Annotated in this window: 47 protein-coding genes (1 of these 47 running past the window's edge); 25 read left to right on the top strand and 22 right to left on the bottom strand. The window is 46.7% G+C overall.

Annotation, left to right across the window (positions count from 1 at the left end; genetic code table 11):
- Window positions 1-969: 969 nt before the first annotated feature.
- A complete protein-coding gene (locus Q4Q49_RS15905; RefSeq protein WP_311999817.1) occupies window positions 970-2328 on the bottom strand; it encodes a YjiH family protein in 1359 nt (452 codons plus the stop codon).
- Between the two features lie 694 nt (window positions 2329-3022).
- On the opposite strand from Q4Q49_RS15905, the gene Q4Q49_RS15910 reads away from it, so the two are divergent.
- Window positions 3023-3751: a hypothetical protein gene (locus Q4Q49_RS15910; protein ID WP_311999818.1), complete on the top strand. Its 729-nt coding sequence runs from the start codon at window positions 3023-3025 to the stop codon at window positions 3749-3751.
- Between the two features lie 161 nt (window positions 3752-3912).
- Here Q4Q49_RS15910 and Q4Q49_RS15915 read toward each other — a convergent pair whose 3' ends face one another.
- Window positions 3913-4806 (bottom strand): U32 family peptidase, encoded by an 894-nt coding sequence (locus Q4Q49_RS15915; protein WP_311999819.1) that lies wholly within the window; start codon window positions 4804-4806, stop codon window positions 3913-3915.
- Between the two features lie 40 nt (window positions 4807-4846).
- Window positions 4847-5857: a peptidase U32 family protein gene (locus Q4Q49_RS15920; protein WP_259213319.1), complete on the bottom strand. Its 1011-nt coding sequence runs from the start codon at window positions 5855-5857 to the stop codon at window positions 4847-4849.
- Between the two features lie 137 nt (window positions 5858-5994).
- On the opposite strand from Q4Q49_RS15920, the gene Q4Q49_RS15925 reads away from it, so the two are divergent.
- On the top strand, window positions 5995-6528 hold the full coding sequence (locus Q4Q49_RS15925; protein ID WP_311999820.1) for an SCP2 sterol-binding domain-containing protein: 534 nt from the start codon (window positions 5995-5997) through the stop codon (window positions 6526-6528).
- Window positions 6529-6646: 118 nt separating this feature from the next.
- On the opposite strand, the gene Q4Q49_RS15930 is transcribed toward Q4Q49_RS15925, so the two are convergent.
- The 3 genes from Q4Q49_RS15930 to yegQ form a co-directional block, all read right to left on the bottom strand.
- The gene (locus tag Q4Q49_RS15930; protein WP_311999821.1) at window positions 6647-8536 is read right to left on the bottom strand and encodes a S8 family peptidase; all 1890 of its coding nucleotides are present in this window, start codon (window positions 8534-8536) and stop codon (window positions 6647-6649) included.
- 498 nt (window positions 8537-9034) lie between these two features.
- Window positions 9035-9286 (bottom strand): YfhL family 4Fe-4S dicluster ferredoxin, encoded by a 252-nt coding sequence (locus Q4Q49_RS15935; protein ID WP_006082676.1) that lies wholly within the window; start codon window positions 9284-9286, stop codon window positions 9035-9037.
- A gap of 4 nt (window positions 9287-9290) precedes the next feature.
- Window positions 9291-10658 carry a tRNA 5-hydroxyuridine modification protein YegQ gene (gene yegQ / locus Q4Q49_RS15940; RefSeq protein WP_311999822.1) on the bottom strand — a complete coding sequence of 456 codons (1368 nt, stop codon included), beginning with the start codon at window positions 10656-10658 and terminating at the stop codon, window positions 9291-9293.
- Between the two features lie 342 nt (window positions 10659-11000).
- On the opposite strand from yegQ, the gene Q4Q49_RS15945 reads away from it, so the two are divergent.
- Both Q4Q49_RS15945 and Q4Q49_RS15950 read left to right on the top strand, forming a co-directional pair.
- Entirely contained in the window at window positions 11001-11843 is an 843-nt protein-coding gene (locus Q4Q49_RS15945) for an HDOD domain-containing protein (RefSeq protein ID WP_106651274.1), read from the top strand.
- A gap of 93 nt (window positions 11844-11936) precedes the next feature.
- Entirely contained in the window at window positions 11937-13445 is a 1509-nt protein-coding gene (locus Q4Q49_RS15950; protein ID WP_311999823.1) for a bifunctional diguanylate cyclase/phosphodiesterase, read from the top strand.
- A gap of 358 nt (window positions 13446-13803) precedes the next feature.
- On the opposite strand, the gene Q4Q49_RS15955 is transcribed toward Q4Q49_RS15950, so the two are convergent.
- A complete protein-coding gene (locus Q4Q49_RS15955; RefSeq protein WP_259561104.1) occupies window positions 13804-14235 on the bottom strand; it encodes a thioesterase family protein in 432 nt (143 codons plus the stop codon).
- Window positions 14236-14610: 375 nt separating this feature from the next.
- Here Q4Q49_RS15955 and Q4Q49_RS15960 point away from each other — a divergent pair, with 375 nt between their 5' ends.
- Window positions 14611-15591, top strand: coding sequence for a chemotaxis protein (locus Q4Q49_RS15960; protein WP_261272470.1), 981 nt, complete (start codon window positions 14611-14613; stop codon window positions 15589-15591).
- A 156-nt stretch (window positions 15592-15747) separates the two neighbouring features.
- Here Q4Q49_RS15960 and Q4Q49_RS15965 read toward each other — a convergent pair whose 3' ends face one another.
- Window positions 15748-17004 carry an adenylosuccinate synthase gene (locus tag Q4Q49_RS15965; RefSeq protein ID WP_106651270.1) on the bottom strand — a complete coding sequence of 419 codons (1257 nt, stop codon included), beginning with the start codon at window positions 17002-17004 and terminating at the stop codon, window positions 15748-15750.
- Window positions 17005-17144: 140 nt separating this feature from the next.
- Here Q4Q49_RS15965 and Q4Q49_RS15970 point away from each other — a divergent pair, with 140 nt between their 5' ends.
- Entirely contained in the window at window positions 17145-18035 is an 891-nt protein-coding gene (locus tag Q4Q49_RS15970; RefSeq protein ID WP_311999824.1) for a LysR family transcriptional regulator, read from the top strand.
- 28 nt (window positions 18036-18063) lie between these two features.
- Here the strand turns inward: Q4Q49_RS15970 and Q4Q49_RS15975 are convergent, their stop codons facing one another.
- Window positions 18064-18888 (bottom strand): transporter substrate-binding domain-containing protein, encoded by an 825-nt coding sequence (locus Q4Q49_RS15975; protein WP_311999825.1) that lies wholly within the window; start codon window positions 18886-18888, stop codon window positions 18064-18066.
- 331 nt (window positions 18889-19219) lie between these two features.
- Entirely contained in the window at window positions 19220-19654 is a 435-nt protein-coding gene (locus tag Q4Q49_RS15980) for a PACE efflux transporter (protein WP_006086899.1), read from the bottom strand.
- A gap of 90 nt (window positions 19655-19744) precedes the next feature.
- Between Q4Q49_RS15980 and Q4Q49_RS15985 the strand changes: the two genes are divergently transcribed.
- Window positions 19745-20632 carry a LysR family transcriptional regulator gene (locus Q4Q49_RS15985; RefSeq protein ID WP_311999826.1) on the top strand — a complete coding sequence of 296 codons (888 nt, stop codon included), beginning with the start codon at window positions 19745-19747 and terminating at the stop codon, window positions 20630-20632.
- A 108-nt stretch (window positions 20633-20740) separates the two neighbouring features.
- Here Q4Q49_RS15985 and Q4Q49_RS15990 read toward each other — a convergent pair whose 3' ends face one another.
- Window positions 20741-21364 carry a TetR/AcrR family transcriptional regulator gene (locus Q4Q49_RS15990; RefSeq protein ID WP_011847480.1) on the bottom strand — a complete coding sequence of 208 codons (624 nt, stop codon included), beginning with the start codon at window positions 21362-21364 and terminating at the stop codon, window positions 20741-20743.
- Between the two features lie 393 nt (window positions 21365-21757).
- On the opposite strand from Q4Q49_RS15990, the gene Q4Q49_RS15995 reads away from it, so the two are divergent.
- From Q4Q49_RS15995 to Q4Q49_RS16020, 6 genes are all read left to right on the top strand, one after another.
- Window positions 21758-22996: an efflux RND transporter periplasmic adaptor subunit gene (locus Q4Q49_RS15995; RefSeq protein ID WP_011847479.1), complete on the top strand. Its 1239-nt coding sequence runs from the start codon at window positions 21758-21760 to the stop codon at window positions 22994-22996.
- 13 nt (window positions 22997-23009) lie between these two features.
- A complete protein-coding gene (locus Q4Q49_RS16000) occupies window positions 23010-26168 on the top strand; it encodes a multidrug efflux RND transporter permease subunit (protein WP_311999827.1) in 3159 nt (1052 codons plus the stop codon).
- Window positions 26169-26750: 582 nt separating this feature from the next.
- On the top strand, window positions 26751-27428 hold the full coding sequence (locus Q4Q49_RS16005; protein ID WP_126492542.1) for a methylamine utilization protein: 678 nt from the start codon (window positions 26751-26753) through the stop codon (window positions 27426-27428).
- The gene (locus Q4Q49_RS16010; protein ID WP_311999828.1) at window positions 27418-29724 is read left to right on the top strand and encodes an EAL domain-containing protein; all 2307 of its coding nucleotides are present in this window, start codon (window positions 27418-27420) and stop codon (window positions 29722-29724) included. Before Q4Q49_RS16005 ends, Q4Q49_RS16010 begins: the two co-directional genes overlap by 11 nt.
- 85 nt (window positions 29725-29809) lie before the next feature.
- On the top strand, window positions 29810-30679 hold the full coding sequence (locus Q4Q49_RS16015; RefSeq protein WP_311999854.1) for a DUF3034 family protein: 870 nt from the start codon (window positions 29810-29812) through the stop codon (window positions 30677-30679).
- A complete protein-coding gene (locus tag Q4Q49_RS16020; RefSeq protein WP_311999829.1) occupies window positions 30676-31152 on the top strand; it encodes a group 1 truncated hemoglobin in 477 nt (158 codons plus the stop codon). The genes Q4Q49_RS16015 and Q4Q49_RS16020 overlap by 4 nt, the downstream gene beginning before the upstream one ends.
- A 79-nt stretch (window positions 31153-31231) precedes the next feature.
- Here Q4Q49_RS16020 and Q4Q49_RS16025 read toward each other — a convergent pair whose 3' ends face one another.
- Window positions 31232-31705 (bottom strand): NYN domain-containing protein, encoded by a 474-nt coding sequence (locus Q4Q49_RS16025; protein ID WP_311991233.1) that lies wholly within the window; start codon window positions 31703-31705, stop codon window positions 31232-31234.
- Between the two features lie 313 nt (window positions 31706-32018).
- A complete protein-coding gene (locus tag Q4Q49_RS16030; protein ID WP_259540976.1) occupies window positions 32019-32882 on the bottom strand; it encodes a helix-turn-helix transcriptional regulator in 864 nt (287 codons plus the stop codon).
- 194 nt (window positions 32883-33076) lie between these two features.
- Between Q4Q49_RS16030 and Q4Q49_RS16035 the strand changes: the two genes are divergently transcribed.
- Window positions 33077-33988 (top strand): DMT family transporter, encoded by a 912-nt coding sequence (locus tag Q4Q49_RS16035; protein WP_259503717.1) that lies wholly within the window; start codon window positions 33077-33079, stop codon window positions 33986-33988.
- A gap of 72 nt (window positions 33989-34060) precedes the next feature.
- Here Q4Q49_RS16035 and Q4Q49_RS16040 read toward each other — a convergent pair whose 3' ends face one another.
- Window positions 34061-34828, bottom strand: a complete 768-nt coding sequence (locus Q4Q49_RS16040; RefSeq protein ID WP_311999830.1) for a helix-turn-helix transcriptional regulator — start codon at window positions 34826-34828, stop codon at window positions 34061-34063.
- 142 nt (window positions 34829-34970) lie between these two features.
- Between Q4Q49_RS16040 and Q4Q49_RS16045 the strand changes: the two genes are divergently transcribed.
- The 3 genes from Q4Q49_RS16045 to Q4Q49_RS16055 all read left to right on the top strand — a co-directional run bounded on the left by Q4Q49_RS16045 (window position 34971) and on the right by Q4Q49_RS16055 (window position 38636).
- Window positions 34971-36134, top strand: coding sequence for a multidrug effflux MFS transporter (locus Q4Q49_RS16045; RefSeq protein WP_311999831.1), 1164 nt, complete (start codon window positions 34971-34973; stop codon window positions 36132-36134).
- 529 nt (window positions 36135-36663) lie between these two features.
- Window positions 36664-37602, top strand: a complete 939-nt coding sequence (locus tag Q4Q49_RS16050) for a sensor domain-containing diguanylate cyclase (protein ID WP_311999833.1) — start codon at window positions 36664-36666, stop codon at window positions 37600-37602.
- Between the two features lie 110 nt (window positions 37603-37712).
- Window positions 37713-38636: a sensor domain-containing diguanylate cyclase gene (locus Q4Q49_RS16055; RefSeq protein ID WP_311999834.1), complete on the top strand. Its 924-nt coding sequence runs from the start codon at window positions 37713-37715 to the stop codon at window positions 38634-38636.
- A 117-nt stretch (window positions 38637-38753) separates the two neighbouring features.
- Here Q4Q49_RS16055 and Q4Q49_RS16060 read toward each other — a convergent pair whose 3' ends face one another.
- The 7 genes from Q4Q49_RS16060 to Q4Q49_RS16090 form a co-directional block, all read right to left on the bottom strand.
- On the bottom strand, window positions 38754-41897 hold the full coding sequence (locus Q4Q49_RS16060; RefSeq protein ID WP_311999835.1) for a multidrug efflux RND transporter permease subunit: 3144 nt from the start codon (window positions 41895-41897) through the stop codon (window positions 38754-38756).
- Window positions 41897-43006: an efflux RND transporter periplasmic adaptor subunit gene (locus Q4Q49_RS16065; RefSeq protein ID WP_311999836.1), complete on the bottom strand. Its 1110-nt coding sequence runs from the start codon at window positions 43004-43006 to the stop codon at window positions 41897-41899. The genes Q4Q49_RS16060 and Q4Q49_RS16065 overlap by 1 nt, the downstream gene beginning before the upstream one ends.
- Window positions 43007-43216: 210 nt before the next feature.
- Window positions 43217-44011, bottom strand: a complete 795-nt coding sequence (locus Q4Q49_RS16070; protein ID WP_311999837.1) for a transporter substrate-binding domain-containing protein — start codon at window positions 44009-44011, stop codon at window positions 43217-43219.
- A 278-nt stretch (window positions 44012-44289) separates the two neighbouring features.
- Entirely contained in the window at window positions 44290-45492 is a 1203-nt protein-coding gene (locus Q4Q49_RS16075) for a metallophosphoesterase (protein ID WP_311999838.1), read from the bottom strand.
- A gap of 301 nt (window positions 45493-45793) precedes the next feature.
- A complete protein-coding gene (locus tag Q4Q49_RS16080; protein ID WP_311999839.1) occupies window positions 45794-46264 on the bottom strand; it encodes a nuclear transport factor 2 family protein in 471 nt (156 codons plus the stop codon).
- A 2-nt stretch (window positions 46265-46266) separates the two neighbouring features.
- On the bottom strand, window positions 46267-46959 hold the full coding sequence (locus Q4Q49_RS16085; protein WP_311999840.1) for a DsbA family protein: 693 nt from the start codon (window positions 46957-46959) through the stop codon (window positions 46267-46269).
- 252 nt (window positions 46960-47211) lie between these two features.
- Window positions 47212-48135: an MBL fold metallo-hydrolase gene (locus Q4Q49_RS16090; RefSeq protein ID WP_311999841.1), complete on the bottom strand. Its 924-nt coding sequence runs from the start codon at window positions 48133-48135 to the stop codon at window positions 47212-47214.
- Between the two features lie 273 nt (window positions 48136-48408).
- Here Q4Q49_RS16090 and Q4Q49_RS16095 point away from each other — a divergent pair, with 273 nt between their 5' ends.
- Entirely contained in the window at window positions 48409-49353 is a 945-nt protein-coding gene (locus tag Q4Q49_RS16095; RefSeq protein WP_311999842.1) for a LysR family transcriptional regulator, read from the top strand.
- 252 nt (window positions 49354-49605) lie between these two features.
- Here the strand turns inward: Q4Q49_RS16095 and ettA are convergent, their stop codons facing one another.
- Window positions 49606-51273, bottom strand: a complete 1668-nt coding sequence (gene ettA / locus Q4Q49_RS16100; RefSeq protein ID WP_311999843.1) for an energy-dependent translational throttle protein EttA — start codon at window positions 51271-51273, stop codon at window positions 49606-49608.
- Between the two features lie 189 nt (window positions 51274-51462).
- Here ettA and glyA point away from each other — a divergent pair, with 189 nt between their 5' ends.
- The 7 genes from glyA to nusB all read left to right on the top strand — a co-directional run.
- Window positions 51463-52716 (top strand): serine hydroxymethyltransferase, encoded by a 1254-nt coding sequence (gene glyA, locus Q4Q49_RS16105; protein WP_106651245.1) that lies wholly within the window; start codon window positions 51463-51465, stop codon window positions 52714-52716.
- 200 nt (window positions 52717-52916) lie between these two features.
- Window positions 52917-53366, top strand: a complete 450-nt coding sequence (gene nrdR, locus Q4Q49_RS16110; protein WP_006082643.1) for a transcriptional regulator NrdR — start codon at window positions 52917-52919, stop codon at window positions 53364-53366.
- 146 nt (window positions 53367-53512) lie between these two features.
- Window positions 53513-54691, top strand: a complete 1179-nt coding sequence (gene ribD / locus Q4Q49_RS16115; RefSeq protein WP_311999844.1) for a bifunctional diaminohydroxyphosphoribosylaminopyrimidine deaminase/5-amino-6-(5-phosphoribosylamino)uracil reductase RibD — start codon at window positions 53513-53515, stop codon at window positions 54689-54691.
- A 105-nt stretch (window positions 54692-54796) separates the two neighbouring features.
- Window positions 54797-55453, top strand: a complete 657-nt coding sequence (locus Q4Q49_RS16120; protein WP_113939349.1) for a riboflavin synthase — start codon at window positions 54797-54799, stop codon at window positions 55451-55453.
- A gap of 95 nt (window positions 55454-55548) precedes the next feature.
- A complete protein-coding gene (gene ribBA, locus Q4Q49_RS16125; protein ID WP_028761388.1) occupies window positions 55549-56652 on the top strand; it encodes a bifunctional 3,4-dihydroxy-2-butanone-4-phosphate synthase/GTP cyclohydrolase II in 1104 nt (367 codons plus the stop codon).
- 130 nt (window positions 56653-56782) lie between these two features.
- Window positions 56783-57262, top strand: coding sequence for a 6,7-dimethyl-8-ribityllumazine synthase (gene ribE, locus Q4Q49_RS16130; RefSeq protein ID WP_006082639.1), 480 nt, complete (start codon window positions 56783-56785; stop codon window positions 57260-57262).
- Window positions 57263-57273: 11 nt separating this feature from the next.
- Window positions 57274-57671: the 5' portion of a transcription antitermination factor NusB gene (gene nusB / locus Q4Q49_RS16135; protein ID WP_006082638.1), read on the top strand. 7 nt of this gene lie beyond the right edge of the window; the window shows 398 of its 405 coding nt (coding positions 1-398); the start codon lies at window positions 57274-57276; the stop codon falls past the right edge of the window.

Consider the following 57671-nt stretch of genomic DNA (forward strand, 5'->3'; position numbering starts at 1 on the left):
ATAATTCATTTAAGGCTATTGATTTAGGAAAAGGCGTCAATGCTATCGGGGTTTGTGAAAAAGAAAATTGTGTTGTATTGCCAATTGATAATGCAAAAGAAGCCAGTTTTATGACCTTATATGAGCTGCGTGATAAGTATAAAATCACTGAATTTTAAGAACTTTTTATATAGGGGAAAGAGAGCGGGCAGCCATAACACTTTTTACAATTAGCACCATTTTTTGGGGCTTTTTGTTGCCTGAAACTGGGCTATTTGTCCAGCAGCTTGGGTAGTCGTGACCAGTAGAAGAGTTCTGTCTTTAACGGCTGTGTGGGCAATCTGTTGCAGTGCCACCATCTGGCGGCACTGGCGCAATTGAGCATTTCTACTGTTCATGAGTGATCACTTCTACTGTTTTGAGCTGCTCAGTCTGCTGCGAGTTTTGACCAAATGAGTTTTTTGAGATTATTCCGCTTAAGTTCTGCAAAGAAAATGAATGGCTTGTTCATCGGGTTTAATACTAACGTTCAATAATCGCCTTACAAATATTAATCCGAAACCAATGAATTAGAGTAAAAAATCTAGCAAGGTTTTGTCCAAAAACGTGCTGTTTATTTCTTTAAAACTTACTGACTACGCCAATGCTAGAAAGGTGAGCCATGGTGATTAGCGAGACGACCGTCCGCCCCATGGACGGGGCGGTCGAGCATCCAAGGACGGACTTGCTGCGTGTCGGTGAGCGAATGCCATGGCTCATCATAAGCCAGCACTTAAAGAATTAAATGACCAAGTTTGATCCTTCAGCAGTGCTATCCAGAAATTCTTAAAGTACTTCTGTACCAAAGTGAGTTGTGTGGTGTCGAGTGGAGATTGTACGATTAAGTCACGCTATATAATCAAATCAGCCAGTTCGTGTATGAGTTAGTGCTAAAAGGGGAGTCAGTTAACCTGACTCCCCTTTTAGCTGAGCTATTGTTGCCGTTAGCTTTTAGAACAATAAATGCGCTACACCCGCGATAACAGGCAGTGTCACTAAGGTACGTAGAATAAACACCACGAAGAGCTCAACAAAGTTGACGGGGATTTTACTGCCGATAAGCAATGCGCCCACTTCGCTCATGTAGATCAACTGAGTCACAGATAGTGCTGCAATTACAAAGCGAGTCATATCCGATTCAATTGAGCTGGCCAGAATTGACGGAATAAACATGTCCGCAAAACCCACCACAATCGTTTTAGAGGCTTCAGTGGCTTCTGGAATATGCAGCAATTCGAGTAATGGAATAAACGGCATACCCAGATAGTTAAAGATAGGCGTGTGCTCGGCAATAATCAGCGCTAGCGTACCAATTGCCATTACCACAGGGATAATGCCAAACACCATATCGACAACGTTTTTAACGCCTTCATTCAAAACGGCTTTGATGCCACCGGCACTGGCGGCTTTTTCTAAGGCCTTATCAAAACCCCAAGAGAAAGCGTTGTGACCCGCGGGGATCAGCTCATCATCTGGCATGCGTGGGGTATCGTCTATGTAGTTGTCTTTCTTCCACGACAGCGGTGGCAACTTAGGTACAATCACAGCCGCCGCAAAACCGGCGAGACACACAGTCAAATAGAAGGGCACAAACATGTGCTCTAACTTAACTTGCGAGATCACGACTAGGCTGAAGGTAATCGATACTGCCGAGAAGGTTGTGCCGATAACCGCCGCTTCTCTTTGAGTATAAAAACGGGCTTCGTATTGTTTGCTGGTCAGCAAAATTCCCACACTGCCATCACCTAGCCATGAGGCCATACAATCAATTGCGCTGCGACCTGGTAGATTGAACACGGGGCGCATGATTTTGGTTAATAGTGTGCCAAACAGTTCGAGCAGACCGAAGTTCAGTAACAGCGGCAACAACATACCCGCAAAGATAAAAACAGAGAACAATACGGGCAGTAAGTCATTTAAGACTAATGCACCAGTGCTTGTGGAGTTAATAGCCTCTGGGCCTAAGCCTAAATAGGTCAGTACGACAAACACTGCACCTATGATCCGTGTGACCAACCATAATGGACTGACATTCAATAAGGCATTAAGGAAGTGATTCTGGGCCACAAACTTAGGCTTAAATGCTTTTGACAGCGAAGAGGCCAGCGCCGTAACCACGATAATTATGGTTACTATAAGGGTTAACACGCCGCTCAATGCGCCTTGCAGTGCTTTAGAGATAATCGCGATAGGAATAGTGATCGCATCGTTGTAACTGATAGGGGTCATAAATAACAACAGACCGATCAGTGAAGGGACGATAAAGGTGAGTATCGTCTTAATGTTTCGATTTTTATTTTCAGTAGCCAATTTTGTACACCTTAAAGTACGAGTCGTACATGGTAAATTTGAATTAATAGCCGCACGTAACACGCTGTTGACGCCAATTAAGGTGCATTTAAATTCAACTCAAAAACGAGAATGGGGAAGATTACTCGCTTAGCTTGTCTATGTAAAACGATTCGCTAGTTAGTTTGATATAAGCAGCAAAACAGCATAGTTATTTTACTTAAGTTGTCGGTGATATTAGGTCGATGCTTTCGGGTGGGTGTAAGTAAAAACTCATTATAAACATGGCGTTAAGTATTCTTGTTTCTGGTGGGTTAATTCTTTGTGTGGTGTTGTAGTTAAAACGATTGAGATGTTGTTTTTGCACGAAAAAACATCAGCAACTTTAGCCTTACAGCCCTATTGGTTGGTTTTTTGTGCGATTTAAGCGGGCTGTCGTGATAACACTTTCTATACGGCGTGGGTAAGCACTGTTTACGAATGCCACGCTTATGTTCAGTCTATTTCGCTGCTCGGCACATTTTTATGCGACAAGCAGTTAAATCTGCTTAGAGATAATAGTGATCCTCCTCAGCATCTTGATGTTTTGGAGGCTGACTAAAAAGTCGCTAATAACGATGAAAGTAAAAATATTATTCATAAAGCGGATACCCGCCGCTTTAAATCTTCTCATTTCCATGTAAGTTAGTATCATTCCTATCCAACTCAAGTATTCATGACTGCAAAAGTAGAGAAGGTTAAGATTAAAGGCGGCTCGACACTGGCCATTAAGTTTGGTTTTCTGGGGATCTTTGGGCTTTTAATCGGTATTGTGATGACTGTTTTAGGATTCGACGATGCCGAATCCCATCGCTTTAATTTTTTAAATCATACCCTAAGCGAATTGGGGACTTATGGTCATTCGTCTTTTGCTGTGCTCCTCAACGGGGGATTGTTTTTTGGCAGCTTAAGTCTCGTCTTTTATTGTTTGTCTTCGTTACAGCAAGTGACGTCTTTTTGGGGATATCCCTTCTTTATCAGTCTGGCATGCACTTTTTTAGCTTTAGCGAGCGTGGGATTATTTCCGGTGAACGTGTATCACTTGCACGTTTTAGGGCTGAAATGGTTTTTCTATCTGGGAAGTTTAAGTGCGATTTTCTACTTAGCTTTAGTTTTTTTCGGCAAGTCTCATTTTGGTCGCTGGACTGGGTTGTTAGCCCTCATTGTGCTGTGCAGCATGATGACGTTTCTGTATGCGCCGCAATTGGATTTAGGTTTGACCGAAGGCGATAGGCCGTTTTATCAGGAGATGGTATTGCAGCTGCCGCGTCCTAGTTTGTGGTGGCCAGCCCTACTGGAATGGATAGGGCTGGGGAGTCTATTGTGCTGGACCACTGTGCTGCTTTTCAGTCAGTTACACTCCAACCAAGATCGAACTAGCCAAGATCGAAATAGTACTGGTTAAACTCATTCCTTAAGTTAACGTCGATGTTGGCTTAAATCTAGATTATGTTTCCCGCTCCGATTCTCACTTAGATTAAGCTCTGGCTCATGTTTAGGCCCAAGCTCAGTTTCTAGCTCAGTCTCATCTTCTGACTCAGACTCTGGCTAAGGCTCTGAGTCAGGCTAGGGATTGGCATGCACAGCAAGGCCTGCTTCTCCAAACCAGTAGCCGTTACACTGGGTTCTCTCTAGGTTCGCATCGCTGCTAATCGCAAAATGTTGAGCATTTTCAGGCGTGTTAATTGCATCGACCAAGGCATTGGCTGTGGTGATGCAGTCAAAACTACTGGGTGATACCCGAAACACATCGATCCCCATCTTTGCCATTGTCGTTATTTCACTGCGTAAATCTAAACAACTGGCGGATTGAGTTTGGATCCCATTGAGCCTGAGCAAAGGCTGCAGCTCTTGGGTTTGCGCGAGTAGCCCTTTGCTGTATTCACGGCACACTGTTTCACAATGATCTTTGGTGAGCTGTTTGTGCCTAGCGGTAAAGCAGCGCGCCGAATGGGCGAGGGGTAAATAGCCGTGGCCGAGCACTTCCACTTCAAATGACGGCTTTTGTTGGATCACTTGGCTAAGCCAAGCTTTTGATAGCTCCACTGGCATCACAAACCTTTGCATCCCAAATCGCTGCAAAATGTCTAAACTAGCGCGATTGTAGTTATTGATACTCGCGCCGCAGACGAAGGGCAACTTATGTTCGTTGGCGAGATAGACCGCCGCCATATCGTTCGCTTCGACCATAAATTCGCCGTTATCGACTTGGCGTTTAAGCTCAGTGTATTCCGATGGTGCTTCGATTAACGCCAGCGTTGAAATCACGACTTCTTTACCCGCCTGCTTGAGCATTTGTGCCAGCTCCAGATAATCGCCCCATTTGAATTCGCGTCTGCGACTGCAGACGGCCTCGCCTAAATACACTAAGGGGATTTGACTAGCGGCGACTTGCTGATAAAAATCAGTGACCTGTTGTTTTTGCCAGCAATACAACAGCGGGCCTAGGGAAATATGCATAGCTTGTCCTTTGTTAATCTGGCGCTTTGTTCATTAACCTTTATTGCCAATCACGCTCGTAGGCGCCAAGTGTAGTGATTTGACCCTCGGAAACTTTTGCAAGGGCTTGTTCCCAATGGGGTTGGTTTGGGCTTGTTGAGTACAGTTCTGGGTTATCCAGATAGGTGTCTATGGCTTGGCGCCAAACTCTCGTGACTTGCTCAACATAGGCAGGGCTGCGTTGACGGCCTTCGATTTTTAGCGACACTATGCCTGCCTTAGCGAGTTCGGGCAGTAGGCTTAAGGTATTTAAACTGGTTGGTGATTCGAGCAAATACTGCGGCGAATCTTGATCTTCCGTGATGTAACGGCCTTTACATACCACGGGATAACCCATCTGTTCATCGAGGGCTGATTTATCAATCAATACATCGTTGAGCAGCGTTAATCTGTTCTGTCCTTCTTCCTGCCAGCGCACGTGTTTTGCCGGTGAACAAGAGCCGCCCGTGTTGGGCGATTGACCCGTCACATAGGATGACAGCTGGCAACGCCCTTCGGCCATGATGCATAGACTGCCGAAGGCGAACACTTCTAAATCCACTGGGCTGACTTTGGCAAGGTCACGCACTTGTTTCATGGATAACACCCGTGGTAACACGACTCGGGCGATGTTAAAAGCTTCTTTATAAAAGCTGAGCGCGCCCAGATTGGTCGCACTGGCTTGCACCGACAAATGCAGCGGCAAGTGTGGGTAATGTTGATGGGCATAATCGAGCAAAGAAAGATCGGCGACAATTAACGCATCGATACCCAGCTTAGCTGCGAGATCGATGGCTTGATACCAACGGTGTTCTTCGCCCGGTTTTGGAAAGGTATTTAAGGTTAAGAAGATTTTCTTGCCGTGTTTTTGCGTGAGCTCAGTGGCTTCTTGCAACTTTGCGGGGGTGAAGTTTAATCCTGCAAACGAGCGCGCGTTGGTGTCGTCTTTTAGTCCTAGATACACAGCGTCGGCTCCGGCATGCAATGCCGACTTTAGCGAGGCCAGATTTCCTGCTGGACACAACAGCTCCATAGTGATGCTCCCGATAAAATGATAGCCGCTGAGTGTAGGTAAGATTGAATGGCGATGAATTGATTTAAAACAGGTTTAAGATCATAAAATCCCGATAAACTGGGATATATATGTTTTATTCTTGTAGGGTTCCCGCCATGTCCGCTGTTTTTTCCGCAAAAATCGCTCAGCAACTTTTAGAATTCACCCCAAAAGCCATCGGCTTTCCCCTCGCTAAGATGCCCTTTAGCCTTAAAGCGAAAGCCATCAGCCAATTACTTGGGCTGTTACTCGCCGAACAAGCGGCAGACGATGAACTCGGATTTTTGACTGATAAATGGGTCGCGATTCAAGTGGAAGACTTAAACCTGGCCTTTGAGGTGAGTTTTAATGGCAAGTGGCAAGTCAGAGCGTTAACCGATGCGCAGGTGACCTTTAGTGCCAACTCAGCCGAACTCATACTCGTGGCAGCAGCAAAGGAAGACCCTGACACGCTATTCTTTCAGCGTAAGTTAAGTATTGAAGGCGATACAGAATTAGGGCTCGAAGTGAAAAACCTGCTGCTCAGCATCGAATTTGCCAGTATGCCGACCCCAATTCGCCTCAGCATTGCAAAACTCGCCGCTGTGATTGAGCGTCTGCAAATCGAAGCAAAACCAACAGTTATCCTCGCTAAGTCTCCAAGTTATTAATCAAGTGATTAATGCCATTTCGCGAGATTGGCTTCTGAATAAACCACTAAAAAGCCCACTAAGTTGTTACCTTTGTGGGCTTAAGTGTGAGTCAAAACTGACTGAGCTGATTTACTCGCTAGTAGCTTGCACTCAGTTGAACGCCCGAGTAATTAGCATAACCACGTAACATCACATGGTAAGTTCCCGCTTGAGTCACGGTGATTGAACAGCTTTCATTGTTACCGTTTTTATAGGGACGACAATCATAGCTGGTGGTCGTTGGGACAGTCCCTGCTTTGACATACAGATCCACGTCTCCAGTCCCGCCACTGGTGGTAATATTGAGTTGGCTATTGGCAGGTACGACGATTTTATACAGGGCTTCAGTTCCCGTTGCTCCGCTTAAATTCGTGACAGGTACGCCATTGGTTAAGCAGTTCGCATCGGTACAATTTCCGCCGCCATTAAGGTTATAGCTGGCGGTAAGCTGGGCGTTAGCATAATTGTTATAGCCTTGGACCATCACATACCAACGACCCGCCGCAGGCGCGGTAAAATTACAGCTCTCATTGTTACCATTTTGATATGGGCGGCATTGATAGCTGGTTGTCGTCGGTTTTTGCCCTTGGCTGACATAAATATCCGCATCGCCAGAGCCCCCTGCGAGGTTGATGCCTAAACTGGCCGCATTTGCGGGGACATCAATGTAGTAATAAGTTGCTGAACCTGTGGCTCCACTGATCGCGATACCCAGATTATTTTGCAGCGGAGTTTCGTCAACGGGGCAATTATTACCACAGCCACCATCATCGCTTGCAAGTGAAAACAGTAACTTATTCGGTGAGCCTGTCTTAGCATCTGTGACTTTGCCCGAAGTGGCGCGCGTCGCGAGTAAGTTCGTCACCTGTGCGGGTGAGAGGTTAGGATTTTCATCTAAGTATAATGCTGCGACGCCTGCCACATGGGGGGAAGCCATTGAAGTGCCACTAATGGTATTGGTCGCCGAATTTGAGGTATACCAAGAGGAAGTGATGCTCGAACCGGGCGCATAGATATCAAGGCAAGTCCCGTAGTTAGAAAAACTCGAGCGGGAATCGTTACTGGTGGTTGAACCGACAGTGATGGCATCTGCGGCACGAGCTGGGGAGTAATTACAGGCATTACTATTGTCATTGCCGGCTGCGACGACGAAGGTGATCCCTGCGGCAACAGCGGCATTGACGGCATCATCCGTGGCTTGGGAGGCGCCGCCCCCTAAACTCATGTTCGCGACAGCGGGGCCAGAAGCATTGTTTTTCACCCAGTTTATCCCTGCAATCACGCCAGAGTTACTGCCAGAACCTGAACAGTTGAGCACTCTGACACCCACCACATTGACGTTTTTCGCGACACCGTAGGTTGAGCCGCCAATCGTCCCTGCCACATGGGTACCATGACCGTTACAGTCAGTCGCATCGTAATCATTATCGATAAAGTCATAGCCACTGCTTGCGCGGCCGCCAAACTCATTGTGTGTATTAAGCACCCCAGTATCAATAACAAAGGCGGTCACACCAGATCCATCGTAATCCGTGTGGTAGTTGTTATCCAATGGCAAGTTGCGTTGATCGATTCTGTCTATGCCCCAGGTCGGACTCGGTTGGTCCGCATTGGCTTCCATCATGGGCGTTACTGACATCACTTGATCTTGTTCTACGTACTTCACTTTTGGATCTTTAAGCAGTGCTTTAACTTGTTGGGCACTGGCATTGATGAGTACACCGTTGAGCACATTGCCAAAGTTTTTCATCACTCTGACATCATATTGATTGACTAAACTCTCGGCTTGTTGAACCGCGAATTCAGCTATGGTGTTGTTATTACTTAGATTAAGAACACTTGGGGTATTGAATACAACGATATAAGTATCTTTGATGGCCTTAGATTGTGGGACACTTACCATAGTCGCTTGGTATTCATTAGCGTTAACAGGGAAGTAAGCAAGTCCAGTTGCGACTGCGACTGCTATTAAATGTTTCTTATGCATGTTGAACTCCATTTTCTTTTTATGTCTCCACAGACTTCGAGACATAATCCAATGTAGAAGGTATTTTCAACCTGCCCAGTTTAATGCTTAAGGCTTACCTCATTCACAATATCAAAATGTAACACTTGATTTACAATTTGGGCCTGAGTGAATTTTTACTGGAATGATTTTTTAGTTGTACAAATAAGCGTCAAAATAATAACTCTCAGTCTATTAAAGTAACAACGTTTGTAAAAGTAGTGATTTATCAAGCGACATTATGTCTTGAACTATAAATTGCGAAGAATGGATAAATACCGTCTGTTCGTTTTTTGACAGGCAGAACTAAATCAAAGTCAGTCTAAAGTAGTGTTTTTAGTAAACCAGGAATGAATGCTCGGATTTATGCGCTTAAATAGTTTTGCATACTGTTTATATGCATGTCTGTTGCATTGTTTTAGGCGGGGATGAGGGCGGATTTGACCGAGAGGTTAGATTACCACTCGGTCTGGGATGTGATTAAGCTTTTTGCGTTAGCACGGCAAATTTCACTAACAGCTCGTCGTTGGATTCGACGCGGTTTGGATCTGGGTCGATGCAATCAATTGGGCAGACAGACACGCAAGTCGGTTTGTCGTAATGCCCCACACATTCGGTGCAGCGGTCGGGATCGATTTCATAGATCTCTTCGCCCATAGTGATGGCCTGATTAGGACACTCAGGCTCACACATGTCGCAGTTGATGCAGCTATCGTCGATCAGTAATGCCATGACCTTAACCTAGTTCATGTGGGTTGCGCGTATCCTGACCTTGGGGCAGGTTACGCAGCAAAATACCGTGGCTCAAATCGACTTCTTTGGGCACGGGCAGATACACAGTGTGCCCAGAACCTAAGCCCGCTGCAACCGCTTCTGACTTGCGATTCTCGAGTTGTTCAATCGTCAGACTGATATTGCCCTGCGGCGTCATCAGCTCGACACTGTCGCCAACGGAAAATTTGTTCTTCACTTCGATTTCGGCCAATCCCGCAAGGTTACGTTTACCCGTTAGTTCACCCACAAATTGTTGGGTGTCACTGACTGAGTAGCCATAGTCATAATTTTGGTATTCATCATGCACATGGCGACGCAAAAAGCCTTCGGTATAACCACGGTGGGCTAGGCCTTCTAATTGATTCATTAGGCTGCGGTCGAAATCTTTACCCGATGAAGCATCTTCAATCGCGCGGCGATACAACTGTGCTGTGCGGGCGACGTAATAGAAAGACTTAGTGCGGCCTTCAATTTTAAGTGAGTCTATGCCCATTTGGGTTAGGCGCTCAACGTGTTGAATCGCACGTAAGTCCTTAGAGTTCATGATATAAGTACCATGCTCATCTTCAAAGGCTGGCATGTATTCGCCGGGACGATTGGCTTCCTGTAGTAGGTAGATTTGATCCGTGGGCGCACCCGCACCTAAAGTTGTCGGCGTTTCGATTTGTACTGCATTAGGCATGGCAATGATGTCGCCGCTGTCGTTTTGCTGCGCTTCATGTACGTCGTATTTCCAGCGACAAGCATTGGTGCAGGTGCCTTGGTTTGGATCGCGTTTATTGATATAACCCGAGAGTAAACAACGGCCTGAATACGCCATACACAGGGCGCCATGAACAAATACTTCGAGTTCTATATCTGGGCAGCGTTGACGAATTTCTTCGATTTCATCTAAGGATAATTCGCGCGACAGGATCACGCGCTTGATGCCTTGGGTTTGCCAAAACTTGACCGAGGCCCAGTTGATAGCATTTGCCTGTACGGATAAATGCACCACTTGATCGGGAAACGCTTCACGTACCATCATGATTAAACCCGGATCGGACATGATCAGCGCGTCTGGCTTCATCGCCACTACGGGTTCCATGTCCTTGATATAGGTTTTCAGCTTGGCATTGTGGGGCGCTATGTTGCTTACAACATAAAGTTTTTTACCCAGCGCATGGGCTTCTTGTATGCCTGTGGCAAGGTTTTCCATTTTGAAGTCATTGTTACGTACCCTTAGGCTATATCTCGGCTGACCGGCATACACGGCATCTGCGCCATAGGCAAAGGCGTAGCGCATGTTTTTCAGGGTTCCAGCTGGAGACAGCAGCTCAGGTTTAAACATAATCACTCTCAAATTAGTTAATAAAATCGATGAATAAATGACGCAGTGCGCGGGGGCGGGATTTTACACAATGAAAGTAGGGTTATGCAAATTGCCCTTACTAACTTTAGTGGTACTTCACATTTTACGAATATAGCGAGTTTAGCTTTGATCAAGCCGCGAGAAATATTTTAGCTCTGGTGATGATTGATGCAGAAGATTACGGCCGATAATTAAGCCAAAATTGATAACGCAATCATACAATTTATTAACGTCAGTTGCTTTTTTCTACGTATTGAATGACGGTCAGCTGATATACTCCAACTATCCAATGTTCATGTTTACAGATTGATGGGAGCTAAGATGTCTACCGAACATCTACTGTTAGTCAGTTTATTAAAAAAACTAAAAGATGATGCCTTAGTGCTACCGACATTGCCTGAAGTGGCGATGCGGGTGCAAGAAGTGGTCGGACGCTCAGATGCTAGCCTTAAACAAGTGGCAGAAGTAATCGGCCAAGATGCGGCGATTTCTGCCCGTATTATTAAGGTGGCCAATAGTGCCTTATACAGCCGAGGCGTCCCCGCTGAAAGCATTAACAGTGCGGTTTCTCGCATTGGGTTAATTCAAATTAAAAGCATTGCAACGTCAGTGGCAATGGAGCAATTGTTCATTTCCACCAATGAAATGGTGTGGGAAGTGATGGATGAAGTATGGCGTACCTCAATTGATGTGACCGCCGCCGCTTGTTCCATGTTGCAGATGTATAACAAACGTCATTCAAGTAGTCGATTAAATTTCGACACCTTAACCTTAGCTGGACTCGTGCATAACATTGGCGCCTTGCCAGTATTGACGGAAGCCGAGGCTAATCCACATTTATTTACCAGCATTGATCAATTGCGCGCGCTCGTTCGTAAAATGCAGGGACCATTAGGCCGTGCTGTGTTAAAGAGCTGGGATTTTTCTACCGAAGTGATGGAAGTGGTAGAGCGCTGGGCCGATTTACCTTATCTGCCCGATCACGTCACCTATCTCGACTTTATCCGTGCAGCGGCCTTCTATACCGGTGAATTACGTGCAGGCACTGAGTTAGAACAACGTCTTGGTGTGTTTGTCGCCCGCGGGTTACCCGTGACAACCGATGATTTAGCCAGTGATGAGTTTATGGAAAAATTCCATTCAATTAGAGAAAGTTACCAATAATCGTTAGGCCTAAATGGAACTTAAATGGCACGTGAATACTGAATAGCAGTGCCATTTGATAATAAGCTTACGCGGTAAAGCAGAGGCCAAGGTATGTTCGAAATCGGGTTAGTTGTTGCTTCTCTCATTTTATTGATATTTTCATTATATATACTTTCATTATATATACTGCAGGCAAAATATAGATCGCAACGGTCACAGCAAAAATTCTTAGCACAGCTTTGTCTCCAGCTAGAGCAACAAAAGATTGAACGCCAAGCATTAGACCTTGGTACGGTTCCCCAAGAGTTTGCGCCTCTCTACCATACCTTAAATGAATTATTGAAGGCCTTACCCGCAAGCGTGGGTAAGGATAAACTGACTGGACTGGTAAACCGGGTCGGCCTGAAACGTGCGCTAACCTCCATGATGCCGCTGACTCAAGGGACATTAGTGCTGATTGATATTTATCGATTTCGCTATGTGAATGATCTCTTTGGGTTTGTGTTTGGCGATATCCTGCTAAAGCAATTTGCGGAACGGTTAAACACCTTAAGTTTATCCCCAAGATTAATCGCACGGCTCAATGGTGATGAATTTTGCCTATATTACGAGCAAGCGTTGACGGAGGAGCAATTAGTCCATTTGAGAGGCCGTTTGCAGGTGCCTTTTAGCATTAAGAACACGCCAGTCAGCGTTAAACTTCAAATCGGCTGTGTGCATTTACAAGAACACCATGCCGATACTAGCCAGATGTTACGTCGCGTCGATTTGGCACTGAAGAAAGCCCGCCACTCTCGTAGCGCGATTGCTTACTATGCTGAGAATGATGATATTCAACAGTTAAGAGAACTGAGAATTATCGATAGCTTGCCTAAAGGTTTGCAACGCAACCAAGTGTATATGGTGTATCAAGCGAAACAGGATATGGCGACGGGAAGGTGTTTTCAGGTTGAAGCCTTGATGCGCTGGGAACACGACGAGCTTGGGGTTATTTCTCCTGGTGAGTTTATCCCTTTAGCCGAATATGCCGGCATGATTGATTTAGTGAGCCAATGGGCACTCGATCAGGTTTTAGCGCAGCAGGCAAAATGGCGCGCCGCAGGGATACAATTGTGCGTTGCAGTCAACCTATCTACACGGGATCTCGACAGTGAAACTTTGCCCCAAGAAATTGCGGCGAGATTGGCGCATTACAAGCTTCCGCCCGAATCCTTAATGATTGAAATTACGGAAAGTACCTTAATGGCGGATTTAACTAAGGCGGTCGAAACCTTAGATAAAATTCGTGCGTTAGGGGTGAGGCTCGCAATTGATGATTTTGGTACCGGTCATTCTTCACTGGCTTACTTGAAGCATCTACCCGTCAATGAAGTCAAAATCGATAAAGCTTTTCTAAAGGATCTTGAGCAGGATAAACCGTCGGAATATATCCTCGAAGCCAGTATTAATATTGCTAAAAAACTCGGTTATGAGGTGACTGTCGAAGGGATTGAAACCCCTGAAATTAGAGAGATACTCGTCGCTATGGGCGTCGATACCCTACAAGGCATGTATTACGCTAAGCCCATGAGAGCAGCAGAACTCGAAATGAACTGGGCCCGGCTGCACAATGCCATGTAAACCCAATGCCACGTAGATCCAATGCCATCTAAATCTATTGCTCATTAACCCAGTGCTAATTTGATTTAGTGCACTTAAATTTAGTGCACTTAAATTTAGTGCACTTAAAATTAGGGCCACTTAAATTAATGGCTAGTTACATCAACAGCTCGTTAAATCCACTGCGAGTAACTCAAGTTTACTAAGGCGCCTCAACTGAATCTGAGTGTATTCCTAACGCACCTATTCAAGTTACTGTTGTTTGAAGTGGTTTTGCAGAGGCTTTTGTTGCAGTCACTTTTGTAACAGCTACGATTTGTAATCGCCGCTTACGCTTATGTCGAAAGTCAGCTCAGGAAATCGCGCGTGCGTAAGTGTATTAGTTCTGTTCGCTTGAAACAAAACCCTGACTTAAGACGGCAATTAAATCTGCCGGCATAGGCGCTAGTTGGCGGGCTTGATTCATACATACCATCTCAATTGTGGCAGTGACCGCAGGCTTTTTACCCTGTGGACGCCAAATCTCCTGCTGCCACACAGTACGGTATTTACTCTCAAAGTAAAACTTAGTGCGCACATCGATAATATCGGCAAACTCCACCCCGTCATGGCACAGCATATCGCTACGATACACTGCAAAACCCAGTTGGTTTTGTTGCCACAACGCACTTAAACGCTCGGCACCAATCACATGCTCGCGGGCACGCTCGAAGTATTTCAAAAAGTTAGGGTGATACACCACGCCAGAAAAATCAGTATCTTCATAGTAGATTTGCACTGGGAAGGAGAAGGTCGGGCTAAATTGCGGCATGGGTTAAGGCTATTTTAGATAGTTTTATTGCGCAATAGTTTAGCGGCTTATCTCTTTAAACAAAACCTCTAAAAAAACCTTTAAAACAGAGATACAAAAGCGCGGTTGTGTAGCGCCAAGGCTATTTGAGGTTGGCAGCAGGCATGATGAGTTTGGTCATAATTGAAATGTGACTACTGAAAAAGCAAAGAAATTTGATTATGGGACGTTTTCCTATTTTATCGATAAAAGTAAGCCTCTGAGCAACCCATGCTCAAGAAATATCACGCTAATCAGGCAGTAAAATCGCACTATCGTGCCTAACTCATTAATCCCTTCCTATACTGATAGCTGGAATACCTTTCTTATGTTGATTTGCTAGGTTGAGAGCTTCATATGAGCGAAATAAAAAAATCAGAAATATTGACCGAAAGTGGCACAAATGAACTCGAGATTATTGAGTTTCATCTGCATAAGGTACTCCCTAACGGCGGCCATAAAGTGTGTCATTACGGGATCAATGTCGCCAAAGTGCGGGAAGTGATTCGGGTGCCAGAAACCTCCGACTATCCCAATGCACAACCGCATATGGTGGGGGTGTTCTCGTTGCGAGAAAAGCTGATCCCTTTGGTCGATCTTGCCGGTTGGCTCGGGATCTCTACACCGGAGGATTTAACCCATAAGGTCGTTATCGTCACTGATTTTAATAAGATGATTAATGGCTTCTTAATCGATAGTGTTCGCAGCATTCATCGGGTGTCGTGGGAGCAAGTTGAATCGCCGAGTCAGTTTTTAGAAGCGGGTGAAAATGATTGTGTCGTTGCTGTGGTTCGCCGTGATGGCATGCTGATTATGATATTGGATTTTGAGAAAATCATTGCCGATATCAATCCCGAGCTGAGTATGGATAAGTACGATGTCACCCTCGACAGGAGCGTGCTGATTAATGACAAAATGCTGGCAAAACGTGAAGCGAAAACCATTCTGGTTGTCGATGACTCCGCTTTTATTCGCAAAATGATTGAAAATACGCTCCGCAGTGCAGGTTATAACATTATTACTGCTAAAGATGGTGGTGATGCGCTTGAAATGCTAATGGAATTTGAGAGTCTGGCTGAACAAGATAATGCTTCTATTTCAGACTTTGTCAGTGCTGTAATCACGGACGTTGAAATGCCTCGCATGGATGGCATGCATCTGGTTAAACGCTTAAGAGAATCCAAGGCATACCAACACATGCCGATTGTGATGTTTTCTTCCCTAATGAGCGAGGATAACCGTATAAAGGCAATAGCATTGGGGGCGAATGACACTATTACTAAACCCGAAATTGGCCGTATGGTCGGTATGATAGATAAATACGTATTTGAAGAGTAATGCCATTTCATTTAGCTGTAATATTTGAATATCAGAGAGTTAGTGCTCGATATATTAATTGCAGCGACCAAGGTCTTACGTGATATGTCAATGATAAACATAAAAGTAAAAAGCCATATTCACCGAAGCGAATATGGCTTAGGGTAAACTTAGCTACTAGCGAATGATCATTTGATCGCGCTCAGGCCCAACAGAAACCATGCTAACACGCACACCCATTAGGGCTTCAATACGTTCAACATAGTGTTGCGCGGCCACTGGCAGGCTCTCGAAGGTGCGACAACCGGTAATATCTTCGCTCCAGCTTGGCATTTGCTCATACACTGGGCTCAACGCGGCAGTTTGTGGCCAAATTGGGTTCTCAGTGTGCTCACCTTCATAGGCTACGCAGATTTTCAGATCTTTCATGCCTGATAGGCAATCAATCTTAGTCAGGGCAATTTCAGTTGCCGCTTGCAGCTCAACACCATTACGGGTGGCAACAGCGTCAAAGTAACCCATGTCACGTGGACGGCCTGTGGTTGCACCAAACTCGTTGGCGTTTTCACGGAACGCGTCTTGCTCTTCCATTGCCGTCACTAACGTGCCAGTACCCACAGATGAGCTAAAGGCTTTCGCTACCGCAATTACGCGCTCTGGGCGCAGCGCAGGTAAACCACTACCGATACCTGCGTAAGCCGCAGTCACGTTTGATGAGGTGGTATAAGGGTATTCGCCGTACACTAAGTCGCGGCCAGCACCTAATTGCGCTTCAAACAGTAAGCTTGCATCTTGTTTTTGTAATGCTTTTAATGGCTCAGTCACATTGCAAATAAATGGACGCCATGGCGCAGTCACTTCTAACAACCATGCAGTCATTTCAGCGGCGGTTTGATTAAAATCGCAGCTTGGATAAAGTGCCTTTAATTGTGGCATTTTCCAGTCGAGCATAAATTGAATACGTTCTTGCAGCACTTCAGGTTGGTTTAACCAGCCGACTAAAATGCCTTTTTTCATCACGCGATCACCATAGGCAGGTGCAATCCCTTGACGGGTTGAACCATAGGCTAAATCGCCAAGACGTTGTTCTTCTAAGGTATCTTCTAATGCATGTAAAGGTAAGCACAGGGTCGCACGGTCAGAAATGCATAATTTGACTTCAACACCTGTTGCTTGTACTTCAGCAATTTCAACGCTGAGCTTTTCTGGGCTGATCACCATGCCAGGGCCCAATACTGCAATGCAGTTAGGGTTGAAAATGCCACTCGGTAATTGGTGTAATTTAAAGGTGCCATAGTCGTTGACTACGGTATGTCCGGCGTTGTTACCGCCTTGAAAGCGAATACTGGCAGCGGCATCCGCGGCTAAATAATCTACGATGCGGCCTTTGCCTTCATCACCCCAATTTGCACCCACAACCACGATAGACGGCATAACATCATCTCCACATTGATTAAGACGCTATGCTAGACCCGTCCTTTGAATAAGAGAAATTAATTATGGTTATCATCTCAATAAGGATTTCATATATCATTGGCTATAATTAACGCGAATTCACAGTAAAAGGGGGTTTTATGCTCGATATCCATTGGTTAAAGACCTTTGTGACTTTGGCTGAACATAAGCATTTTGGCAAAGCGGCCACGGCGCTGCACATGACGCAGCCTAATGTTAGCTTGCATATTAAGCAGTTAGAGCAAAGCACTCGAGTCAAGCTGATTGACCGTAATCCTTTTCGATTAACGCAAGCGGGATTTCGCCTGTTAGAGAGCAGTCAGAAAACGTTAATGGAGCTGCAAATTTGTCAGGCGGATCTCAATGCGATTAATGACCTTAGCCAAGGCACCTTAACCATCGCCGCCAGCGACATTATCTCGCGGTTATTGTTGATCCAGCCGTTTCAGCTCTTTAAGGCGGAGTTCCCTGGGATTGATTTCTCGCTGCTCAATACTACCTCATCCCAAGCTTCTGAGTTAGTGACTAATGCCGAGGCGGATTTAGGGTTTGTGATCGCGCAAAAGGAGAGTCAGCCACTGCATTTTACTGAACTACAACAGATTAAATGGTGTGCAATCGGGGACAATTTACAACAGTGGCAACAGGCAACGCCTTCTGTGGATACGCCCTTAGCCGAGCAACCCACCTTAATTCTGCTGGGCCATGATACGCGAACTCGCGAATTGCTCGATCCCGCACTGCCGTCGCTGAATTTGCCGAATTACAGAATTATGGAGGTGGGCAGTGTTGACGCGCAAATCGATTGGGCCGAGGCGGGGTTTGGGGTGGCGATAGTGCCTGAGTTTTCGGTTTATACTAAGGCTAATTTGACCACTAAAGTGACTCCTCTGCCACAATTTCCCACAACCAGTTTGGGCTATATTGTGCGCCAGAATCAGATCCTGTCTAAGGCGATCAAGCAGTTGTTATATTGGGTGAATCAAGAGATCATTCGCTCGCAGCGGTAATTTCTCATTCGCTTGCAGCGATAGGGAATTAGTCAGCAACTAAGAGTAATTTTTCGTATTGGCCTGTGGCTTTTAGCAGTGATAAGCCCGCGTCGAGTTGGGTCGCTAAGGTCTGCGCCTGTGGGTTTTCCTTCGAGAAGGCCAAAAAAATATCGCTGCTGTGGTTAGCAAATACTGGAATGACGTCATCATCCACGCCCATTTTTTTCAGGTTCTCCTTGGCGACTAAGTCAAACATCAATGCAGCATCTATGCGGCCAATCAACAATAAATTGATTAGCTGCTGCTGATTAGCGACGGTGACGATATTGAGCTGTTGCTGTTTGACTAACTTGGGAAAATCATCGCCATACTCATAGCTTTTAATCACCCCAATAACCGTGCCTTTAGGTAGCGCCCATTTATTGTCAGCCAAAATAGGCTTCTGTTTCTTCTGATAAAAAGATGCAGTGGCGATAAATAATGGGGTTTTACCGAAGATGAAGCGCTGTTCAGTGCTGTTCTCGCGGGTGACGTTAAATACCCCGTCTACGGCGCCTTTTTCTGCCATCATCAAGGCGCGAGAATAGGGCACGACTAAGCTATTTACTTCAATATGCGATTGCTTAAAGGCGGCTTGGATTAAACGATGGGAAATGCCTTGGCCGAATTGATTGGCAAAGGGCGGCCAACTGTCTTCTGCGGCTAAGGTTATCGCCTGAGGCTGCGATTCTGCGGGCACGGCATTGCTTTCTTGGGCGAATGCCATGTTGTAAGCCATGGATGCGAGTAATAAAACGATGCTAAGTATCAATGCTGATGGCAAATTTAATGCCTGCTGCATCCTGAGCCTCACTCTGTTCCCTACACGCATTTTGCTGCCATCTCCCTGCTTAATATATGGCTTTTATAGCATAAAGAATTATATCTAGACTAATGATTTGAATATTAATTATTGATAGCGAGTACTTTTGTGATGTTCATAGGATATTTCAACAACCTCAGTTCGCTGTGTGCGGGTCTATTACTTTCGTTTACTGTGTTTACCATGTTTAAGTGGGATTTTGCGCTGGGCAACGAATGAACAGGCTTAGCATTTTTGCTAAGTAGAAGAAATTGAAATGGATAGGTTTCAAAACGGCCATCAAACGAACCGCTAAAGTGCTTAGTGAGGTTCGTTTGATGGTGTGTTGATGTTGGCTGGGCTATTTGACCTTAGTGGCTTGCATAGTAAACCAAGTCTTATAGGGCTGATACTTGTCATAGCACCAATGGAATAGGGTGCTGTAAAAGAAGAAAAAGATCAAAAAAACCGCCTCTAAGCCCATGGCTGCCAACCAGCCTATCTGTAAAAACCAAGCGATGGTCGGTATGCTAATGAAAATAAGTCCCCCTTCAAATCCAAAGGTATGCAGTATTCGGGTTTTTAAAGTGCGTTGCTCTCGATTTGCCCCAAATACTCTGTCGAATCCTAGGTTGTAGAAGTAGTTCCACACCACGGTATAAAGACTCAAAGCGATACCGACTATGACAAGCTCACTGGTTCCCTTGCCTGATATGAGGGCAGAAACCGGGATAATAATCGCGAGTGCAATCGCTTCAAAGAGTAAGGCGTTAAAGATACGTTCTGTCGTTTTCATGGCTATTTTCCATTCATTCAATGTGACTATGGCCATAATTTTATCTAGTATAGGGATAAGTAATAGTTAGATAGTATCGGTAAAAGCGATATGTTTAGTCTCGAACAACTCGAAGCCTTTATGGAAACCGTAGAATCTGGTTCATTTTCGAATGCGGCAAGGCAATTGAAGAAAGCACAATCCGTGATTAGCCAGCATGTGATGAATCTTGAAATTGACTGTGGGGTCGAGTTATTTGACCGTTCGGGTCGTTACCCAGTATTAACGGCTGAAGGCAGTAAATTATTGCCCTACGCAAGAGCGACGATTCTTCAACATAGAAGGCTTAAACATACCGCCTTATCGCTTTTTAGTCGTCAATCTTCAGAAGTGTGCCTTGCGATGGATGAAGGCATTCCTATACAGAGAATATCGGAAATTATTCAGTTGTTAGAAAGTGATTTCCCTAATATCGAACTTGAGTTTCTCAGTGCCTCAAGCATAGATATTATCGACATGGTACATTCGGGAAGGGCATCTACAGGACTGATTTTTAGCGAATTATCTATGCCAAGTAGTATCGATTTTGAGAGTATTGGTGTGATTGAATTCGATCTTTATGTGGCGAGTTCGCATCCCTTAGCGAAATCAATTGCACCGAACATGGACTCATTGCGACTGTATCGACAATTATGCATCCGCTCACGTAATACTAAAACCAGTAGTTTTCAGCAGGCGTTCAGTCCTGATGTTTGGTATGCCGATAACTATTACGTGTTATTGGAGCTCGCATTACAGGGCCATGGTTGGTGTCTGTTGCCAGAGCATATGGCATCCAGCTCAGTTTTATCGGGTAACTTGACTCGTGTCCCCATAGAGTTTGAGCAGATAGGCTGGTATGCAAACGTCGATGTGATCCAGCATCAAGATAAAAGCAGCCTGCCATTATTGAAACGTCTCAGGCAACTGTTTAGAGAACTCTTGGTTGTGCAGAAGTAAATGCTTGGACAGAAATAAAGCAAAGCATAAATAAACCCCAGTTAAGTGAGAACTCAACTGGGGTTTATTGTTTGTGCGCATCAGGATTTGTGCATTAGGATTTATGGATCAGGACTCATCATTGCGCGGAAAGTTAGCGAGCACTAGCTCGGCGACTTTGCGTAATTCATTCGGGCAAATCCCACTGGTCGCTTGTACGGCCATGCCTTGCAATACTGTGCCGACATAACGGGCAAGCAGTAACGGCTCGGCATCTGCGGGCAAATCACCTTCATCTTTGGCGCGTTGCAATCTTTCGCACAGGGCGATTTCACCGTCGCGGCGACGATTAATCAAAGTGTCTTTAATCGCTTGCCCTGCTTCACTGCAGGTTAATGCCCCTTGAACAATCAAACATCCCTGCGGATGGCTTTTATCCACCAAAGAGCTCGCGGCCCCGAGCAGCATTGACTCGACTACCAGATAGGCGGTTTTCTGCTCCAGCGCGGGATAGAAAAACGCACAGGGGCGTTGTTCATATAATTCTATCGCTTTGAGAAATAACTGTTCTTTATTGCCGAAGGCGGCATAAAGGCTTGGCTTATTAATGCCCATAGCTTGGGTTAAATCGGTTAACGATGTACCTTCAAAACCTTTGCGCCAGAAGACCTCTAAGGCTTTGGCTAATGCATCGTCAGTGTCGAAGGCACGTGGGCGACCTACACAGGGCGTCTGGGTGACGGTTGACATCATTAGGCTCCTCAATTCTCAATTGCCCCTAGGATAGACATGGGTTTAGTCCATGTCCAGCCACACTTGCTGACTGATGACCGACTAAGGGGATTTGTCTACTTAGTCATCCAAGGTGTCACCTAAGTTCAGCATTCAATCCGTGTCAGTCAGCGTTCGCCTCAATATTCATAAAAATGCTTTGAAGATCAAACTTGTGGCTTTCCGCCTAAGGGCGCATTGCAAAGTAAAGGTCAATGCGCGCCTTTAATTTAATACCAATCGGTACATAAATTTGTTGACAGAGTCATTTTACGCTATATATTACCGTCCAGTACAGAATATTTTTTACCAGTCGGTATTTAAATGTGTGTGGTTCGAACAGCGTGACATGCCCGCCACTTTGAGGATAGTAATATGAAGAGTAATAAACCCTTACGAATAATGATGTTAACGGCGGTGGCCGCTTTCGTTCTTTCTGCTTGTGGTGAGCAAACAGCGCAGCAGGGGCCAGCACCAAGTGCGCCTATGGTGGATGTCGCCCAAGTATTGCATGAGCGAGTGACCGAATGGGATGAGTTTACCGGCCGTTTACAGGCGCCAGAAAGTGTCACCCTTATCCCGCGTGTATCTGGATATATCGACTCAGTGAATTTTAAAGAAGGCGCCTTAGTGAAAAAAGGCGACGTGTTATTCCGCATCGACCCGAGCGTATTTGAAGTGGAAGTGGCCCGGTTAAAAGCAGATCTTGCTAGCGCACTCTCTGCTGAGCAACTGGCCACAAATGACTTCGAACGAGCCCATAAATTGTTTGACCAAAAAGCGGTGTCTGCCGAGTTACTCGATACCCGTGAGTCAAACAAACGTCAAACCGCGGCTGCAGTGGCTTCGGTGAAAGCGGCCCTGATGCGCGCCGAGCTTGATTTAGCTTATACCCAAGTGCAAGCGCCGATTGATGGTCGCGTGTCCTACGCGAATGTCACCGCGGGCAATTATGTCACCGCAGGGCAGAGTGTGCTGACCAGTCTAGTCTCTACCGCCAGCATGTATGCGTATTTTGATGTGGATGAGCAAACCTATCTTAAATACGTGAAATTAACGGCCGAGAAGAAACGTAATGATCCCCGCGCTGGCGACAACCCTGTGTACATGGCCTTAGCCAATGAGCGTGATTATCAACATATCGGCATGGTCGACTTTGTGGATAATGCGATGGATAAGCAAACAGGCACCATTCGCGTGAGAGCTTCTTTTGACAATGAAGACAATAGCTTATTGCCTGGCTTGTTTGCCCGCCTTCGCACCGCAGGTAGCGGCGCTTATGAAGGTATCTTGATTGACGATAAAGCCGTTGGTACAGATCTGAACAATAAGTTTGTGTTAGTGGTGGGCGCCGATGGTTTAGTTGAATATCGCGGCGTGACCTTAGGCGAGAAAGTCCAAGGACTGCGCATCGTGACCCAAGGTTTGATGGCCGAAGATAAGATCGTCGTCAACGGTATGCAGCGCGTGCGCCCTAAGATGCAAATTGATCCGCATATGGTTGAAATGGTCGACAGCGACAAGCTCGAAGCATTACGCCAAGCCCAGTTAATTCTAGATAAAAACCAAGATACTTTGACGGCGCAAGCGGTCGAAACGGCTAGCCGCGGTTAAGGAATAGAACACCATGTTATCGCAGTTTTTTATTAAAAGACCGATATTTGCAGCCGTACTCTCACTGCTGTTTTTTATCACAGGGGCGATTGCCGTTTGGCAACTGCCGATCACTGAATACCCTGAAGTTGTGCCGCCCACCGTCGTGGTGACCGCTAACTACCCTGGCGCTAACCCTAAAGTGATTGCCGAAACCGTGGCTTCACCGCTGGAGCAGGAAATCAACGGCGTCGAAGACATGTTGTACATGTCATCGCAAGCGACGTCCGATGGACGCATGACCTTGACCATCACCTTTGCCATTGGCACAGATGTAGACAGGGCGCAAACCCAAGTGCAGAGCCGAGTCGATCGCGCTATGCCGCGTCTGCCGCAGGAAGTGCAACGCTTAGGCATAGTCACCGAAAAGTCATCGCCAGACTTGACCATGGTGGTGCATTTGCTGTCACCGGATAACCGTTATGACATGTTGTATTTATCTAACTATGCGGCGCTGAACGTTAAAGATGAGCTCGCACGGATTAAAGGTGTGGGCGCGGTACGCTTGTTTGGTGCAGGGGAATACAGCCTGCGTATTTGGCTCGACCCGAATAAAGTTTCGGCTCTGGGTTTATCACCTGCGGACATTATTGCTGCCGTGCGCGAGCAAAACCAACAGGCGGCAGCGGGCAGTTTAGGTGCTCAGCCAAGTGGTAGTGCTGACTTCCAACTCTTGATTAACGTGAAAGGTCGTTTAACTGAACTGTCTGAATTTGAAGATATCATCATCAAAGTCGGCCAAAACGGTGAAGTGAATCGTTTGAAGGATGTGGCTCGTATCGAGCTAGGTGCGACGAGTTATGCGCTGCGCTCACTGCTGGATAACAAAGATGCCGTGGCGATTCCTGTGTTCCAAGCATCGGGTTCAAATGCGATTCAGATTTCCGATGATGTGCGCGCCAAAATGGCAGAGCTGTCTAAAGGATTCCCTGAAGGACTAGAATACGAAATCGTTTACGACCCAACAGTGTTCGTGCGTGGCTCGATTGAAGCTGTGGTAAAAACCCTGCTCGAAGCCGTGTTACTGGTGGTGTTGGTGGTGGTGCTATTCCTGCAAACGTGGCGTGCATCGATTATTCCGCTGGTGGCCGTGCCTGTGTCTTTGGTCGGTACCTTTGCCTTTATGCATCTGCTCGGTTTCTCGTTAAACGCCTTGTCGCTATTTGGGCTGGTGCTCGCCATAGGTATCGTGGTTGACGATGCCATCGTCGTGGTCGAAAACGTCGAGCGTAATATTGCCGCAGGGTTAAGCCCAGTTGCGGCAACACAAAAGGCGATGAAGGAAGTGACTGGCCCGATTGTGGCAACCACCTTAGTGCTGGCGGCGGTGTTTATTCCAACGGCCTTTATGAGCGGTTTAACCGGGCAGTTCTATAAACAGTTTGCCTTGACTATTACTATCTCGACCTTTATCTCGGCGATTAACTCACTGACCTTAAGTCCGGCATTATCGGCGCTGTTACTCAAGAGTCATGATGCACCTAAGGACGGCTTAACCCGTCTAATGGATAAGTTGTTTGGTGCTTGGTTATTTGTGCCTTTTAATCGTTTATTTAACCGTGCATCCGATGGTTATGGCTGGTTAGTGCGTAAGGTGATCCGTTTTGGCGGCATTATTGGCCTAGTGTATTTAGGCATGGTGGCGTTAACGGGTGTGCAATTTGCCAATACACCAACGGGTTATGTACCCGGCCAAGATAAACAGTATTTAGTGGCCTTTGCTCAGTTGCCCGATGCGGCATCCCTTGAACGTACTGATACCGTTATCAAAAAGATGTCTGAGATTGCCCTTAATCACCCAGGAGTAGCGCACTCGATTGCCTTCCCAGGCCTTAGCATCAACGGTTTTACTAATAGTCCTAACTCAGGCGTGGTGTTTGTCGCGCTTGATGATTTTGAATTGCGTAAGAGTCCAGAGCTGTCGGCGAATGCCATTGCTGGGCAATTGAATAAAGAGTTTGCTGGTATTCAAGACGCATTTATTGCCATCTTCCCGCCGCCACCTGTGCAAGGCCTCGGTACTATAGGAGGGTTCCGTCTGCAAATTCAAGACAGAGCCAACCTTGGTTATGAGGCCTTGTATCAGGTGACCCAACAAGTGATGTACAAGGCGTGGGCCGATCCTCAGTTAGCCGGAATTTTCTCTAGCTATCAGGTGAACGTGCCTCAACTTGAACTGGATATTGATCGAACTAAAGCGAAACAGCAGGCAGTGTCGCTCGATCAAATCTTCCAGACATTACAAACCTATATGGGCTCGACCTATGTCAACGATTTCAATCGTTTCGGTCGAACCTATCAGGTGAATATGCAAGCCGATGAGGCATTCCGTCAAAGCCCGCAGCAGATAAGTCAGCTGAAGGTGCCGAATCTGAATGGTGATATGATCCCGCTAGGGTCGTTCATCAACGTCAGCCAAAGCTCAGGCCCAGACAGAGTGATGCACTATAACGGCTTTACGACCGCTGAAATCAACGGTGGCCCAGCAGCAGGTGTGAGTACTGGCCAAGCGCAGGCAGCGATTGAGAAAATCCTCGCCGAGACGCTGCCAAATGGTATGACCTACGAGTGGACTGAGTTGACCTATCAGCAAATCTTAGCAGGCAATACGGGCTTGTTAGTCTTCCCGCTGGTGATCTTGCTGGTGTTCATGGTGCTCGCTGCTCAGTATGAGAGCTTAAGCTTGCCATTGGCGATTATCTTAATCATTCCAATGACCTTGCTCTCAGCCCTCAGTGGAGTGTTAATTTACGGTGGTGACAACAATATCTTCACCCAAATTGGCCTGATAGTGCTGGTGGGACTCGCGACTAAGAACGCTATCTTGATTGTCGAGTTCGCCAAGGAGAAACAAGATCACGGTATGGCACCTATGGATGCGATATTAGAGGCAGCAAGATTACGTTTACGTCCTATCTTGATGACATCTATCGCCTTTATTATGGGAGTAGTGCCTATGGTATTCTCCACTGGCGCTGGCGCCGAGATGCGTCAAGCCATGGGCGTAGCAGTATTCGCCGGCATGATTGGGGTGACTGTGTTTGGTCTAATCCTAACGCCATTGTTCTACTACGCACTGGCAAAGCGAGGCAGTAAAAAAGCCGAAGAGCATAAAGAGCTAACCGTCAGTTAAGCTTGTTTCTCTCGATGGATAAATGCGTACAAAAGGCCTACATCAAGTAGGCCTTTTTTGTTTGTTCGCGGCGAAAAATATGAAACCTGACTATCTTTAGTTGGGATAAGTTGAGATTAGATTGCCGGTAAAGTTACAGTCAAAGATGGATAGAGTCAGAAGTATATGGGCTTGCTTTAATTGCCGATGAACAACAAAAAGTCATTTACTAGGGCAGTGTGTTAGTTAAATTGCTTATTGTGCATGGCAGACCTATGTTGACTAGATTCAACTGTTTTATTCAGCCAATGAGCTCGCAGTGATATTTGATCTCAGTAAGCGCCATAGTCGATTCAAACGCTTGTGGTTATCCGTGCTTGAAATGTGTGTATGATGTTGTTTATCCATTATTTGTGGTCACTTTCGTGCGTAATGGCAGTTGGACGATTAGAATGATTACTGTTTTGGCGCTCTTCTATAGGTTCTAATGGAATATTCGATATATTAGTGATGTACAATGCTACACGAATAAAAATAGTTTGTTTTACGCCGTACTCAGCTAAGGTACTTGTTGACCTTGCATCACTATGCCCGAGGTAACTGATGATCTTAAATCGCGCTTTATTTGCTCTAGTTTTGAGTGTTTCTGCCTCTCTGACGCCTCAAATCATGGCTGCTGAGCTCAATATTAAGCTGGTGGATCTACAGCAGCAGGCGATTGCCGATACGGTCGTGGAGTTGATCCCGGCAGTGATGCCCGATAAGGCTATGCCTGTTGGACATTATGAAATGTCACAAAAAAATCGAACCTTTATCCCTTTTGTGTTGGCGGTCCCTAAGGGCGCCAAGGTGGATTTTCCTAATCTAGATCGCACTCGTCACCATGTGTATTCCTTTTCCGAGGCGAAACCTTTCGAACTTAAACTGTATGTGGGTCAAGCCGAAGCGCCGATTCAGTTCGATAAACCCGGCTTAGTCGCACTTGGCTGCAATATTCACGATTATATGCAGGCATTTATCTATGTGGCGGATAGCCCAATTGTTGCGGTGACGGACGAAAAAGGTGAGATCCAGTTTAAGGATCTTACGGCCGGTCAATATAAAGTCAAACTCTGGCATCCATGGCAGAAGGCGGCCTCCGAGCCGACTGAGCTAATGTTAACCACTGGCGCGAATCAACTCAGTTTGTCCTTAGACATTGAACGCCAAGCTAAACCGTCAGCCCCGCCGTCGGGATTTGGCCACTACGATGCTCAAGGCAAGCCATTACATGCTAAATAGTTTTCGCGCACGGCTGATTTTAGTTTTCTTTATTGTGCTGACTCTAGTGCAGTTTGCCACGGCATTTTCCGTATTGACGGCGACCGAAAGGGACAACTTTTTACAACAACAAAAAAGTTTAGATATTGGTGCCAATGTGTTTCTCGAAGTCCTTTCGAATCGCGGTATTCAGCTCAGCCAAAGTTTGTCTGTGCTCAGTGCCGATTTTGGTTTTAAGCGCGCAATTGCCACCGGCGAGCAAGAAACCATTGAGTCAGTGTTATCCAATCACGGCTCTCGTATCGGCGCCGACGCTGCAGTATTGTTGTCTCCAAAAGGAGAGCTCTTGACCTCGAGTCTACCCGGACTCACTCAGGATGACATTCAATCCTTATTCGATATGACCACCAGCAATAACAATGCCTTAGCTATCCTCAATTTTGATCATGCCAGCTATCAGTTTGTGTTGCAGCCCGTGAAGGCGCCGACCTTGATTGCTTGGGTCGGAATGGGATTCCTATTGGATGAGAAAGTCGCCCAACAAGCTAAAGCCATTACCGGTATCGATGTCAGCTTTGTCAATCAAGCCACGGGTCGTACCGAAATCGCGTCAACCTTATCCGACGATGAAAAACGCAGTGTGGTAGAGCAGGCGAGCCTATTCCCCAGCCTACTGAAAATGCCCAGTGAGAACATTCCCGTGGATTATCTATCCATGGCGATCAAACTTTATGATCATAACGGCAGCCAATTAGCCCTACTGCATCAGTCAAACCTTAAGTGGCAGCAAAGTTATCAGCATCTACGCAATAATATGTTGCTGATTTTTGCCTTGACCTTAGCGCTGGCGATTGTGATTGCGATTTGGTTGTCGGGCAGTTTGACTGAGCCTGTGCATCAACTGGTGACCTATGCCCGTAAAATTGGTCAAGGTAAGCAGCCTGGCAGTATTCAAGGTGCGCCAGCAGAACTGCGGGTGTTGGCCAAAAGTTTGTCCTTGATGCGCGACGATATTGAAGCGCGGGAAAAGGATTTAGTCTATCAATCTCGCCACGACAGTTTGACGGGATTGCTCAATCGTTTTGCGGCAAAACAGCATTTAGCGGATCTTAAACATGAGCTATCCGGCGCTATGGTATTGCTGGATATTAAACATTTTCGCCATATCAACGACATTATTGGTTTTGCCAACGCCGATACCTTGTTGGTGCTTTTTGCTCGCCGTTTAGAGCAATTAGCCCCCACACCGGATTTACTCGCGCGATTAGACGGCGACTCATTTTTACTCCTGTATAGCCAAGGTATTCGTCCCGAGCACTTGCTGAAATCATTGGATATGTTGGAGTCGCCATTTCCAATCCAAGGCTCAAATATCTCTCTTACCGTGCGGGCGGGATTACTTGAAATCGATGGCAACGGTGCCGATATCGATGTGTTAGTACGCCGCGCCGAAATTGCCCTCAATCAAGCCTGTCTCGAGGAGCAACGTATTGTCAGTTATCGTCAGGGCGCCGATGAAAAGTATCAGCGTGAGCTGACGATTATCCGTGATTTGCCTATAGGTTTAGCGCAAAACCAATTGTATTTAGTGTTCCAACCTAAAGTGGATTTACGCCTAAACCAGTGCACTGGCGCCGAGGCATTGATCCGCTGGCAGCATCCAACCTTAGGGTTTATCCCGCCCGATGAGTTTATTCAACTGGCCGAAAATTCAGGCAACATTGATATAGTCAGCCAATGGGTGTTGAAGCAGGCGATTAAACAATTAGTCGCATGGCAGCAGCGGGGTATGCAGCTAAAACTGGCCATTAACCTGTCGGCCCATGATTTAGTCGATACCCGCTTGCCGAATCAAATTGCTAGTTTATTAAAAGATAATAATCTGCCAAGCGGCGCACTCTGTATTGAAGTCACCGAAGGTGCTGTGATGAAAGATGCACAGACTGTGGTGAGCGTATTGCAGCGATTCCGTGACATGGGTGTATCCGTCGCCATCGATGACTTTGGCACAGGGCATTCATCCTTAGCTTATTTGAAAATTTTGCCGGTCAATGAAGTGAAGATTGATCGTAGTTTTATCAAAGACATGCTCACGAATAGCCAAGATGTGATGATAGTGAACACGAGCATTCAGTTGATCCACGGTCTAGGTTTTACCGTCGTGGCCGAAGGGGTTGAAGAACCAGAAGGCGTTGACATCTTGCGTAACCTCAATTGCGACATCATCCAAGGTTACGTGTTTTCAAAACCCTTAAAAGCGGCTGAATTTGATCTGTGGTTTGAAGCGTTTAACCATAAAAATCCCTCTGACGCATAAGTTAATTTGCCCAAAAAAGCGCACAAAAAACCTTAGATTTAGTCGTGTTTGAAAGAATAAAACGGAGTAGCGAGTGAACATTGCCATGAATGCATTGAAGTTGAATTCATTAGCTTGGAATTGTGCTAAGGCTTTGCCTTGCCTCTTTTTACTATTGGGCACAGTTCCTGCGTTTGCCGAAGGTAGCCGCGTGGTCGCGACTGGCGGCGGGACGACGATTGAGGGCAGTGCTGGCGGTGGCATAGTGCCGTGGGCGGTGATCAACGGTTATGGCAGTAGCGATGAATGGTCCGCTACGGCGATGGCGACAGGCGTTTATGTCGATGACTTTACACTGAATGTGATTGGCGCTTCCTTGAGTTTTGATAATCGATTCGAACTGAGTTTAGCGCGGCAAACCTTTGATTTAGATACTATGGGCGGCGAGTTAGGCCAAGATATCTTTGGGGTAAAATACAAGCTTGCCGGCGAGTTACTTTATACGGCTATGCCGCAAATCACCCTAGGTGCCCAGTATAAAAGAGTCGATGACTTTGCGATTCCTCTGGCGGTTGGGGCGCGGGATGATTGGGGGTTAGATGTGTATATTGCGGCCAGCAAAGTATTTTTCGATGCGGTGGCGGGGCGCAATTTATTACTTAATGGTACAGTGCGCGCGACCAAGGCGAATCAAACGGGTTTATTGGGTTTTGGTACCCAAGCCAGTAATGATTACCTGTTTGTGCTCGAAGCGTCTGCGGCAGTATTGCTGACGGATAATGTGGCGCTGGGTATCGAATATCGCCAGAAACCCAATGAGTTAGCTTTTGCCCGTGAAGATGATTGGCAAGATGTGTTTTTAGCTTGGTTTATTAATAAGCATCTTTCCGTGGTCACGGCTTATGCGAATTTAGGCAGTATTGCGGGTTTTGCCGATCAGCAAGGTTGGTATGTGTCGGTGGAGGGAACACTATGAGTCGTTTATTGTTGAAGCTATTACCTGTCGCCGCTTTGCTTTTTTTCACTGGCTGCGCAGTGCAAACGGCTGAATCATCGGCGCCACAGGTTAACTCAAATAATGGCAACTCAAGCCAGCAAACCTTATATCAAGAGTTAGGTGGTGAAGCCGGTTTATCAGCGATTGTCGATGGCTTACTTGCCCGTATTGCAACTGATCCACGCATAGTGCATCACTTTCAAGAGACGGATATCGCGTTATTTCGTGAGCGCGCCATTGAACATTTTTGTCTGATTGCTGATGGCGGTTGCGTGTATCACGGTGAGAATATGGCACTGAGTCATCAAGGGTTGAATATTACTCAGGCAGATTTTGATGCCTTAGTGGGCCATTTAATTGAATCGATGAAGGAGCAACAGATACCATTATCGACCCGCAATGCCCTCCTAAAACGTCTCGCACCTATGTATTCGGACATTACCTATCATTAGATGTGTTGTAACTTTGATGGCTAAAATAGTGAACTTCAGATGCTGCTGTCGTGATTGATAGCAGCATTTTTTATGGGTACTAGAGCAAGAGTGCGGCATCTATGGGGTGAAATTGAGACGCTGCATCCCTTAAGGATTTAGCCGTCAGGGTAGGGACGCCATAGACTTGGATTTCAACGCCATATTTTTGATGGATTTTTTGTAGTAATAAATCGAAATCGCCATCACCAGACAACAAGATCACTGTATCGACTTCACTCGCCGCTTCCATAATATCGATAGTGATCCCCACATCCCAGTCGCCTTTGGCCGAGCCATCGCTGCGCTGAATGAAAGGTTTTAACTTCACCTCAAAGCCTATGTGCTTTAACGCATCCTGGAATTTCAACTGCCCATCGTCCCCCTTGTGGATGGCATAAGCCACGGCCAAGACTATGTTTCCCTCGTAACCTAAGTGTTGCCATAATTTACGGTAATTAAATTGGCGGCCATAGGCCTCGCGGCAGGTGTAATAGATGTTTTGTACATCCACAAATAAAGCGATTTTCTTCACAGAGTACTCACGTCAGTAGCAGCTAAGGGATGACTATAACACAGACTGGTGTGGCGGTTTTGAAAGGCGCGAAAGTGTGAACTTTACTGAGTCATTTCCAGCGCGAGCATGTTCTCTGTACTTACACTTCACGCTTATAATGCTAATGAACCGTTTGATTTATCAGCATTGCTACTTCATATGCTACTGAAAAGTAATCCCTTTAATGCCGAGTTTAACCAGCGTGCCTTAACTCAGGCTATGGGCAAAGATTAACGCAGAATTGAATTGAATTGAATTGAATCGAATCGAGCAGGGGAATCGTTTTTGTTTGCTAGCGGCCTTGATGATGTTTTTGATATTCGCCCGGTGACATGCCGCTGAGCTTTTTAAAGTAGCGGCCCATGTGGCTTTGATTAGCGAAGCCATTATTGAGGGCGATATCGGTCAAGGATTGCGTTGAATGACTCAAGCTTTGTTTGACCTTTTCGATGCGCACTTGTAGCAAATACTCCTGCGGCGTCATCGCAAATTGGCATTTAAACATGCGGCAAAAATGGTACTCGCTAAGCTGGGCAATCTCGGCCAGTTCAGACAAATAAATCTGCCGATGTGAATGGCAATAAATAAACTCTTTGATCGCTTTCGCCACTTTAGGTGCTAACCCGCCCTTGATTGGCCCCACCGACAAATTAAAGCCGGAACTTTGTAGTAACGTCACCAGCACAGTGTCGGTTACCTGTTCCATCATTAGATGGTTATCACTGATCTGCCAATTGAGCCCGGCAACTTGATGCCGAAATAGTGCCTCTAACCTCGGATTATCGACAAAGGTCAGCTCAGGTAAACGCACTTGGCGTGGATCTTTATCAAAGACTCGCACGGCCAATTTCTTCAGATGTTCATCGCTAAAATACAAATGCATAAACTGCTGCGGTTGTCCCAGTTGCCAATGGCTTTGGCAGCCTTGGGGCATAAGGCAAAACTTGCTGGGCGCGCCATAGTCGGCTTTGATATCGGTTCTGTGGGTTTCGTAGCCGCCATCCAGATACATGCTCAGCGTGTGTTGTGTATCGTTTTGGTAATACAAACGCTCGCCCGCATTTTGATAATGGGCCCAAGATAAATCCTCCGTAATCACTTGTTGGCGAAGACAGGTTTTAGCAGATTTATCAAAACTGGTGTATTTGGGCTCCATGGGGTCCTTGTTATCTCACTGGCTAAGTGTTTTGTCTGTCCAAATTATCGCACTTATTAATGCGGCTCAACGTTCGCTTGCGATTAAAACCGCAATATCGTGTTATGACCCACAAGATGGTGACATAAGGACGAAAGCCATCGCTGTATAGTTCGCCTCATTAAGTATTTTATGAAGGTGAGGGGGGACTCATTATGGCTGCTGTGATGTATTTGCTGATGATTTTTGTGTGGGGTTTTTCGTGGATTGCCATTAAGTGGCAGCACGGTGAGGTGGCGACGGAAGTCTCGATTTTTTATCGCTTCGCGATAGCGAGCCTGTTGATGTTCGCCATCGGCTTTGCCTTTAACAAGCTGCAAGCGGTAAAGCTTAGGCAGCATCCTTGGTTTGCACTGCAAGGTGTGTGTCTATTTTGTTTGAATTTTATCGCGTTTTATACTGCAACCCATTATATCGCCAGCGGTTTAACGGCGGTGATTATGGCCACTGCGCCCATTTTTAATGCGATACATGGCCGCATTTTTTACGGCACGCCCACTACCCGCAACTTTTGGTTAGGAGTCAGTGTCGGTCTGGGGGGCATTATCTTACTCTTTGGCGCCGATTTGCTCGCGACTCAGTGGTCACAAACCTTAGTATGGGGCTTACTGTTTTCGCTGCTAGGTACGTGGTTTTTCTCGATTGGCAACATGATCAGCATGCGTAACTCGCGCGATAATGTGTCGCCCTTTACTTCAACAGCGTATGCCATGTGCTATGGCAGTGCGGCGTTATTGCTCATCATTTGGTTTAAAGGTTTAAGCTTTAGTTTACCGCTGACAACGAGTTATCTTGGCAGCTTGTTCTACTTAGCCGTTATCGCCTCTGTGATTGGCTTTACCGCTTATTTGATCTTGGTTGAGCGAATTGGCGCTAACGCAGCGGCGTATCTGTTGGTGATAACCCCTGTGGTGGCGCTTAGTGTATCGAGCGTGTTTGAGGATTATCACTGGACTTGGTATTCAAGTGTGGGACTCTTGCTGGTCGCGCTCGGTAACATGTTAACGCGCCGCCAACGACCGCTTGCTTGGTTTAAGTCTTCTACCACGCCAGCGCTGAAAGCCTAACGTCGCAGCTAGCGCCATGATGCACATGAGGCAAGGCTCGATTCGGCGATTGTAAGTCAGTCGAGCCAGTACTTATTTGAAATATTGTGCCGGTGTGGTGCTGGTATATTGCTTAAAAAAGCTGATAAAGGCACTGTCGCTGGAAAATTGTAAATTAAAGCCCACCTGCGCCACCGATTTCCCCGCCGCCAATTGTTCAATGGCCGAGAGTAAACGCCATTGCTGGCGCCATGCTTGATAAGCCATTCCCGTCTGTGCGCTAAAAATGCGGCTAATTGTGCGTTCACTGGCTCCGATTTCTACTGCCATATCCTTAAGATTGGCTGGCGGTTTTTGGTGCTGTTGCAGTTGCGCAAGCCAGGTTTTTAAACGTTTATCCTGTGGGAGGGGTAAAGCCAGATTTTCTTCCGCGGCATGGCCCAATTCTTCGCAGAGCAGCAAAAAGGCATTGTGCTGAGTGCTTCTTGGTTTGTCCCAAGGCCAAAACGACATAGTGTCGATTAACGCTTTGAGTAGCGGGTTTACATGAAAAATAGTGACTTTATCGGGTAATGAAGTGACGGTTTCTGGTTCAAAGTAGAGTGAGCGATAGGCAACCACATTACGCATTGTAACGCTGTGCTTAACGCCAGCTGGCAACCAAGCCGCACGCGTTGGCGGTAACACCATTTGAGTATCGGCTAGGGTGAATCTCATCACGCCTGTGGGAGCGTACAGCAGTTGCGCCTTTCTGTGGTGATGTACTCCCGAGTCGTGTTCGCCCATATCTGCGGCAATGCCAATGACCATATTATCTAGCTGGTCTGGATTAAATTGCTGTTCAGGTAGAATAAAGGCCATTTTGTCCTATTTTTGATGTTTTTTGTCTAAGTGTTGCTAATGGACACATTTGGATTTTATCTATACTGCGCCATCTTTGACAAGTATGGAGCGACATTTCGGTAAACCAACTCATTTGGATGATTGAAATGGACTAAAAATCATGAATATAAAACCACCATTAGGGCTCGTTGTGCTGCTAATGATGTTTCCGCAAATTATGGAAACCATTTATAGCCCTGCTTTGCCTAATATTGCAGAAAACTTTGCTGTGTCGGTTGCCGCTGCATCGCAAACCTTATCTGTGTACTTTATGGCCTTTGCCGTCGGCGTATTTTGCTGGGGCCGCTTAGCCGACATTATTGGTCGCCGTAAAGCTATGCTCGCGGGATTAGTCTGTTATGCCATTGGCTCAACGTTAGCCTTGATGGTTAGCGACTTTAGCCTGTTGTTGATGGCCCGCGTATTGTCTGCCTTTGGCGCGGCAGTGGGGTCTGTGATTACCCAAACTATGATGCGTGACAGTTATAGCGGAGAGGAATTAGCGAAAGTATTTTCTGTAATGGGTATGTCACTTGGAATAAGCCCAGTTATCGGATTGCTATTAGGCAGTGTTCTCAGTGCGTATTGGGGATATCAAGGGGTGTTTGTCGCACTCATGGTCTCTGCAATCGTGTTGTTATTTTTGTCGGTAAAATATCTACCCGAAACCAAACCCGCACACACCCAGAAAATCGCGATAGGCGAGTTAGCGATTAAGATGCTTACCGATAGTGGGATTATTAAGAACACCTTGTTGGTAGCGGCGTTTAATCTAATGTGGTTTAGCTACTTTTCACTGGCGCCATTTATGTTTGAGGCGCAAGGGTTATCGACGCTTGCCTTTGGTACCAGTGGCTTACTGTTAGGCTTTGGTACATTCCTTGGCAGTTATGTTAATAAAATAATGCTGGGTCGAGGCCACACCGGTGCACGACTGGTTCGCTTAGCCAGTGCTATTGCACTTGTCGGTGGATTGGGGATTTGGCTGATCCAATCGACCTTTATAGGGCTGAATAATGTTTACTTTTTAGCGCCTATGCTATTGATTGTGATTGCTTACGGTATCGCTATTCCGAACATACTCAGCTCGGCTCTGGCAGACTACCGTACCTATGCGGGCTCTGCTGGCGCGCTCTTCGGACTGTTTTATTACATTCTGTTGGGACTGGGTTTAGGTGGCACGGGAATCGTTCACCATTTAGGTATGGTGATTACGTTAAGTGCACTGCTTTGTGTTGGCTTAGGTTTACATTTTGGCTTAGCCAATAAAGTAAAAAATGCTTAAGACGTAAATGAGAAAAAGCCAAGGCACTGAGTGCCTTGGCTTTTTGTTATGTGATTATCAACAGCTATGATTAGCGTTAGGCTTTAGGCGTGAGTTCCTGCTGCTTTGCCGCAGACGAAATCAATCGAGACATAGTGGGAAATAAGGTTAACTTCATCATTGAGTTGTCCACTGTCTATTCATAAGCAGAGGATAATTAATGGTGACGGTACACATCCATTATTCTGGCTAATCCCATCATCTTAGGCTTCTATTGAATCTTGTTATTATTAACAAGTACAAAAAACGAGCAACTAAAAAAGAAGAATAAAGGTCTTTTCAAACAAACGCTTCTTATTAGGATTTTCTTAAGTACTTGTCATTCCATCATTTTAGATGTGTCCCAAGTCACGTTCTGATTTTACGAGATGAGATTGTAGTATTTTTATATCGACGACGGCCTAAGTGAGTTCTTGTCCTCACAAATCATATGTGGTTCTATCACACTAAATGTTATCTCTATGTTATTTCGTTGTATGGGGAGATACGGATGCGTCGACTTTTTTCAGAAGATAGTGAAGCCTTATTATTCAAAAGTTTAAATTATATTCCTATCCCAGTTCTATTATCTGAGGCCTTGGACGTGGAAGGACGTCGTCCTAGCACTCATAGGGTGCATAGATTTATGAATCATGCATTTATTGAGCAATTGGGCTATACCATGTCGGACATCCCCGATATTGAATCTTGGTTTAATACTGTTTACCCCGACCCAATCCTTCGAGACAAAGCGATGCTCGAGTGGGATAGTGCTGTATATGAAAGTGAAAAACAGGGACTGAGCACCGCAGGTTTTCAAACTTACCTTCGCTGTGGCAATGGTGAATATCGTTGGTTTTTAATCACAGCTCAAATTACCACTGAAAATCAATCAAACTTAAACATAGTCACTATGAGAGATGTCCATCAGTTGCAGTTACTGATTGAGGATAACAAGCGGCAATCCAATACCGATTTACTGACGGGACTTGCCAATCGTCGTCAAGTGGAGCGGATCCTCGCTTCAGCCATGGAACACAGTACCGATGCAAAAGGTTCACTCTGTTTAGTGATGTGTGATATCGATTTTTTTAAGAGTATTAATGATAACTTTGGCCATCTGTGTGGCGATGATGTGCTTAAATTAGTAGCGGATCAGCTTAAGCACTATGCATCTTCTGCTTCCTGTGTCGCACGTTGGGGAGGGGAGGAGTTTCTGATTGTGCTGGAAAACACTGAACTTGAAGTCGCGAGAGAGCTTGCCGAGAAGCTGCGTTGTGACATCGAGTCCACGGATTACCAATCCTATGGTCAGCATATGCACTTAACCATGAGTTTTGGGTGTGTGGAGCATCAAGTCGGTGAAAGCCTCCAAAGTCTATTATTTCGGGTTGATAGCGTTTTATATAAAGCTAAGAATGATGGCCGCAACTGTGTTGTGCTTGATTGAATTTCTTATAAATTCAAACGTTAACTTATGTTTTATCAATCATCTTTTATCCCCAATTAGGTTTGGGATGTGATGACTGATCTTTGTTTGGGATTGAGCGGGGAAGATTAATGACAGCACGCAATGACAGTGAGGTAATTCTCTTTAAAAGCTTAGATTTCATTCCTATTCCAATCCTGCTTTCTGAATCACGTATTGATGAGATATCTGGGCGTATACAGCGGATCCACCGCTTTGTTAATCATGCCTTTATCGAACAAATTGGCTACACATTAGAAGATATTCCCGATATGGATGCTTGGTTTAAAACCGTGTATCCAGAGCCTTTAGTGCGTCAAGCCATGATTGAGGGATGGGCAAACATCGTTGAAAGCAGTATCAATGCAGGAATTGATACGGCTGAAATGCAGGCTCGTATTCTTTGTCGTAACGGTGAGTACCGTTGGTTTTTGATCACGGCACAAATTGCCACGGAGAATCAATCGGAATTGCATATAGTGACGATGAGAGATATCCATGATTTACAATTGCTTATTGATGAAAATCAAACGTTATCAAATACCGACGTGTTAACTGGACTCGCTAATCGCCGCAAAGCGGAAGCGGTGTTGGAGAATGCCTTAAGTACCGCAAAAGGCACAGAGCTTTGTTTGTTAATGTGCGATGTCGATTACTTCAAAGCCATCAATGACACGTTTGGTCATTTATGTGGGGATGATGTTTTAGTGCAAGTCGCAAGGTTACTTGAAGGGCTACGGCAACCCGCTGCTTGTATTGCCCGCTGGGGAGGTGAAGAGTTCTTGATTGTTTTACAGGGTTGCTCCTTAGATGAAGCACATCAAATCGCAGAGCAATTACGCTTAGATTTAGCGGCGACGGATTTCTTCTATCACAATCAACAACTGAATTTGACCATGAGTTTTGGCTGTATCAGTGTTCAAGATAACGAGAGTTTGCGTAGCGCACTTTTCCGGGTAGATAGTGCGTTGTATAACGCTAAATCAGCTGGTCGAAATTGTGTTGTGATGGGATAGATAAATTCCCTATATCCCATATAAGGTAAGGCTCTTGATTGAGCTGCCAATAAAAAAAGCCAAGGCACTGAGTGCCTTGGCTTTTTGCTATGAGATTTTCTGCAGTTATGATTAGCGCTAGGCTTTAGGCGCTAGTTCCTGCTGCTTTGCCGCCGCCTCTTGGGCCGCTAACTCTTGCGCTTTAATTGCCGCTTCGAGCTTAGCTTCAACATATCCCGGTGAATGGGTCGCTGCCGAGATTAATCGATACATGGCGGGGATGACGAGTAGGGTCACAAAGGTGGCGAATGCCATACCGAAGAACACTACAGTACCTACAGCGATACGACTTTCTGAGCCTGCGCCCGTCGAGAAAATTAACGGTACAGCGCCCACTAATGTGGTGAAGGCTGTCATTAGGATTGGCCGCAAACGACGGGATGAAGCGTCGATAATGGCTTTATCGAGTTCAAAGCCGCGGTCACGTAATTGGTTAGCAAACTCAACGATAAGGATACCGTTTTTGGTCACCATACCAATCAACATGATCATGCCTATCTGGCTGTAGATGTTGATCCCTTGACTGGTTAGCAGTAGACCTAAGAAACCACCAAACACGCCCATAGGCACAGTAAACATCACCACTAATGGGTTGATAAAACTCTCAAACTGCGCGGCTAAGACTAAGTAAGCGACCAGTAAGGCCAAACCAAATACGATGAAGATACTGCTTTGGTTTTCCTTAAAGTCTTTGGATTCGCCGGTGTAACCAATGGAAATATCTTTAGGTAATAATTCAATGGCTTTAGCATCAAGAAACTTTAAGCCTTCACCTAAGGTGTAGCCTTCACTGACGTTAGCCTTGAGGGTGATCGATTTTTGCTTATTGGTGTGACTTAATCTTTGTGCCGAAGCAATCTCTTCGATATGGGTCACGGTATCAAGCGTCACTAATTCGCCTTTACCGGAACGCATGTAGATTTGGCTAAGATCGCCAACGTTGTTAAAACTGTTTTCATCACCGCGCAAGTACACATCGTACTCTTCGCCGCGATCCACATAGGTGGTTTCGGTGCGACCGCCGAGCATCACTTCTAAGGTTTGCGAGACGTCATCGACACTGATCCCAAGCTCCGCAGCGCGTTCTTTATCAACCGTCACGATAAGCTCAGGCGTGGTTTCGGCGTAATCTAAGTCGGCGCCTTCCATCATAGGGCCGGCATTGGCTTCTTCTTTGAGCACCTGCGCCCACTTAAAGAGTTCGGCATAGTCCGAACCACCAAGCACAAATTGCACCGGTTCGCTCGATTGACCCCTAAAGCCTGGCATCATAGGGCGAACCATCACATCGGGAATGTCTTTCAATGCTTTGCTAATAATCCCAAGCGCTTGCTGTGCGGATTCGGTGCGTGTGCCCCAATCTTCAAGCTGCATGATCACAAAGCCCGTTTGATCGCCCGCACGGCCACCAAACGCGGGGGCTTGCACGCTGAAGGAGCGCAGCACACCTTGACCCAGCAAGGGCATAAGTCTGTCTTCGACTATGTCCATGTTAGCTGTCATACGGTTATAACTGGTGCCTTCTGCGCCTTTAACAAAGGCGAACAACACACCGCGGTCTTCCTGCGGCGCCAGCTGTGACGGCACTTGTTGCATTAACCAAGCACTGCCGCCGATACAGGCGAGAATAACTAAGGGCGCGAGTAGACGAAGTTTAATCGCCCGAGTAACGGCGACGCGATAGACGCTTTCCATGCGGGCAAAACCGCGATCGACCCAACGATTAAAGCGATTCGGTTTGACGTTGGCTTTAAGTAACTTGCTGCTCAGCACGGGCGTAAGTGTCAGTGCTACTAAGGAGGAAAACAGCACCGACACCGCCAGCATCACGGAGAACTCGGTAAATAAGAGTCCGACCATACCCTCCATAAAGGAAATCGGCAGGAATACCATAACTAATACCGCCGTGGTGGCGACAACGGCAAAGCCCACTTCGCGGGTGCCTTTATAGGCGGCGAGTAAGGGCTCTTCGCCTTTTTCTATATGGTGGAAAATGTTCTCGACCACCACAATCGCATCATCGACCACTAGACCGATGGAGAGGATTAACGCCATCAATGTCAGTAGGTTAATTGAATAACCTAGCATGTTAGCGGCGATAAATGCCGAGATTAACGATACCGGAACCGTTACCGCAGGGATGAGTGTCGCCCGCGCTTGTCCGATGAAGATATACAGCACGAGTACCACTAAGGCGCCGGTGACATAAAGGGTGCTATACACCTCGTTAATCGAGCGGTCGATAAATACGGTAGAGTCGAAGTCGACCACTAGGCTAGTGCCTTCGGGCAGGAAGTCTTGTACGCGGTCGACTTCTTGGTGCACTTCTTTGGCAACGAGCAAGGGGTTGGCATCGGACTGGGCAATAATGCCTAAACTGATGTTAACGATACCGTCGCTTTTGAAGGTCGAGTTTTCGTTTTGTGCGCCGACAGCCACATCGGCCACATCTTTTAAGTAGATAGGCGTGCCATCGCTGGCGGTACGCACCACAAGGTAGTCAAAATCCTTTGGCGTGTAGTACAAGCGTTTGGTACGCACCGACATCACTGTGGTGTCGTTTCGCACTTGGCCGCCGGGTGTTTCGATGTTTTCTTTGCGCAGCGCGTTCGTTATGTCGGTGACTGTGACATTGCGGCCCGCCATTTGTTCGGGTCTGAGCTTGACGTACATGACCTTGTACAAACCGCCGGAAATACTGATGGAGCTCACGCCGCTGATAAGGCTAAATCTGTCCTCTAACACGCGCTGGGCGTAATCCGTTAATTGAGTGCGGTCCATCACACTCGAACTTAAATTCACATAGACGGAGGGCTCGCCCGAACCGTTGTCTTTGGAGACGACAGGATCTTTCGCATCTTCAGGCAGCCTGCGCTGGGCACGGGCCACAGCGTCACGCACATCACTTACGCCTTCGGTTAAGTTCCACCCGAGGAGGAATTTCACTGTGATACGCGAGCTACCATTACGGGTGGTCGACGTGATTTCGTCGATACCACTGATCCCCGTCAGTTCATCTTCTAGGGTCTTAGTGATCTGGCTTTCCATAATAGCCGCCGACGCACCCGAGTAACTGGTGCTAATGGTGACCACAGGGCTTTCGACGTCGGGCATTTCCCGTATCGACAATTTAGAGAAGGAGACTATGCCGAATACGCACAGCAGTAAGCTTAAAACGATGGCAACGACGGGGCGTTTAACCGAAACATCGGACAACCACATTATTTAGTCTCCGTAGCTTTTGGGCTTGAAAGCTCAGTCGCACGGGCTGATGCCTTGGCATCTAGCGTCACTTCATTGATTTTCAGGCCATCGCGCATATTCACTAAGCCTTGTACGACGACTTTGTCACCTATGTTCAAACCGTTTTCAATCAAGACTTGGTTATCGATACGCGCACCTAACTGCACTTCGGTGCGGTTGGCGATGTGATCGGCGCTAACCACGTACACGTAACGTTTAGTGCCTGAATATTCAAGGGCTTGTACTGGCACCATAGGTGCTGAAATCGCAGGGAACGTGATAGTTGATGACATCATCATGCCGGGTTTTAAGCGATTTTTGGGGTTGTCGAATTGCACCCGCACTTTAAGGTTTAAGGTTTCTTCATTGACGCGTGGATCGATAGCGACAACTTTGCCAGTAAAGGTTTCATCCGGCCAAGCACGGCTGGTGGCCGCCACTTGCATACCTATGCTCAATTGCGACAGGAAATGTTCTGGCACTTGTAAGTCGAGGCGCATGCTAGATAAATCATCCAGCGACATTAATTCAGTGCCTATGCTGACCATCTTGCCTTCGCTGAAATTAATCAGTCCCGTATTGCCCGCAAACGGCGCAATCAGCGAGTGGTAATGTAAATCCGCTTGTGCTGAAGCTAAGCGTGCTTGGGCGATATCGACACTGGCTTTTTGTGCGTCAATTTCGGTTTGGGTGATGGCGTTACGGCTGATCAGCTTTTCAAACTCTTTGAGTTTACGTTTTTCATCGTTGAGAAAGGCATTAGCCTCAGCGACGGCGGCTTGGGCTTTCATATCATCGAGTTCGATAAGCAACTGACCTTTTTTCACCGCTTGGTTTGAGGTCACGGCGACTTGTTTAATCTTACCAGTGACTTGTGGCGCGATCACCACAGCGCGTTCGGCAGCGAGCTTGCCGATAAGTGAAATAGATTGTGCTAATGGATATTCAACGACTTCCCCCGTGACCACTGGAACGGTTCGCATAAGATGAGGTGCGCTTTCGGGTTTAGCCGCTTGAAGGACATCACTAAAACTTACCGCTGTGGCGATAACCGCAAGCAGGGCAATGGCAATAATGGTTTTTTTCATTGTAATTATTATCTCGCGCAAAGGCAGTTTAAAAAGGTAATCGCTCTAATGGCGCTATTCTAGTGAATAACGTACGCCAGTTGGGTAAAAGTTTGTAAAGGTAAGCGAACGAAAATGAAAGAAATTGTGTTTTTTGAGCCTTGAGCACAATTCAACGCAGCTTTTGTGGTTTTTTTGTGCAAAGGGCATGAGCGAGAAGACCCTCGAGCGCTAGGGATGGACCTCTGTAGGCGATTTTTCGACAGGTGCTTGAGTCGTTTCCACCTGAGGAAATTGGCTTAAAATAGAAGCTAAGCGACCATCGCTGCGCATACTGTCTAAGCCTTGATTAAAATCCGTTACCAACTGCTGATGATCTGTCACGGCCAAAGACACCCCTAAGTGAAATACCTCAGTTGCTATGGGGTGACCGACTTGTTCAAAGGCATCGTCATATTCAGCGGGGCCTTTTTTGATTAAGTATCTGGCTAAGTTATGGCCAATCAAGACTAAGTCGATACGCTTTAAAAATAGCTTCTTGAGGTTCATTTCATCCGAATTGCCTTCTTCGGTGGTGAGCCCAGCGGCGAAGATTTCGGGTGGATTAGCGTAACCGCGGCCTATGCCAATCGTGTAGGGGTTGAGATCTGAGAGCTGACTGAAACTCAGCGGCGCATCTTTACGTTTATAAAACACAATTTGCACCGGTTGGATAGGCGCAGAATATTGAGCCCATTGCTCACGCTCTTTACGATACCAGAGCCCAATGATGCCATCGGCTTGGCCCGTTTTAACGAGTAAGGCGGCGCGAGCGAAGGGATAAAACTTGAGGCTGGCATTGTAACCTTGGCGTTTAAAGGCTTCTTTGACCACTTGGGCAACGCCGCCCTGTTCGGGTAAGGCATCGGCATAAAAAGGAGGGTAGTTAGTGGCGACTAAATGAAGTTCTCGACCCGCAAATGCGGGCTGGATGAAGCCGAGCATAAACAAGCAAAAGCCAGATAATGTGAGTAATTGCTTCCCCATTTCCACTCCAGCACTGAGGTGAGTCGCACTTGGCTTGAGTATAGTCAGAGTTAATAAAAACTGGCGAACTTATGGACATTAAGATGCGTGCATGTTGAGAGCCATATAGATTGAGCGTTATGTCGATTTAGAGCCATGCAGATTTAGAACGCTACAGATTTATAACCATGGTGGGTGCCCGTTTACCTTTGCTTATTTATACATTCACGCCCTAACTTATGCATGCATTAGGGCGCTAGGGCATTCACGTATTATGGCGAAGATATTAGTGAGGTATCTTATAGCGAAACCTGCTCACCCTGATACAGACCGCGGGTGAGTTTGCCGGCGTCGATAAGTAACAGTTCACCGGATTGACCATTCTTAATGCTGCTGTCTATCGCAATGATTTTATTGTGATAGAGACCAAGCACTTGCTCCTGCGATGTGTGTCCAACGACAATATGCTCGACCTTGAAATAGTTCAGTATGCTATCGATATCCGACTCTTTCAGTTCATCTTTAAAGTAACCGCGATACCAAGTTGGACCATTGGTAAAAAACAGAAAGTTGAGTAAATCATCTTTCTTCAAATCGGCTTTTTTATCATCTAAATGCTGACGAAATAGTTGGTTAGCCTCGCTGATATGTAATTTACGCTCGACCCATTCAGGGCTGATGCCCCCGTGCATAAACAAGATATTATTGATTTTGACTAAGGTGTGTTTGCTGCGAAGCCACTGGCCGATTTCGGTGTTTTTGTTGTAGAGCGCATCGTAGTGGCGTTTGAGTAAATCGGCCGAGACTTGGTAGCGTTCGTTGACGTAGCGTAAGTCGCCGCGAAACACCATTTGCTCGTGGTTGCCCATGAGTAGATGTAAGCGCCCGCCCGCAGCTTGAGCTTCTTGATCTAAGGCATATAAAAACCACAATACTTCATTGACTTGATGGCCACGGTCAAACATGTCTCCCGTCATCACCATATGACCGTCATCAAAGGCCCAGTGGTTATCTTTGTCGATAATCTTATGGGCTTTTAGTAAGTTAATCATCACATCAAATTGGCCGTGCACATCGCTAAGGGCGACAATTTTGCTGACATGAGTAAAGGTATCGGGCTCAACCGTGGCCGCTAGTGTGTGAAGATGGGGCTCTGGTAATTTACCGCAACTGGCAGGGCGAGTTAACTGCGCCTTCGCAATCGGCGTTTGTTTAAGCTCACTCTGGCAAATCCAATAGGCAGTGTCTTTTTGAGCATTGTCCAAAAACACATAAGGGCCATCGGTGACGCTGCTTTCTTGAATCTTTAGTTCTGGCTCGGCCTCACTGGTATTGGCCGCGAATGAGTTAAAGGAGAGTGTGACAAAAGGGAGTGCGGTGACAAACCATAACAGTGGCGTGAATTTTCTATGTCGCTTGAGTATCCATTGGCTGGCTCGACTCAGTCGGGTGATAGAGAGTGTGATTGGGTGAGCCCCGACTGGCATCGAATTGATTCGCATTAGACCGCATCCTTGTTCTTGTTTTAGTTATTCATTCTGTCATTTTAGACACTTGAGTTGATGAGTCTTCGAATGTGTAACTTTACGAAGTTAATCTCAAGTGTTCAATTTCAAACGCTCAGACTCAAGCGCTTAATCTTAAGTACTTAATGTCAAGTGCTCAACATATTGAAAAGACTAAATCATACGGATAAGGCTTAGGGTCGACAAGTCACGAGGCGGGCTAAATGAAACTTGCCCGCCTCATTATTCAGTTATTTCATGTCTCAATATCATGACTTCAGTTACATGATATTGACCGTTACATGATATTGACGACGGTATGACTATCGACAAACTGTTCGAAACTGACGATTTTGCCGCTGTGTATCTTCCATAAATGGGCGACTCGGGCGCTAAAATACTTGCCTGTTTTGACATAGGTACCTGAATAAGTACCGAAGGCAAAAACCTTATCGCCTTGGGCGACATAGTCTTCGATATCGACGCGATAGTTATCCCATTCAGTTTCAAGACGAGCGAACACCTTGGTGGCTATTGCGCTAAAGCCTACGTAAGTGCCCGCATAGGGAAAACCTGCCGCCTCTGTCCAGCGTGCGTCACTCGCTAAGGCATGCTGAAGATTTTTGGCGTTCTCGGCTGAGCTATTTCCCTCATAGGTGCTTTTAACCAGTGCAAGATTCGCATCAGTCTGCCTTGCTGTTTTGATAAGACTTAACTGAGCAAGCTCACTCACTAATGAGCCTTCTGAAATACCATTAAGCATTGGCATGATTATGACTCAAATTGCGCTTCAAGATGGCTTAACCACTGGGCGGGTTGGCCGTAGAAGCGGTTGATATTAATGGCGGTGATGTTGCCGTCATTATCCTCTATAGCCATTGAAGGGAAACCTTGGGCCCCTATCAGATTCAATAATGCTCTGGATTCAACGATATGCTCATACAGCTTGTCTTCACCTTGGGCATAATGCTGCGCAAAGCTTATCGGGTCGAGCCCTAGTTCAGCAGCTAGCCTTGCGAGATTACCTTCATCACTGGCGCTGTGACCATCACGGTAATGGGCCAGTTGTACTGAGTGTAGATAGGCCAAACTGTCGCCACCCATAGCATCGACTGCGAGCATGGCTTTAATGGGGGGCGCCGAGTCGAGTACGACTGTGGTATCGCGCAGCAGACCATCGAAATAGTTCTCACCAAAAGGCTGTCCGGTTAGCTCGGCAATGCGCAGATCGTGGGGCATAACATAGTCGCGCCAGTTGGCATCGATTTGTTTGCGTCTTGGGCCTGTGAGCATACCGCCGCCGTGGAGCTTAATGGTAAAGCCTGCTTTTGCAGCAGCATCGAGTAATGGCGCCGCTGCATAACACCAACCACATAAAGGGTCGATAATCGCGTGCAGAGTACGCACTTTGGCCGCTGGTGTGCTGTTGGCCGTGCTAGCAGAAGGAGTTATTGGGGTAGTCATAGTGTTAAACCTTTTGGCTTAAATTGCAAAATTACGATCTAAGCATTTGATATTTTAAAGTTAAATGGCGATCGTGGTACTGCTGTAGATATGGCTATTGATAGGATTATTTAAGTGCAGCTAGTCAGGTGCAGTTATGTAGATACTGTTATTTAGGTAAGAACTGGCACGCAATTGCTCACGTGCCTGCCTTTAACTATTCTCACTTATGCCTAACTCGCTGTCGCCATCGCTAAGATATTAGTGCTGGGCTTACATAGGCCAGGTCATTTCGCCCATGATAACTTTGGCGCTGATCTCAAGCCCAGCATCGGCTGGCATTTGTGGGTATAGCGCCAGCATCTTTTGGATTAATTCGGCTGAATATTTCGAGGCTTTTGCTGCGACTTCAAAGGCTTTTACATAGTCACGGGTAAAACCGATGGCACGGGTATCAAATCGCGCTTCGCCTAAATAGTGCCCTGGGATCACTGTGGTCGGCAGCAGTTTTTCCATCGCATCTAAATGAGTTAACCATTCCTGACGCTCTGCGGTAGTTTGAGTGTCAGCCATCCAAACATGCGTGTTATCAAATACTTCTACGCCACCTGTAATGGTTTTTGCCGATGGTACCCACAGGAAAGTGTGTTTAGGATGTTTGTCATTGAAACCTTCGATAATCACTTGCTCACCGTCGATGGTGAAAGTGTCGCTGTGAATCGCCTTAGGTAGCACTAATTCACTTGGCGCATTGTCCTTTAAAATCGGACCCCAGTAGGCGAGCTTGCCTTCCATTGAGGCTTTAATGGCATCGACAGTGGTTTGAGTCGCGACGATTTGTGCATCGGGAAAATGCTTTTTAATCACGGCTAAGCCGAAATAAAAGTCAGGATCGCTATGACTGATATACACCTGAGTCAGCTTTTTACCGCTGGCCTTAATCGTATCAACCAAGGTTTGGGCATCGTTATTTTGAAATTGTGCATCGACTAACATCATTTCGTGTTCGCCGCTGATAAAGCTCGATGACACGGCAAAGATGCTGTTTTCGCCCGGATTAAAATGGCTCACTTGCAATGGCGCAGCATTGACCGCGCCAAGTCCCGCTAGCAGTAAGGTAGCGGCTAGACTGATTTTAGACGAGGCCTTCAATGTGGCGTTAACTGTGTTGCGTATAGCATAGGTCGATGTGTTCATTTTTGGCTCACTTATAGTCACAGGATGAAAGAGTAAAAAGGTTCGATTTAGCATTCATTGATTTGCAGCTGCTGCAAAAAGTGAGTTAAGTATAGGTTGCAATAATCAATAGATAAATGCGAGTATCTGCCCATGTTTGTTGCATTAATCGGACGAATAGCCGGATGTACTCTTAGTGATTATTCATGTGGGGCACGAGTATGTGAGTGAGCCTTCGAGTGATTGAACGTTATTGATTGAACGTTATTGATTGAACATGAGTGGAGATAAATCATGGATAGACTCGAAGCGGCTAAAGTGTTTGTCACTATCGTCGAGCGCGGCAGCATGATCAGCGCCGCCAATGCCTTAGATATGTCGCGTTCTATGGTGACCCGTTACTTGAGCGAAATGGAAGAATGGTCCGGCGCTAGATTGTTGCATCGCTCGACGCGCAGTCTCAGCTTAACGCCAGCGGGTGAGCAAGTGCTGGATTATTGCCATCGACTGCTCGAATTGGCTAATGAAGTGCCAGCGGTCAGTCATGCCGCTGTGGCGATTCCGCGCGGATTGTTGCGTATTAGCTGCTCCCAGTTTTTGGCGCATCAGATTTTAGCGCCCGTGGTGCGCCAATACTTAGCCAGTTATCCGCAGGCGAGTGTGAATTTCCACGTGAGCAGCCAAACCGTCGATCTGGTCGCCGAGCGGATTGATCTGGCGATTCGCATCACCAATGAACTCGATCCCAATCTTATCGCAAGGCGCTTGGGTGAATGTGAATCAGTGGTGTGCGCTGCACCGAGTTACCTTGCCGCGCGCGCCGCCGTGCTGCATCCCGAAGATTTGACCCAGCATAATTGCTTAACCTATTCCTACTTTGGCGATGTGATGTGGCGGTTTTATCAAAGCGATGTGGCAGATAAACTGGCTCAGGCGCTGAACTCCGAGCCTAAGTTAAACCAAGGCCAGGCGTTTAATGTGCCTGTGAATGGGAATTTTAGTGCCAATGATTCCATGGTGGTGCTCAATGCCACGCTGGCAGGTGAGGGGATTGCAATGCAACCGCTGTGGGCAGCGAAACCCTATTTTGATTCGGGTCAGTTAGTGCCTTTGTTAACTGAGTTCATGCCGCAGTCACTGGGTGTGTATGGCGTATATCAATCTCGCAAACATATGCAGCCTGCACTTAGGGTGATGATGGACATGCTGGTGGCCTATTTTGCCAGCTTGAAAAGCTGAGTCGTTTTATAGAAGCTATTCGATAGCACTCCACAAAACTAGCCCATAAAAACTTCCCCATAAAAAGCATCCAATAAAAAGGAGCGCAGATCCTTCGACCTGAGCTCCTTTTTTGCTTAATCACTTTATGCCGTGTTGGTTATTTTTAACTTAGCCCACTAGGTCTGCAAATAACCGCCTTGCCTAAAGTGCGTTACATTCCCGCTGAATCCTGCATCTTCAGGTTGTTTGGGTATACAAGTGCTAAAACGACTACTTAATCATGCGCTTGTATTTCAAGCGGTGTGGCTCAACCACATCGGCGCCATAGGTGTTTTTCAACCATGCTGAGTATTCTGTGTAGTTACCTTCGTAGAAGTTCACTTGGCCTTCGTCACGGTAATCCAGAATGTGGGTCGCGATACGGTCGAGGAACCAACGGTCATGCGAAATCACCATAGCGCAACCTGGGAATTCCAGAATCGCTTCTTCCAGTGCGCGCAGGGTTTCAACGTCTAAGTCGTTGGTGGGTTCGTCGAGTAATAAGACGTTACCGCCCGCTTGCAGCAGTTTGGCTAAATGCACTCGGTTACGTTCACCACCTGACAAGGTGCCGATGACTTTTTGCTGATCGCCACCACGGAAGTTGAAGCGGCCTACATAGGCGCGGCTCGGGATTTCCATGTTGTTGATACGCATGATGTCTTGACCACCGGAGATTTCTTCCCAAATGGTGTTCTTATCATTCATCGAATCGCGGAACTGCTCAACCGAGGCCAGTTGCACAGTTTCACCCAGCTCAATACTGCCGCTGTCTGGTGTTTCAGCGCCGGATAACATGCGGAACAGGGTCGATTTACCCGCGCCGTTGGCACCGATAATGCCGACGATTGCGCCCTTAGGTACTGAGAACGACAAGTTGTCGATCAAAACGCGGTCACCGTAAGACTTGGTCAGGTTATTCACTTCAATAACCTTGTCACCTAAACGTGGTCCGGGCGGAATAAACAGCTCGTTGGTTTCGTTACGTTTTTGGTAATCGTTAGTGTTCAGCTCTTCAAAGCGCGCCATACGTGCCTTGCCCTTAGACTGGCGGCCTTTGGCACCTTGACGTACCCATTCCAATTCCTTGGCAATGGTCTTTTGGCGAGCGCTTTCTGTGGCTGATTCTTGCTTCAGACGGGCATCTTTCTGCTCAAGCCATGAAGAATAGTTACCTTCCCACGGAATACCTTCACCGCGGTCGAGTTCTAAAATCCAGCCAGCGGCATTGTCGAGGAAGTATCTGTCGTGGGTAATCGCGACCACAGTACCAGCATACTCCTGCAAGAAGTGCTCAAGCCAAGCCACGGATTCCGCATCCAAGTGGTTGGTCGGTTCGTCCAGTAGCAGCATTTCAGGCTTTTCAAGCAGCAAGCGACAAATCGCCACGCGGCGACGTTCACCACCGGATAACACTTCGATTTTCTCATCCCAATCTGGCAGACGCAGGGCGTTAGCTGCGCGCTCAAGGATATGATCTAAGTTATGGGCATCTTGGGCTTGGATAATGGCTTCGAGTTCACCTTGCTCTTTGGCAAGGGCATCGAAATCGGCATCCGGCTCGGCGTAGGCTGCGTAAACGGCATCGAGGCGAGTCAGGGCATTTTTTGCCTCAGAGACGGCTTCTTCAATCGCTTCACGCACGGTTTGGGTTGGATCGAGTTTAGGTTCCTGCGGTAGGTAACCGATTTTCAATCCCGGCATTGGGCGCGCTTCACCTTCAATTTCGGTGTCGATACCCGCCATAATACGCAGTAGTGTCGACTTACCTGAACCGTTAAGGCCGAGTACACCAATTTTGGCGCCAGGGAAAAAGCTTAAAGAAATATCTTTAAGGATCTGCTTCTTAGGCGGAACAATTTTTCCCACCCGCAGCATGCTGTAAACAAACTGAGCCATTTTTCTCTATCTTAAGTGACTAATGATGCGGCTAATTCTACTCGATTGCACGCCGAACTCAACTCGACAATGAGCCAAGTTCAAGCTAAAACGCTAGGAATTTCATGTTTCAAATACTGGGATTGTGGTCGCGTTCCGAGTAGAATACCGCGCAACCCTACCTATAAGAATTGGCAGCTGGAGTAAGCAATGCTGAAAAAAGATATGAATATCGCAGATTATGATCCGGAACTGTTTAACGCAATTCAGAACGAAACTCTGCGTCAAGAAGAGCATATTGAGCTGATTGCTTCTGAAAACTACACCAGTCCACGCGTGATGGAAGCGCAAGGTTCACAGTTAACCAATAAGTACGCTGAAGGCTATCCAGGCAAGCGTTACTACGGTGGTTGTGAGTATGTGGACGTAGTTGAAACCTTAGCGATTGAGCGTGCTAAACAACTGTTTGGCGCAACTTACGCTAACGTACAACCTCATTCAGGTTCACAGGCAAACAGCGCGGTTTACATGGCATTGTTAAAACCTGGCGATACCGTACTGGGCATGAACTTAGCTCATGGTGGTCACTTGACCCACGGTTCACCGGTTAACTTCTCTGGCAAACTGTACAACATCATTCCTTACGGTATCGACGAGTCTGGCAAAATTGACTACGACGAGATGGAACGTCTGGCCGTAGAACACAAGCCTAAGATGATGATCGGCGGTTTCTCTGCCTACTCAGGTATCGTTGATTGGGCAAAAATGCGTGAAATCGCAGACAAAATAGGTGCTTACCTATTTGTCGATATGGCGCACGTTGCCGGTCTTATTGCTGCTGGCGTTTATCCAAACCCAGTGCCACACGCACACGTTGTCACTTCAACGACTCACAAAACCTTAGCGGGTCCTCGTGGTGGCGTGATTTTGTCTGCTGCTGATGATGAAGACTTGTACAAAAAGTTGAACTCTGCAGTATTCCCCGGCGGTCAAGGTGGCCCATTAATGCACGTTATCGCCGGTAAAGCGGTGGCGTTCAAAGAAGCCCTAGAGCCAGAATTTAAAGTTTACCAACAGCAAGTGGTTAATAACGCTAAAGCTATGGTTGAAGTGTTCCTTGAGCGCGGTTACAAAATCGTCTCTGGCGGAACCAGCAACCACTTGATGCTAGTTGACCTGATTGGTCGTGACTTAACCGGTAAAGAAGCCGATGCCGCCTTAGGTAGCGCTAACATTACCGTGAACAAAAACTCAGTACCAAACGATCCACGTTCACCTTTTGTGACTTCAGGTGTGCGTATCGGTACGCCAGCGATTACGCGTCGCGGCTTTAAAGAAGCGGAATCGAAAGAGCTGACTGGCTGGATCTGTGACATCCTTGATGATGCTAACAATCCTGCAGTGATTGAGCGTGTTAAAGGCCAAGTATTGGCACTGTGCGCACGTTTCCCTGTTTACGGTTAATCTGTAAATAGTCTCCTTTTTGTGGTGCTGAGCCTAACAAGCATCAGGTGGTTAACCTCAGCCCATAAATAGGATAAAATCCCATGGCCGCATTAAGCGGCCATTTTTATTGCTAAAATCTTAGACTTAAACCAAACAGGCTAACCTTAGATAACATAGTAAAGCCAACGGCTTTACGTCATTCACTGGCAGGAGGCTCAATGCATTGTCCATTTTGCAGCGCGACAGATACTAAAGTCATCGATTCTCGATTAGTGGCGGAAGGCCATCAAGTGCGCCGTCGCCGAGAATGCACCGAATGCCATGAAAGATTTACCACCTTTGAAGGTGCCGAGTTAGTCATGCCTCGGGTGATCAAGCGCGATGGTTCACGCCAACCCTTCGATGAAGAAAAACTCCAAGGTGGCATGCTGCGCGCGGTTGAAAAACGCCCCGTGTCTATGGATGAAATCGAGCAAGCGCTTAGCAAAATCAAATCTACCCTGCGCGCCACTGGCGAGCGGGAAGTGCCCTCAGAAATGGTTGGTAACTTGATGATGGAGCAATTGATGAGCTTAGATAAAGTCGCCTACATACGTTTTGCTTCTGTGTACCGCGCCTTTGAAGACGTGTCTGAATTTGGTGAAGCCATCGCCAAACTGCAAAAGTAGTTATTCGATTTTTGTTGCCTGTCGTTCAGTCTTCTGGTTGCGCTAGCTTTAAAAGAGGCTTTTGATTAATAGCTTCTGCAAGACAGGTTTTAAACACAGATTTACAAGACTGGTGAAAGCCGAAACCTTTAACAACAGGGTTGAACATGAGCTTGAACATAAGTTGGTCCGTACTCGACACCCAAATGATGAGCCGCGCGATTCAATTGGCGCGCAAAGGCTTTTACACCACGAGACCCAATCCCAGTGTGGGCTGCGTTATCGTTAAAGATAACCAAATCATTGGTGAAGGTTATCATCAAAAAGCGGGTGAGCCCCACGCCGAAGTGCATGCGCTACGTATGGCTGGCGAACACGCCCGCGGCGCAACAGCCTATGTCACCTTAGAGCCCTGCAGTCATTATGGCCGCACACCGCCCTGCGCCTTGGCGCTGATCAATATTGGCGTCAAACGTGTGGTGGTGGCGGTGGAAGATCCTAATCCGCAAGTCGGTGGGCGCGGTATTCAAATGCTGCGCGACGCCGGTATTGAAGTGGATGTGGGATTACACCGTGATGAAGCTTATGCCTTGAATTTAGGTTTTATGAAGCGGATGGAATCGGGTTTACCCAGAGTTACAGTCAAATTGGCTGCGAGTCTCGATGGTAAAACCGCGCTGTCTAACGGGGTATCTAAATGGATTACCGGCCCTGAATCTCGCCGCGACGTGCAGCGTTTACGCTTACGTTCCTGCGCTTTGGTCACTGGGATTGAAACCATATTGGCTGATGATCCCTCGCTCAATGTGCGATATCAAGAACTTGGCGACATAAAAGACTGCGTAACCGAGGCGCAATTACTGCAGCCATTAAGGGTGATACTCGACAGTCGCGCCCGTTTGCCGTTATCGGCTGCCTGTTTGGCTATCGTATCGCCGATACTCTTGGTCTCGACCGTGGCTTATCCCACAGAGTTTCAAGCACAATTGCCCTCCCATGTGAGTTGCCTAGTATTACCAGCAATTGCAGGTCGCGTATCCTTACCTGAACTATTAAGCTATTTAGGCCAAAGTTGTAATCACGTGCTGGTGGAAGCGGGGGCAACCTTAGCGGGCGCATTTTTAGCACAGGGGCTGGCTGATGAATTAGTGCTGTACCAAGCGATGAAAATCCTCGGCGGGCAAGGGCGTAATCTGCTGCAGCTACCCGATTATCAAACCATGGCGCAAATTCCTGCATTAATGTTGGTCGATGAGCGCAAATTAGGGCCAGATACCCGTTTAATCTTGAGCGTTAAGCCTGATACCTCTTTATCTAAATCGAATTGGAGCAAGATAACCGTTTAACCTTGAGCGTTATGCTTGATACTTCTTTATTTAATTAGGGCAAGATAACCGTTAAACCTTGAGTCTTATGCCTTATTACTTCTTTATCGAATAAGTGAGTTAACCATGTTTACTGGGATTATTGAAGCCGTTGGCACCCTGCGCAAACTGGAGCGTAAAGGCGATGATATTCGTCTTACCGTGGCGAGCGGCAAACTGGATTTAAACGATGTGCGTTTAGGCGACAGTATTGCTACCAACGGTGTGTGCTTAACGGTTGTGCAGCAATTAGCAGACGGTTATGTGGCTGATGTATCAGCTGAAACTGTGAGTCTAACTGGCTTTGCAAACTACAAAGTGGGCACTAAGGTGAATCTTGAAAAAGCCGTCACCCCAACTACACGCTTAGGCGGCCATATGGTCAGCGGCCATGTTGACGGTATTGCAACGGTTGAGCAACGCTTAGTGCGTGGTCAAGCCATTGAATTTTGGTTAGCCGCACCCGCAGAGCTTGGGCGTTACATTGCCCATAAAGGTTCCATCACCATTGATGGCGTGAGTCTGACAGTTAACGAGGTGGACGGTAGTCGATTCCGCTTGACCATAGTGCCGCATACTGCAGGTGAAACCACGTTAATCGACCTGCAAGCAGGCGATAAGGTGAATATCGAAGTGGATTTAATCGCCCGTTATCTTGAACGCTTGATGAATTATGATGGCAAAGACAGCAAGAGCGGTGGCGTCACCATGGAAATGTTAGCCCGTGCCGGCTTTGTGCGTTAGTGCACAGGAGCAGATTATTTAACTTAAGCTTATCGGCAGCTTAGGTTATTTAGGTATAGAATTTCATAATAACAGCAAAATCATAAGGTCCTACAATGGCGCTGCACAGTATAGAAGAGATCATCGAAGATATTCGTCAAGGCAAAATGGTTATTTTGATGGATGACGAAGACAGAGAAAACGAAGGTGATTTGATCATGGCGGCCGAAATGGTCACGCCAGAAGCGATTAACTTTATGGCGAAATATGGCCGTGGGCTGATTTGCCAGACCATGACTAAAGCCCGTTGCCAGCAGTTAAACCTGCCTTTAATGGTGACGAATAATAACGCACAGTTCTCGACTAACTTTACGGTTTCTATTGAAGCGGCAGAAGGTGTGACTACCGGTATTTCGGCCCACGATCGCGCTGTAACGGTGAAAGCGGCGGTGGCTAAAGAGGCTAAAGCGTCTGATTTAGTGCAACCAGGGCATATCTTCCCGTTAATGGCACAGGACGGCGGCGTATTAACCCGCGCAGGCCACACTGAAGCTGGCTGTGATTTAGCCCGTCTTGCGGGACTTGAGCCATCGGGCGTTATCGTTGAGATTTTGAACGAAGACGGCACTATGGCACGTCGCCCCGATTTAGAAATTTTCTCCGAGTTACATGGCATCAAAATCGGCACTATCGCGGCTTTAATCGAGTATCGCAATACCAAAGAAACCACGGTTGTGCGCGAAGCTAAATGCAAATTACCGACCCGTTTCGGTGAGTTCGATATGGTGACTTTTAGAGACACTATCGACAATCAATTGCACTTTGCCTTAGTCAAAGGTGAGGTGAAAGAAGATTGTTTGGTGCGCGTGCATTTGCAAAATACCTTCAACGATTTACTCCACTCAGAGCGCGATCAGCAACGCAGCTGGCCACTCGAAAAGGCGATGGAGCGTATTTCTGCAGAAGGTGGTGTATTGGTTTTACTCGGGAATCAAGAGCATCCCTGTGAAATCCTCTCTAAGGTGAAAGCCTTTGAAGCCGAAGATCAAGGCCAAGCGCCTGCTTCTGCAAAATGGCAAGGGACGTCGCGCCGTGTGGGTGTTGGCTCGCAAATTCTCGCCAGCCTTGGTGTGACTAAGATGCGCCTGCTCAGTTCGCCTAAACGCTACCACTCACTTTCGGGCTTTGGCCTTGAAGTGACTGAGTATGTGGCAGACTGAAATCCAAAGTTACACTAAAGTAAAATTAACAATTTCTGATAATTTGCATAGGGCTCTGGGCAATTGGCTGTGATATCATGTCGCCACTTTTCGCCCCGAGCTGGGTGCTTTAGCTAAATTAGGTAAGATAATGAACGTAGTTCAAGGTAATATCGAAGCGAAAAATGCCAAAGTTGCGATTGTAATTTCGCGTTTCAACAGCTTTTTAGTTGAGAGCTTGCTTGAAGGTGCACTTGACACGCTGAAACGTTTTGGCCAAGTCAGCGACGACAATATCACTGTTGTCCGTGTACCAGGTGCGGTTGAGTTGCCGCTAGCTGCGCGTCGCGTAGCTGCCAGTGGTAAATTCGACGGTATTATCGCATTAGGTGCGGTGATCCGTGGTGGTACTCCTCATTTTGATTTTGTTGCAGGCGAATGTAATAAAGGTCTAGCTCAAGTTGCTTTAGAATTTGATCTGCCTGTTGCTTTCGGTGTTTTGACCACAGATACCATTGAACAAGCTATTGAACGTTCAGGTACCAAAGCGGGTAACAAAGGCGGCGAAGCTGCTTTAAGTCTGCTTGAAATGGTCAATGTTCTGCAAGAACTTGAACAACAGTTGTTATAGTAGGAAAAATAATGAAGCCTTCTGAGCGCCGCAAGGCCCGCCGTTTAGCCGTTCAAGCCATCTATTCATGGCAACTAAGCGGGAATAATATTGCCGATGTTGAGCATGAGTTTTTAACTGAACAAAGTCTCGACGGTGTTGATGTAGCTTATTTTCGTGAGCTATTTTCAGGCGTTGCAACGAAGAAAACCCAATTGGATGAGCTGATCATCCCGCATCTGGAACGCCCGATTGATGAAGTGTCTCCAGTTGAGAAAGCCATAGTTCGTTTAGCGACCTATGAGCTGACTTTCCGTAAAGATGTGCCCTACAAGGTCGCGATTAACGAAGCGATTGAGTTGGCAAAAGCTTTCGGTGCGGACGAGAGTCATAAGTTTGTTAACGGACTGCTCGACAAACTGGTTGCACG

Source organism: Shewanella sp. SP1S1-7 (assembly GCF_031932105.1).
In the GTDB taxonomy this organism is placed as follows: domain Bacteria; phylum Pseudomonadota; class Gammaproteobacteria; order Enterobacterales; family Shewanellaceae; genus Shewanella; species Shewanella baltica.

Coding starts and splice junctions, on each gene's coding strand:
- Q4Q49_RS15910 (WP_311999818.1), top strand. CDS start 3,023: ATGACTGCAAAAGTAGAGAAGGTTAAGATTAAAGGCGGCTCGACACTG.
- Q4Q49_RS15915 (WP_311999819.1), bottom strand. CDS start 4,806: ATGCATATTTCCCTAGGCCCGCTGTTGTATTGCTGGCAAAAACAACAG.
- Q4Q49_RS15920 (WP_259213319.1), bottom strand. CDS start 5,857: ATGGAGCTGTTGTGTCCAGCAGGAAATCTGGCCTCGCTAAAGTCGGCA.
- Q4Q49_RS15925 (WP_311999820.1), top strand. CDS start 5,995: ATGTCCGCTGTTTTTTCCGCAAAAATCGCTCAGCAACTTTTAGAATTC.
- Q4Q49_RS15930 (WP_311999821.1), bottom strand. CDS start 8,536: ATGCATAAGAAACATTTAATAGCAGTCGCAGTCGCAACTGGACTTGCT.
- Q4Q49_RS15935 (WP_006082676.1), bottom strand. CDS start 9,286: ATGGCATTACTGATCGACGATAGCTGCATCAACTGCGACATGTGTGAG.
- yegQ (WP_311999822.1), bottom strand. CDS start 10,658: ATGTTTAAACCTGAGCTGCTGTCTCCAGCTGGAACCCTGAAAAACATG.
- Q4Q49_RS15945 (WP_106651274.1), top strand. CDS start 11,001: ATGTCTACCGAACATCTACTGTTAGTCAGTTTATTAAAAAAACTAAAA.
- Q4Q49_RS15950 (WP_311999823.1), top strand. CDS start 11,937: ATGTTCGAAATCGGGTTAGTTGTTGCTTCTCTCATTTTATTGATATTT.
- Q4Q49_RS15955 (WP_259561104.1), bottom strand. CDS start 14,235: ATGCCGCAATTTAGCCCGACCTTCTCCTTCCCAGTGCAAATCTACTAT.
- Q4Q49_RS15960 (WP_261272470.1), top strand. CDS start 14,611: ATGAGCGAAATAAAAAAATCAGAAATATTGACCGAAAGTGGCACAAAT.
- Q4Q49_RS15965 (WP_106651270.1), bottom strand. CDS start 17,004: ATGCCGTCTATCGTGGTTGTGGGTGCAAATTGGGGTGATGAAGGCAAA.
- Q4Q49_RS15970 (WP_311999824.1), top strand. CDS start 17,145: ATGCTCGATATCCATTGGTTAAAGACCTTTGTGACTTTGGCTGAACAT.
- Q4Q49_RS15975 (WP_311999825.1), bottom strand. CDS start 18,888: ATGCGTGTAGGGAACAGAGTGAGGCTCAGGATGCAGCAGGCATTAAAT.
- Q4Q49_RS15980 (WP_006086899.1), bottom strand. CDS start 19,654: ATGAAAACGACAGAACGTATCTTTAACGCCTTACTCTTTGAAGCGATT.
- Q4Q49_RS15985 (WP_311999826.1), top strand. CDS start 19,745: ATGTTTAGTCTCGAACAACTCGAAGCCTTTATGGAAACCGTAGAATCT.
- Q4Q49_RS15990 (WP_011847480.1), bottom strand. CDS start 21,364: ATGATGTCAACCGTCACCCAGACGCCCTGTGTAGGTCGCCCACGTGCC.
- Q4Q49_RS15995 (WP_011847479.1), top strand. CDS start 21,758: ATGAAGAGTAATAAACCCTTACGAATAATGATGTTAACGGCGGTGGCC.
- Q4Q49_RS16000 (WP_311999827.1), top strand. CDS start 23,010: ATGTTATCGCAGTTTTTTATTAAAAGACCGATATTTGCAGCCGTACTC.
- Q4Q49_RS16005 (WP_126492542.1), top strand. CDS start 26,751: ATGATCTTAAATCGCGCTTTATTTGCTCTAGTTTTGAGTGTTTCTGCC.
- Q4Q49_RS16010 (WP_311999828.1), top strand. CDS start 27,418: ATGCTAAATAGTTTTCGCGCACGGCTGATTTTAGTTTTCTTTATTGTG.
- Q4Q49_RS16015 (WP_311999854.1), top strand. CDS start 29,810: ATGAATGCATTGAAGTTGAATTCATTAGCTTGGAATTGTGCTAAGGCT.
- Q4Q49_RS16020 (WP_311999829.1), top strand. CDS start 30,676: ATGAGTCGTTTATTGTTGAAGCTATTACCTGTCGCCGCTTTGCTTTTT.
- Q4Q49_RS16030 (WP_259540976.1), bottom strand. CDS start 32,882: ATGGAGCCCAAATACACCAGTTTTGATAAATCTGCTAAAACCTGTCTT.
- Q4Q49_RS16035 (WP_259503717.1), top strand. CDS start 33,077: ATGGCTGCTGTGATGTATTTGCTGATGATTTTTGTGTGGGGTTTTTCG.
- Q4Q49_RS16040 (WP_311999830.1), bottom strand. CDS start 34,828: ATGGCCTTTATTCTACCTGAACAGCAATTTAATCCAGACCAGCTAGAT.
- Q4Q49_RS16045 (WP_311999831.1), top strand. CDS start 34,971: ATGAATATAAAACCACCATTAGGGCTCGTTGTGCTGCTAATGATGTTT.
- Q4Q49_RS16050 (WP_311999833.1), top strand. CDS start 36,664: ATGCGTCGACTTTTTTCAGAAGATAGTGAAGCCTTATTATTCAAAAGT.
- Q4Q49_RS16055 (WP_311999834.1), top strand. CDS start 37,713: ATGACAGCACGCAATGACAGTGAGGTAATTCTCTTTAAAAGCTTAGAT.
- Q4Q49_RS16060 (WP_311999835.1), bottom strand. CDS start 41,897: ATGTGGTTGTCCGATGTTTCGGTTAAACGCCCCGTCGTTGCCATCGTT.
- Q4Q49_RS16065 (WP_311999836.1), bottom strand. CDS start 43,006: ATGAAAAAAACCATTATTGCCATTGCCCTGCTTGCGGTTATCGCCACA.
- Q4Q49_RS16070 (WP_311999837.1), bottom strand. CDS start 44,011: ATGGGGAAGCAATTACTCACATTATCTGGCTTTTGCTTGTTTATGCTC.
- Q4Q49_RS16075 (WP_311999838.1), bottom strand. CDS start 45,492: ATGCGAATCAATTCGATGCCAGTCGGGGCTCACCCAATCACACTCTCT.
- Q4Q49_RS16080 (WP_311999839.1), bottom strand. CDS start 46,264: ATGCCAATGCTTAATGGTATTTCAGAAGGCTCATTAGTGAGTGAGCTT.
- Q4Q49_RS16085 (WP_311999840.1), bottom strand. CDS start 46,959: ATGACTACCCCAATAACTCCTTCTGCTAGCACGGCCAACAGCACACCA.
- Q4Q49_RS16090 (WP_311999841.1), bottom strand. CDS start 48,135: ATGAACACATCGACCTATGCTATACGCAACACAGTTAACGCCACATTG.
- Q4Q49_RS16095 (WP_311999842.1), top strand. CDS start 48,409: ATGGATAGACTCGAAGCGGCTAAAGTGTTTGTCACTATCGTCGAGCGC.
- ettA (WP_311999843.1), bottom strand. CDS start 51,273: ATGGCTCAGTTTGTTTACAGCATGCTGCGGGTGGGAAAAATTGTTCCG.
- glyA (WP_106651245.1), top strand. CDS start 51,463: ATGCTGAAAAAAGATATGAATATCGCAGATTATGATCCGGAACTGTTT.
- nrdR (WP_006082643.1), top strand. CDS start 52,917: ATGCATTGTCCATTTTGCAGCGCGACAGATACTAAAGTCATCGATTCT.
- ribD (WP_311999844.1), top strand. CDS start 53,513: ATGAGCTTGAACATAAGTTGGTCCGTACTCGACACCCAAATGATGAGC.
- Q4Q49_RS16120 (WP_113939349.1), top strand. CDS start 54,797: ATGTTTACTGGGATTATTGAAGCCGTTGGCACCCTGCGCAAACTGGAG.
- ribBA (WP_028761388.1), top strand. CDS start 55,549: ATGGCGCTGCACAGTATAGAAGAGATCATCGAAGATATTCGTCAAGGC.
- ribE (WP_006082639.1), top strand. CDS start 56,783: ATGAACGTAGTTCAAGGTAATATCGAAGCGAAAAATGCCAAAGTTGCG.